The sequence below is a fragment of the Mycobacterium sp. IS-1556 genome (assembly GCF_001499985.1).
Taxonomy (GTDB): Bacteria; Actinomycetota; Actinomycetes; order Mycobacteriales; family Mycobacteriaceae; genus Mycobacterium.
This window is the reverse complement of record NZ_LQIM01000023.1, coordinates 1-57,671: the sequence shown is the minus strand read 5'-3', so window position 1 is coordinate 57,671 and position 57,671 is coordinate 1. Positions and strand designations below refer to the sequence as shown.

The window sequence follows — 57,671 nt, the reverse complement described above, 5'->3', positions numbered from 1 at the left end:
CTGCCGAAGAACAGCTACGGCAAGGTGCTCAAGCGCGCGTTGCGGGAACGGCTGAGATAGACGCATGCGCGTCGTCATCGCCGCTGGGCACACGATGCGCGCCTGATTTTCGAAACGGTGCGGCGTGTCGGTTGTGGGCGGCATAATCGAACACATGTTCGACAAAGTTGATGTGGCGGGGTTGATCGCCACCATCACCGAGGCCGCCCGCGCCGAGGCCTCAGCGGCGGCGCTGCGCAGCGCGGCCATCGGCGAACTGGTGTCCCGCCAGGTCGGTGACTACGACGAGGACGAGCGGGCACGGTGGGCCTGCGATCCGTGGGATTCGGTGGCCGCGCAGATCGCCGCGGCGGTCAACATCAGCCACCGCAAAGCCAGCGGGCAGATGCGCATCGCCCAGACCCTGCGCCACCGGCTCCCCAAAGCGGCCGCCCTTTTCGAGCAGGGCCGCCTCACCGCGCGGGTGATCGGCGCCATCACCTGGCGCACCCGATTGATCACCGACGACGACGTGTGGGCGCGCATCGACACCGCGCTGGTCGGCCGCGCCACCACATGGGGTCCGTGGTCCGACGAGAAGATCACCGCCGCCGTCGACGCCCTGGTGGAGCGCTTCGACCCGGCCGCGGTGATCGCCACCCAATCCCGGCTGCGCGGGCGCGACTTCATCATCGGCGACTTCGAAGACGAGGCCGGCACCACCACCGTGCGCGGGCGGCTGACCGCCACCGACGCCGCAGTGTGGCGCGCCAAGACCGCCGCGATGGTCGCCGGCGTCTGCGACAACGACCCGCGCACCCCCGCCGAACGCCGCTCCGATGCCGCCGGAGCGTTGGCCAACGGCAACGACCACCTCGACTGCCGGTGCGGATCGCCGACGTGCCCCAGCGCCGACCAACCCCCACCCGCATCATCAGTGGTGATCCACGTGGTGGCCGACCAGGCCGCCATCGACGCCGCGACCGCCACCACCACAGAAACCACCCGCGGCTCCGACACCACCCCGGAGCCCGACAAAACCACCGATACCGGCACGGCGATTTTGTCCGGCCGCGAGGTCCTGCCCACCGCGCTGCTGGCCCACCTGCTGCGCACCGGCGCCACACTGCAGCCCCTCGCCACCCCGTGCGACGAACCCGAAACCCACTACCGCCCCTCGGCGGCGTTGGCGCGGTTCGTGCGGGCACGGGATCTGAGCTGCCGATTCCCCGGCTGCACCATGCCCGCGCAGTTCTGCGACATCGACCATGTCATCCCCTACCCCGCCGGGCCCACCCACCCGTCGAACCTGGCCTGCCTGTGCCGAAAACACCACCTGCTGAAAACCTTTTGGACCGGTGACTGGGCACTGCAACTCTCACCCGACGGCGCTGCGACATGGACCTCGCCGACCGGACACACTTACACCACCCATCCCGGTAGCCGACTGTGGTTTCCCACCTGGGGCGTCACCACCGCCGACCTGCCACCCCCGGGCAAAGCCCCACCGCCGCAAGGTGATCGAGGACTACGGATGCCCATGCGCAAACGCAGCCGAGCCGCCGAGCGCGCCGCCCGAATCAAACAAGAACGCGCACAAAACTTTCAGACGTACCACCGTTCTGATCAGCCCTGCTCGCAGAACCGCAACTGGTTGCCGAACGGATCAGTGACGTCGATGGTGCGTCCCCACGGCTCGTCTTCGAGACCCGGCCGGGCGAATGAATAGTGGCGCGCGCTGAGTTCGGCGTGAAACTGCGCTATTCCGTGCATCGGCAGGAATACCACGCTGCCCGGGGTGCCGTCGCCGTGGTGCTCGGACAAATGGATGAGTAAATCGGAGCGACTGATCTGGGCATAGCGCGGCAACCCGGGTTCGAATCGGTGCTCCCAGTCAGTAGTGAAACCAAGGAAGCCCAGATAGAACTCGTCGGCCTTGGCCTGGTCGAAGACCCTCAACACCGGGATCGCGCGTTCGAACCGCACAGCTCAGGCGGCCGGAGCGAAGACGCTGCGGAAGCGCTCGAGCGACTCGCGGATATCGCCCTTCAGCGCGGCCGCGACCACCATGCCGATCGGGCCGAACAGCGCGGGCCCCCCGAGGTGGACGTCGAATGTGACCGTGGAACCATCGCCGGACGGCTTGACCTTGCCCAGCAGCTTGACCTTTACCCCGCCCACACCATCACCGTTGAGCGTCATGGCTTCGGGCGGCCGGTAGTGGACGATCGTCCACTTGATCCGGTTGGGCATGCCCTTGACCTCGACGATGGACTCCAGCGTGGTGCCCTTCTCCAGGGTCTCGGGCAGCTTGCTGCGCCACACCCGGTGGATGCTGAGCCACTCCTTATAGCGCGCGAGGTCGGATGCGCACGCCCATGCCTGCTCCGGCGGCAATGGGACGTCGACGGAGACGGAAAGTTTGGCCATCGGCTACGGGGTGGGCGGAGCCGCCGGCGGTTGCTGCGGCGGCTGCGGCGGCTGCTGTTGGTGCTGCTGCGGTGCGCCCTGCGCAGGCGGATTGTCCTTGTTGACGTAGTTGCGGGCCGCGTCCTGCGCCTTGTCGACGTGCTGGGCGTATTTGCCCTGCGTCTTCTTGTCGACCATGTCACCGGCTTTTTCGATCGCGGTGTCCACCTTGTCGGCGTTCTTGGACAGCAGATTCTTCACCTTGTCGAGGAATGCCATGAGCCTCACCCTACTCCGAACGCCACAGCCGCCGACGCTCTCCCAGCACCGCTCCCTGCGCCCACCAGATCGCCTCGATAGCGGCGGCAGCCACCACGCCGATGCCCAGCGCGATCGATGTCGTCTTGACGTTCGAGATGTCCAGCATGAACACCTCTTGCGCCTTCGGGATCGAGAAGATCACCACGTAGGCCAGACCCGACACCGCGACCAGCGACACGCGCCACCACTGGTACGGCCGCGCCACCACGGCGAGCACCCAGATCGCTGCGACCAGCAGCGTGATCAGCGCCGCGGTCGACGCCTGCGTCTGCTCCACCGGCGTGGCCTCGCGCCCCTGGTACGCGACCAAGTAAGAGGTGAACGTCGCGACTCCGACCACCAGCCCCGACGGCAGCGCCGCCGTCATCACCCGGCGCACGAACCCCGGATGCGCGCGCTCGTTGTTCGGCGCCAGCGACAGGATGAACGCCGGGATGCCGATCGTGAACCACGCCGCGATCGTGACGTGAATCGGCTGGAACGGAAACAGCAGCGGGTCGGTGCCGAAGAATCTGGAGGCCAGACCGGCTATACCCACCAGGACGGCCAGCAGCGCCGAGTACACCGTCTTGGTGAGGAACAGGTTCGAGACGCGTTCGATATTGCCGATCACCCGCCGGCCCTCCCCGACCACGTACGGCAGGGTGGCGAACTTGTTGTCCAGCAACACGATTTGCGCGACCGCGCGCGAAGCCGAGCTGCCCGAGCCCATCGCGACGCCGATGTCGGCGTCCTTCAGGGCGAGCACGTCGTTGACGCCGTCGCCGGTCATCGCGACAGTGTGTCCGTGTGATTGCAGGGCATGCACCATGGCCCGCTTCTGGTCGGGCCGGACCCGACCGAACGTGGTGTACTCCTCCACGGTGTCCGCCAGGGCGTCGGGTGCATCGGGCAGCTGACGGGCGTCCATCGTCTCGCCGTGCAAGCCGAGCGACCCCGCCACCGCCCCGACCGAGACGGCGTTGTCGCCGGAGATGACTTTGATCGAGACCTTCTGCGAGGCAAAGTAATCCAGCGTGTCGTGCGCATCGGGACGGATGCGCTGCTCCAGTACCACCAGCGCGGCCGGCGTGACCCGGCCGGGTGCATCCGGGTGGTCGACCGGAAGGTCGCTGGCGCCCAGCAGCAGCATACGCAGACCTGCGGCGCCGATCTGTTCGGCCTGTTCGGCGACCGGCGACCCGGGCGCGAGCAGCACGTCGGGGGCGCCGATCACCCAGTTGCCGTGTTCGCCGTACGAGGCGCCGCTCCACTTGGTGGCCGACTTGAACGGTGCGACGGCGGTCGCGGTCCAGCCCGGCGGCATTCTGTACGCCTCGCCGATGGCCTGCATGCTCGCGTTCGGCCGCGGGTCGTCGGCGGCGAGTTGGGCCAGGACGTCGCCCACCGAAGACTCGTCGAGCCGTTGCAGATCCGCGACCCGCATACCGTTCTCGGTCAGCGTGCCGGTCTTGTCGGCGCAGACCACGTCGACGCGGGCCAGGCCTTCTATCGCGGGCAGTTCGTTGACCAGACACTGCCTGCGGCCCAGCCGGATCACGCCCACGGCGAACGCGAGCGACGTCATCAGCACCAGCCCCTCGGGGACCATCGGCACCAGCGCGCCCACCATCCGCAGCACCGACTCGCGCCAATCCGCATCGGTGGTGAACAACTGGGTGTAGATGATCAGGAGCCCGGCCGGAATCAGCAGGTAGGTGATGAACTGCAGGATCTTGTTGATGCCGCTGCGCAGTTCGGAGTTCACCAGGGTGAACTTGCTGGCCTCTTCGGCGAGCTTGGCCGCGTACGCTTCCCGGCCGACCTTGGTGGCGCGGTAGGCACCGCTTCCGGCGACGACGAAACTGCCCGACATCACCGTATCGCCGGGATCTTTCGCGATCGGGTCGGCTTCCCCGGTCAGCAGTGACTCGTCGACCTCGAGGTTGGCCTCCTCGACGATCTCGCCGTCGACGACGATCTGATCGCCGGGACCGAGTTCGATGATGTCGTCGAGCACCACCTCAGCGGGTGACACCGCCTTGGTGCCGGACTGCCTGCGCACCAACGGCTTTGCCTGCCCGACGATCGCAAGCTTGTCCAGGGTCTGCTTGGCCCGCACCTCCTGGATGATGCCGATCGCGCTGTTGGCGATGATCAGTAACCCGAACGCGCCGTTGATCACCGATCCGGTCGACAGCACGATGAGCAACAGGACGCCGAGGATCGCGTTGATGCGGGTGAACACGTTGGCCCGCACGATGTCGGAAACGCTGCGCGCGGCCCGCGTCGGCACGTCGTTGGTCCTGCCGTCGGCGACGCGTTGGGCGACTTCAGAATCGGTCAGCCCGGCGGCCTGCATCTCGGGGGTGGTGGTCACCTGACGAACGTCCCCTTCTTGAACGTGTCGAAATACTCCAGCACGAGTTTGTTGCCGTCGAACACCGCGGTGGAAACGGTTCCGGGAGGCGCATTCTCGCTGACGAACTCGAACGTGAACGTGTTGCCACTCCAGTGGGTCAGCGGCACATCGAGTTTCGAGCCGAGCGCCAACCGCAGCTTGCCGTCCTTCTCGGCGACCCTCGCCGGTCCCCAGTAGCCGTTGAGGTACGTGCCGATGTACGACGGCAGCGGCGCCGCCGGTGCGGGATTCGCGGGCGGTTGCTTGCCGACCAGTGAACCGACCGGCTTCTCCATCTCGGCGAAGATCCCGCTGTACAGCCCGTACCAGTCCTCGCGCACCTCGCCGAACTGCACGAGGTCGGCGAACTGCGCGGTCAGCGCCTCGGGCACGCCCGAGGGCGTGGCGTTGGTCAGCGCGACGATCGCGACGTCGGCCGACGGCAGGATGAGGAAATTGGTTCCGGCGCCGAGTTCGAACGCGCCCGAGTGGCTGATCTCGATGCGAGCCGCCGAGGTGGTTCCGACGTTGAAGCCGAAACCGTAGAAACCCGATCGCATCGCGGGTTCGGTCGCCCGGCTGGACACGATCTGCGGGGTGAGCGCAGCCAGCAGCGCTTTCGCGTCGACGATCTGCTTACCTTCGTGGTTGCCGTCGGCCAACATCATCGCCAGCCAGCGGGTCATGTCGGTGACCGACGAACTCGCCCCGCCCGCAGGCGCTTCCGCGTCGGCGTCGCGCACATAGGACGGTTCGTAGCGGTCGTCGACGTGGATGTGGCCGACGGCGCGGTTCGCGCTGGCCTCGTAGTCGGTGAACCGGTAGCTTGTCGCCCCCATGCCCAGCGGATCGAACAGCACCTCGTCGGCCAGCAGCTCCCACGGCTTGTTGGCGTTCACCGCGACCGCCTCGGCGCCCGCGGTGAACCCGAAGTTGGTGTATGCGTAGGAGATCCGGAACGGGTCCAACGGGAGCTGACGTAGCCGCTCGAGCACCTGCCTGCGGTCGAAGCCGAGGTCCTCGAGCGTGTCGCCGGCGTGGTCGGGCAGCCCGGAGCGATGCGACATCATGTCGCCGACACTGACCATCGGCGTGACCGCCCGATCCGACAACGCGAACCACGGCAGCTCGGAGACGATCGGGGTGTCCCAGCTGATCGCGTTCACGCCGACCTGGCGCGCCACCACCGTCGCCGTCAGCGACTTGGACACCGAGGCCAGCTGGAAGACGGTGTCGGCATCGACTCGGTTCTGCTCGCCACCTACGCCTTTGACATCCTTGACCCCGAACCCCTTCGCGTACACGGTTTTTCCGCGGTGCACGACGGCCACGGCCATGCCGGGGATGCCCGATTTCTTCATCAGGTCCTCGGCCATGCCGTCGAGCTGCGCGACGGCGTTGTTCACCGCGTTCTGCGGCAGCGGCATCGCGGGCACCAACGGCGGCGGGACGTCGGACTGCGCGGTCGACGGAGCGGGCGCCCCTGGTTCAGCCGGCTCCGCCGCGCAACCCGCGACGAGCAACAGCCCCACGACAGCCGCCCTGGCCAGTGCGTTCATGTGGTGAACCGTAACCGGTCAGAGCCGCCACCACGGGTCGTTGAGCGGTGACCCGTCCCGATACACCCGCTGCCCCGGCTTCGGCACCGCGACCTGCACGTTCTCCGCGTCCGCGGCCTGCAGCAGCCGCTCCACCGGTTCCGCCCACGGGTGCGGGGCGAGCCGGAAGGTCGCCCAGTGGATCGGCACCAGCAGACCCCGGTCCGCCTCGGCGACGTCGAGGTGAGCCCGCACCGCGTCCTCGGGGTTCATATGGATGTCCGGCCACGCCGGGTGGTAGGCGCCGACCGGCAGCAGCGTCAGGTCGAACGGTCCGTGGTCCATCCCGATCTGACCGAAACTCTTGGTGTAGCCGGTATCGCCGCCGAAGAACGCCCGGTGCCGGGGCCCGATGATCACCCACGACGCCCACAGCGTGGTGTTACGGGAGAACAGGCGCCCGGAGAAGTGCCGCGCGGGGGTGCAGACCAAGGTGAGGTCGGCGATGGTGTGGCTTTCGTTCCAGTCGAGTTCGACGATCCGGCTCTCGGGTATCCCCCACTTGCGCAGGTGCGCGCCGATGCCGAGCGGCACCACGAACGGTGCGCGCTGGGTTCGCGCCAGCCCGATGATCGTCTCCATGTCCAGGTGGTCGTAGTGGTCGTGGCTGATGACGATGGCGTCGACGGCGGCCAGCGCCTCCAGCGGCACGGGCACCTCGTGCATGCGTTCGGGTCCGACGGTCTGCGAGGGTGAGCACCGGCGACTCCACACCGGGTCGGCCAGCACGCGGTAGCCGTCGAGTTCGACGAGCGCCGAGGAATGACCGAACCAGCACGTCGACAACTGCTCAGCCGCCGGGTCGGTCGGCGAGGGGGTGACGACGGGAATGGGCCCGGCCGGCTTGGTGGCACCGCGGGAGCCGACCAACTCGCGCACCAGCAGTCGCTGTTGCTCTTGGTCGATGCTCATCATCGACGCCGGTTCGAGGTTGACGAACACGCCGTCGCGGTAGTTCGGGGAGCGCCGAGCGACCGGTTCGATCTCTGCGGGCGAGGCGCCCAGCGCGGCGGGCGCGCCACGAAGTGCCCGCAGCACCCAACCGCCGGCCAGCAGCGAGGCCGTGCCGAAGCCGATGCGCAGCGCTCCGCGGATCATCAGGCGCCCTGGAACCTCGGTGGACGCTTCTCGATGCGGGCGACCTGCGCCTCGATGACGTCCTGGCTGGCCCACGCTTTGTCGAACAGTTCCTGATGTTCGGGCCACGGGTCCTCGTAGGCGCCGTCGTCGTTGAGCACCCGCTTGGCGTGCTGCAGCGCCAGCGGCGCGAACCCGGCGATCTCCGCGGCCCAGGCCTGGGCGTCGGCGAGCGTACCGATGCGGTTAGCCATCCCGGTCTGCAGCGCGGCGTCGGCGGTGAGCCGCTCGGCGGCCAGCAACATGCCCCGCGCCCGGCCCGCCCCCACCAGTGAGGTCAGCCGCCGGATGCTCCAGTTGTCCAGCGCCAAGCCGTATTTGGCGACGGGAAACTGGAAGTACGCATCGGGTGCGACGACGCGCAGGTCGCAGATCATCGAGAGGATGACTCCGGCCCCGATCGCGGGTCCGTTGATCGCGCCGATCACCGGCACGGGCGCCTTGTCGATCGCGATGTTCAGGTCCTTGGCCTTGTCGGGTAGCTGCTCGGCGACGCCCGACGGGTCGGAGAGGTCGGCGCCGGCGCTGAAGACGTGGCCCGCACCCGTGAGCACGATCGCGCGCACATCTTCGGCCGCGGCCTTCTCGACCGCCTCCCGTAGGCCGTCGACCAACTCGACGTTCAGGGCGTTGCGTCGCTCGGAGCGTTGCATCTCCAGGGTCATCACGTGGCCGTCGCGGGTGACACCAATCATGCGGCCAGCCTATATAGGCTCGTGCGGTGAGCCGGATCGGTGCCCTCGAGGTGCGCGACGCCGTGCTGGACCCGGGGTCTTACCGGAGCTGGGACGGCCCACCGCTGGACGTGGCGGCTCGTGAGGACTATCGGCAGGCGTTGGCCGCCGCGGCGACCAAAACCGGTCTGGATGAGTCGGTGGTGACCGGCGAAGGCACGGTGTTCGGTCGCCGGGTGGCGCTGGTGCTGTGCGAGTTCGACTTCCTGGCCGGCTCGATCGGCGTCGCGGCGGCCGAGCGGATCACCGCGGCGGTGCAACGGGCGACAGCGGAGCGGCTACCGCTGCTGGCGTCACCGAGTTCGGGTGGCACCCGGATGCAGGAGGGCACGGTCGCGTTTTTGCAGATGGTGAAGATCGCCGCGGCCGTCGAACTGCACAAGCGGGCCCATCTGCCGTACCTCGTGTACCTGCGACACCCCACGACCGGCGGGGTGTTTGCGTCCTGGGGGTCGCTGGGGCATGTGACCGGCGCCGAACCGGGCGCGCTGGTCGGTTTCCTGGGGCCGCGGGTGTACGAACACCTCTACGGCGAGCCGTTTCCCGAGGGCATCCAGACCGCCGAGAACCTGCACCGACACGGCGTCATCGACGGCGTGGTCCCGCTCGACGCGGTGCGCACCACGCTGAACCGAGCGTTGAAAGTGCTCGCAGACCCGCCCGATTCGCCGCCGCCCGCCCCCGAACTCGGGCCCCCGCCCGACGTGCCGGCGTGGGACTCGGTGGAGGCTTCGCGCAGGCCGGACCGGCCCGGCGTCGGGTACCTGCTGCGGCACGGCACGACCGACCGGGTGCTGCTGTCGGGAACGGGACAGGGTGAGGCGGCGACGACGTTGCTCGCGCTGGCCCGGTTCGGCGGTCAGCCGGCGGTGGTGCTCGGCCAACAGCGCGTGGTCGGCGGGATGGTCGGGCCGGCGGCACTACTGGAGGCGCGGCGGGGCATGGCGTTGGCCGAGGGTCTGCAACTGCCGCTGGTGCTCGTCATCGACACCGCCGGACCGGCGTTGACCGTCGAGGCCGAGCAGGGTGGGCTCGCCGGCGAGATAGCGCGCTGCCTGGCCGAGCTGGTCACGTTGGACACCCCGACGGTGTCGGTGCTGTTGGGTCAGGGCAGCGGCGGGCCGGCGCTGGCGATGGTGCCGGCCGACCGGGTGCTGGCCGCGCTGCACGGCTGGCTGGCACCGCTACCGCCCGAGGGTGCCAGCGCGATCGTGTTCCGGGACCTCGACCACGCAGCGGAACTTGCTGCCGCGCAAGGTATTCGGTCGGCCGACCTGCTGCGCGACGGCATCGTCGACGTGGTCGTGCCCGAACATCCCGACGCCGCCGATGAACCGCTGCAGTTCACGCAGCGGTTGTCGGCGGTGATCGCAAACGAACTGCATTCGCTGCGTTCGGTTCCCAGTGACGAACGGCTGCAGCTCAGGCTTCGGCGGTACCGGCGGATCGGCCTGTGAAGCCGCGGTGCAGCGGCGAACTCGTCCGGTCGCCACGCCACCTACGAATGGCATGCTGGAAACCGTGGAAGCCCTGCTTCATTTCGCCGGAAATTTCTGGTGGCTGATATTCCCGCTGGGCGGCGTGATCGGCGGCGGCGTGCGGGCGGTGGCTGCGGCCAACGAGCGTCGTGCACAACGCCGGCTCGAGCGCTACCGGATCAAGCAACAGACCAAAGTGGCGCTCGCCGAGGCGTCGGGCCGGGCCCGCACCAATGAGGCGGCGAACCGGCGTGAGATGACCAAGGTGCTGCAGCGCCACGCGCAGACCGACGCCCGCTGGCTCGAGTACGAGATCGACGTCGCCAAGCTGTTGGACTTTCCCCTCATGACCGACATGCGCGCTCCGCTGACCATCGCATTCCACAAGGCCAGGAGCCACGCGGACCTGCTGCGGCCGGAATCCGTCGACGACATCCTCGACGACCGCGGTGCGCAACTCGAGTACCGCGACGCCGTGCACGAGTACGTCGCGGCGTTCGACGTCGCCGAGGCCGACGCGATTCGCCGGCGTCGCAGCGACTTTTCGGCCGAGGACCGGATGCGCATCGAACGGGCTCAGAACCTGCTCCGGCTGGCCTCGGACGGCGGGGCGACCTCCGAGGAGCGCAAGGCCGCCTATGCCCGCGCGCAAAAGGAGCTCGACGGTCTGATCGTGCTGCCCGCGACGACCCGGGCGAGCATCGAACGCAAGATCGCCGGCGAAATCGAGGCGTGAGGCCTCAGCCGCCCAGCTCGGAGACCGCCGTGTCGAGTTGGGCTGCCTGCTCGTCGATTTCGTGATCGGACGGCGTCTCGCCGATGCGCTTCACCAGATCATCGCGGGACACGACCTCGAGCGCGCCACGGTAATCGGCCGACGCGAGCCGGCCGGCCCCGATCACCTCCACGCGGCCCTCGATGACGACGAGGACGGCGTCCTTCTCTTCGGACCGCAGCAATGCGCGCACATCCTCGGCCGAGATCATGTCTGGTTCCGTCGCTCACTCATTTCCTAGCTATGCCCGCTGACCGACCGATCTATGCGACCGCCAGCGCGGCGAGCATCGCCACGCACGTGACGAGGTCGAGCGGCAACCGCACGAGGCTGCGCCGCGTCCAACGCACCGCCGCCGTCTCGTCGACTTCCGCCGGATCGGTCCGTTCGAAGGCCATCGCCTTGGGCACGAAGTCGAGCAGCGACCACACCCGCATCACCGCGTGGCTGACCAGCGCAACCAGCAGCGCGGCTCGCACATCGGACGCGCTCCACGCCGCGACGAGCGCGACGATGAGCAGCACCTCGAACACCGTGTGCGCGGGAATCCAGAACCGGCGCCGCGAGATCCCGCCGTTGCGGGACTGGATGATCCCCGGCCGCTTGGGCCAGACCGGGTCGATGACGACGGTTTCGTAGAGTCCTCCTCCGAGCAGCACGGCGGCCATCAGCGTGGCGGCGGCGATCAGGACGAGCGTCGGGGTCCACATCACCGCCGATTATTACGGGGCGTCCAGAAGTGCGGCACCTTCTCGACGGCGCGAAGGATGGCGATGACACGATCGGCACATGGCTGTGATCGCTCCGTTCCGCATCGCCGTGCCGGACGAAGACCTCGAGGACCTGCAAACGCGGCTGCGACGCATCCGATGGCCGGACGCCGAATGCGTCGACGACTGGAGCCAGGGCATCCCGCTGGACTACACCCGCGAACTCGCGACGTACTGGGCCGACGGGTACGACTGGCGCGCCCGCGAGCGGGCGTTGAACCGGTTCGACCAGTACACCACCGAGATCGACGGCCTCGAGATTCATTTCATCCACCAGCGCTCACCGCACGCCGACGCGTTCCCGCTACTGATCACCCACGGCTGGCCGGGGTCGGTGGTCGAATTCCACAAGATCATCGAGCCGCTGACCGAACGCGGGTTCGACGTGGTGTGCCCGTCGCTGCCCGGTTACGGGTTCTCCGGTAAACCAACCCGTACCGGGTGGGGCGTCGAGCGGATCGCGACGGCGTGGGAGACGCTGATGGGCCGACTGGGATACGAGCGCTACGGCGCCCAGGGCGGCGACTGGGGGTCGGCGGTCACCACGCAGATCGGCCGCAACGCGGGCGACCGGAGCCGCGCCGGCGGCGACATCAGCAGATGCGTGGCCATTCACACGAACATGCCGATCGCCCGGCCGCCGAAGGATCTGACCGACCCCACCGACGAGGAGAAGGCCGCGCTGGCCGCGGGCGCCCACTACGGCAAGTGGGAATCGGGCTACATGAGGCAGCAGGCGACCCGGCCGCAGACGCTGGGGTACGGCTTGGTGGACTCCCCGGTCGGGCAGTTGGCGTGGATCGTTGAGAAGTTCTGGGCCTGGGCGGACTGCGACGGCCATCCCGAGAACGTGCTGAGCCGCGACGAGATGCTCGACAACGTCATGTTCTACTGGCTGACCGCGTCGGGCGCCTCCTCGGCGCGGCTGTACTGGGAGAGCTTCGCCAACTTCGGCGGCGGCCGCTACGTCGCGCTGCCCACCGGCGTCGCCTCGTTCCCGAAGGAGATCGGCCGCCCGCCGCGCAGCTGGTGCGAGCAGAACTACAACATCACGCACTGGACGACGATGCCGCGCGGCGGACACTTTGCGGCCTTCGAGCAACCGGAGCTCTTCGTCGACGACGTCGCCGCGTTCTTCGCTAGCGTGCGGTAGATGCGCACACTGGAAGCCGACTATCTGGTGATCGGCGCCGGCGCGATGGGGCTCGCGTTCACCGACACGCTGGTCGGCGAGTCCGATGCCACGGTCGTGATGGTGGATCGCAACGACCAGCCCGGCGGACACTGGACGACGGCGTACCCGTTCGTGCGGCTGCACCAGCCATCGGCCTACTACGGCGTGAACTCCCGCGGGCTGGGCAGCGACTCCATCGACCAATTCGGGCTCAACGCAGGCTATTACGAGTTGGCCAGCGGCGCTGAGGTGTGCGCGTATTTCGACGCGGTGATGCGCCAGCACCTGCTGCCGACCGGGCGGGTGACGTACCTGCCGATGAGCGAGTATCTGGGCGACGGGCGGGTGCGCACTCTCGGCGGTGAGGACGTCGAAGTCGTCGCGCGGCGGGTGGTGACCACCCATGTGGAGATCATCGTGCCGTCGATGCGACGCCCCTCGTATGCCGTTGCGCCAGGGGTGGATGTGGTGCCGCCCAACGAGTTGCCGCGGATCCGCGAGGCGCGCGACCGCTATGTCATCGTCGGCGCCGGCAAGACGGCGATGGACTCATGCCTGTGGCTGCTGCGGCACGGCGTCGCGCCCGAGCGCGTCACGTGGATCAAGCCCCGCGAGTCCTGGGTGCTGGATCGAGCGGCGATCCAACCCGGCAGGGAGTTCGCGCAGGTGGTTTTGCGCGATTTCGGCAACCAGCTCGCCGCCGTGCAGGAGGCCGACTCGCTTCCTGATCTGTTCGACCGCCTGGAGGACAAGGGTTGCCTGCAGCGCATCGACGGGTCCGTCGAGCCGACGATGTACCGGTGCGCGATCCTGTCGCAGGCGGAGCTCACCGAGTTGCGCCGCATCGGGGACGTCGTGCGGATGGGCCATGTTCGAGCGGTCGAGCCGGGTCGCATCACGCTCGACGACGGGGTCCGCGACGTCGAGCCCTCTGTGCTGTACATCGATTGCAGCGCAGACGGTTTGGGTAAGGAACCGGTGACGACGGTGTTCAGCGGCGACCGCATCGCCCTGCAGACGGTGCGCACCTGCCAGCCGGCCTTCAGCGCATCGGTGATCGCGCATGTCGAGGCGGCGTATCCGGACGATGACACGCGCAACTCGTTCTGCCGGCCGGTTCCGTATCCGCACATACCGGCCGACTGGCTTCGAATGATGCTGATTTTCAACGAGAATCAACTGAAGTGGTTCTCCGACCCGGACATGATGGCGTGGGTCGACGCGGCCCGCCTCAACGCCCTGCACCATGTGACCGCCAATGTCAGCGTGCGGGCGCGGGAGCGGATCATCTCGATGCTCACCTCGCAGCTGCCGGCGATCAACGAGAAGCTGGAAGAGCTGCTGGCGCAGGCCTGATTCGTCGAAACTGCACACAGATCGTGAAATCGCTCAAAATCTCGATCTCTGCGCAGTTTCGATGGTGGTGCGCCCCTAGGCCAGCGACTGCACGGGGCGGCATCCCCCACGAAGATCACCACCGTTCCAGTGAGGGGACTACTGTGTGAAAGCTGGCACCCGCCGACGTCGCTCGAGGTCACGAGCGCAATGTTGTCAATGACATCGGGTTGGGTACCCCGCAATGTAACGCCCGGCTTGAGCCGGGCGATTAAGCTCGATGTATCTGCGTTTCAGTAGCAATCTGTGCGAGGGAGAGAGTCCACACATGATCAAACTGTCGTTGAGCAAGATGGCTGTCGGGTTCGGGGGTTTGGCGTTGGCGTTGACCGCCGGGGCCGGGGTCGCGTCGGCGCAGCCCAATCTGGATTCAGCCGTGAACACAACCTGTAGCTACCAGCAGCTGGAGGCAGCGGCAAACGCGGCGGATCCATCGATGGCGTCGAAACTCAGCAGCGACCCGATGTTGCAGGCCGGCGTCCGTCAGTTCCTCGCGGCACCGCCCGCTCAGCGCCAGATGATGGCCCAGCAGATCGCGAGCATGCCGGCAAATCAGCCCTACCTCGGCTTGTATCAGCAGATTTTCGATACCTGCCAGAATTTCTGAGCCCACGTAGCGGTCGTCCGTAGCGGGTAACCAGCTGGCGGCCGGGAATGGCAGCACCGAGCGCTCAGCGGCGTCGCCGCTGAGCGCCGTGCTGCGTGGCCTGCGCAGCTACGGCGTCGGGCTTACGCCAGCGACTGCACCCACGCCCGGTGCAGCGCGGCGTAGCGGCCGTCGCTGCGGGCGATGAGATCGGCGGGCGTACCGTCCTCGACGACCCGGCCGTGCTCGAGCACCAGCACCCGGTCGGCGATCTGCACCGTCGAGAGTCGGTGCGCGATGACGAGCGCCGTGCGGTCGGCGAGCACCGTCTCCAGCGCCCGCTGAACCATGCGTTCGCTGGGAATGTCCAGCGACGACGTCGCCTCGTCGAGGATCAGCACCGCGGGGTCGGCGAGAAACGCCCGCGCGAACGCGACGAGTTGGCGCTGCCCCGCCGACAGCCGGCCACCCCGTTTGGCGACGTCGGTGGCGTATCCGTCGGGTAGCGCGGCGATGAACCGATCGGCTCCGACGGCTTCGGCGGCCGCAGCGACCTGCGCATCGGTGGCGTCGGGCCGGCCGAACCGGATGTTGTCGGCGATGGTCCCGTCGAACATGAAGTTCTCCTGGGTGACCATCACGACGTGGCGACGCAGTTCGATCTGCGACAGCTCGCGCAGGTCGACGCCGTCCAAGGTGACCGAACCCGACGTCGGATCGTAGAAGCGGGCGATCAGCTTGGCGATCGTCGTCTTACCCGCACCGGTGGTGCCGACCAGCGCGACGGTCTGTCCCGCGGGCACCTCGAGCGTCAACCCCGGCAGCACCGGACGGTCCGGAACGTACGCGAACCGCACGTCGCGGAACGCGATCTCGCCGCGCACGTCGGTCAGCGCGACGGCACGGGCGGGGTCCTTGATGCCCGGCCGCTCGGCGAGCACGCCGGCCAGTTTCTCCAGCGCCGACGACGCCGACTGGAACATGTTGAAGAACTGCGAGATCTCCTGCATGGGCTCGAAGAACATCCGCAGGTACAGCAGGAACGCGGTCAGCGTGCCGATCGTCATGTCGCCGTTGAGCACGCGATAGCCGCCGTAGAGCAGCACCACGCCGGTGGTGAGGTTGCCGACGAGCTTGACCCCCGGCATGAAGATCGCGAGCAGGCGGAAGGTGCGCTCGTTGTCGGCCTTGTAGCGGTCGGCGATGTCTTCGAAGATCTGCTGATTACGCGGTTCGCGCCGGTAGGCCTGCACGGCCTTGATGCCGGTCATGGTTTCGACGAACTGCACGATCACCAAAGCGGCGCTCTCCCGAACCCGGCGATACGTCCTGGCCGACTCGTTGCGGAACCACCACACCAGCACGATCAGCACCGGGAACGCGCCCAGGCACATCAACCCGAGCCGCCAGTCGAGTGTGACCAGCAGGATCGCAGTGCCGAAGAGTGTGAGCACCGCGGTGACCAGGCTGTCGAAGCCGGTTTCCAGCATGTCCTGGATGGCCTCGACGTCGTTGGTGGACCGGCTGACCACCCGACCCGAGGTGTATCGCTCGTGAAACGCGATGTCGAGCCGCTGGAAATGCCGAAACACCCGGCGGCGCAACTCCCGAAGCACCTTCTGCCCGATACGGCCCGAGCGCCGCAGGAAGAACATCCGGCTGGTGGCCTGAACCACCACCACGACGGCGAGAACACCGATGATCATCAGCAGCGTGTGAGCCGCACCGCCCTCGATGATCGGGGGAATCCCGTGGTCGATACCGCGCTGGACGAGAATCGGAACCGACAGGCGCGCAGCGTTCTCCACCACCACGACGAGCGCGAGCAGCGCGACCGTGAAGCGGTACGGGCGCAGCAGCGAGCCCAGCAGCGCTCGCGCTTCGCGGCGTCGGTCGATGCTCTCGTCGATCGGCAGGTCGTCCTGCTCCTCATCGAACTTGCCGCGCCACTCGGTGGTCGCGGTATCCGGGGTGTCGGTGGCAGTCATCGGCGCTCCGACTCCGAGGTGACGTTGGGCCCACGCGCAAGCAGGGGACGACGCGGTGGCTCCTCCTCGACCAGGTGATCGAGGCGTGTGCGGTCCTCCTCGTCCTCCCATGTGGGGATGCGTTCACAGCCGTCGTCGAGCTCGTCGTCCGCGGCCAGCAGGTAGCGGTACTGCGGCACCCCCGCCAGCAGCTCGGCATGGGTGCCGACGTGGGTGATGGTCCCGTTCTCCAGCAACGCGACCTTGTCGGCGAGCAGAACCGTCGACGCCCGATGGGCGACAACGATGCCGGTGACGGAGTGCAGCACGCGCCGCAGCGCCTCCTCGACGACCGCCTCGGTGTGCACGTCGAGCGCCGACAGCGTGTCGTCGAGCACGAGGATTTTCGGCGCCGCCAGGATCGCGCGCGCGAGCGACAGCCGTTGGCGCTGGCCGCCGGACAGGCTCATGCCCTGCTCACCGATGCGGGTGTCCAAGCCGAACGGCAGGTCGTAGACGAATTGCGCGGCGGCGACCTCGACGGCCTGACGCAACTCGGCGTCGGTGGCCGGGTTTTCCCGGGGGCGGCCCAGCGCCAGGTTCTCGGCCACCGACATGGAGAACAGTGTCGGGTCCTCGAACGCGGTGGCCACCGTCTGACGCAGCGCGGGCAGGCTCAGCTCGCGGATGTCGCGGCCGTCGATGCAGATCGCTCCCTCGGTGACGTCGTAGAGCCGCGACAGCAGCGCGGCCAGCACCGACTTGCCCGCGCCCGTCGACCCGACCAGCGCCAGCGTCTCCCCCGGCTCGACCGTGACGGTGACGTGGCGCAATGCCCAATTGTCCGGCTCGCCGGACGGCGCCACTTCGTCGGGGGCGGCGTCGGGAAATCGGAAGCCCACATCGATGAGCTCGAGGCGCCCGCCGCGTGGCGGCTGGTCGACGGTGCCGTCGACGATTTCACGTGGCGCGTCGAAGATCTCGGCGATCCGGTTGGCGGCGGTGAACGACTCCTGCGTCATCGACAACAAGAAGCCCAGCGACGCGATCGGCCACACCAGCGACAGCATCATCGTGATGAACGCGACCAGCGTGCCCATGGTGACGTGGCCGTGGCCGGCGGCGTAGGCGCCGAAGCCGAGCACGACGATCAACGTCAGGTTCGGGATGACCTCGAGCAGCGTCCAGAACTTCGCCGACACCGACACCCGATCCAGCTGCGTGTCATACAGATTCGTGAGCTGTTCGTCGAACCGGTCGTAGACGTAGTCCTCGCGGCCGAAGGACTTGACCACCCGCAGACCCAGCGCGGACTCCTCGACGTGGGTGGCGACGTGGCCGGCCTGGTCCTGAGCCAATCGCGACAGCCGGGTGTACTCCTGCTGAAAGTGCAGGATCGTCAACGTGATCGGCACGATCGACACCACCACGACCACGCCCAGCGGCCAGTACATCGCCAGCAGGATCACGGTCACCACGGTGATCTGCAGGCCGTTGAGCAGGAGAAAGAGCAGGCCGAAGGACATGAAGCGGCGAATCGTGCTGAGGTCGTTCATGATTCGCGACAGCAGCTGACCGGACTGCCAGCGGCCGTGGAAACTCATCGGCAAGATCTGCAGCCGGGCGTAGAGGTCCTTGCGGATGTCGGCCTCGACCCCCATGGTGGCGCGCGCCGCCAGCCAACGGCGGATGAACCACAGCACCGCCTCGCAGATGCCGACACCCATGGCGGCGGCGCCCAGCAGCCAGAGGCCCTGTGGGTTCTGATGCCGGACCGGACCGTCGATGACGGCCTTGGTCATCAGCGGGATCGCCACGGTGGCGGCCAGGCTGGCGATCGCGACGGTGACCATCGCGATCCAGCGCGCGCGGTACGGCATCAGGTACGGCAGCATCCGCCACAGGTCCGAGCTCGCGCGTCGGCGTTGCGGTGGCGGGGCGATGGCCGGCGCTGAGCGCAGGGCATGAACTACGGGGTCAACCACTGAGTCCATGTTCCCATGCGGGGCAACTTGATAACCGCCTCGCCGAAACCGACGAATTGGCGGAAATCGTCGTCGCGAATCGACCAAAACGTCGGTCTCGACGTGATGGTGGTCATGCCGCGACGCCTTCCTCCTGATCGCCGAACTGGGTTTCGTACAGGTCGGCGTAACGGCCCCGAGTCGCGAGCAGTTCGAAGTGGGTGCCCCGTTCAACGATGCGGCCGTCCTCGACGACGAGGATGAGGTCGGCCGCACGCACGGTCGACAGCCGGTGGGCGATGACGATCGAGGTGCGGCCCGCCAGCGCCTCGGTCAGCGCCTGTTGCACGGCGGCCTCGGATTCGGAGTCCAGCGACGCGGTGGCCTCGTCGAGCACGACCACGCGTGACCGGCCCAGCAGCAACCGCGCGATGGTCAGCCGCTGCCGCTGCCCGCCCGACAAGCGGTAGCCGCGCTCGCCGACGACGGTGTCGAGTCCGTCGGGCATGTCGGCGACCACGTCGGCGAGCCGGGCGCGGTCGAGCGCGTCCCACAGTTCCTCGTCCGTCGCTTCGGGCGCCGCGAGCGTGAGGTTGGCGCGGATCGACTCGTGGAACAGGTGGCCGTCCTGGGTGACCACTCCGATGGTGTTCTTCAGCGAATCGAACGTCAGGTCGCGGACGTCGACGCCGTTGAGCTTTATGGAACCGGAGCCTCCGTCTGATGTCGCCGCGTCCGCGGCTCCGATGTCGTAGAGACGGGCGATCAGCGACGCGATCGTCGACTTGCCCGCGCCCGACGAGCCGACCAGCGCGACCATCTGCCCCGGTCGCGCGGTGAACGAAATGCCGTGCAGCACTTCCTCACCGCCCCGATGGTCGAGGACCGCGACCTCTTCCAGCGAGGCCAGCGACACCTTGTCCGCCGCCGGGTAGGAGAATCGCACATCGTCGAACTTCACTTCGACGGGTCCGTCCGGGACCGCGACGGCGTTCGGCCTCTCCCGGATCAGCGGCTGCAGGTCGAGCACCTCGAAGACCCGCTCGAAAGACACCAGCGCGGTGGCGATCTCGACGTGGGCGTTGGCCAGCGCGGTCAGCGGCGCGTACAACCGGGTCAACAGCAGGGCCAGCGACACGATCGCCCCCGCCTGCAGGTGGCCACCGATGGCCAGCACGCCGCCGAGCCCGTACACCAATGCCAGCGCCAACGCCGACATCAGCGTCAGCGAGTTCATGAAGACCGACTGCAGCATCGCGGTCTTCACGCCGATGTCGCGTACGCGTCCCGCGCGCACCCCGAACTCCCGCGATTCGGTCGCCGGATTGCCGAACAGCTTCACCAGCGTGGCGCCCGGCGCCGAGAACCGTTCGGTCATCTGTGTGTTCATCGTCGCGTTGTGGGCGGCGGCCTCGCGGGACAGCCGCGCCATGGTGGCGCCGATCCGTCGGGCGGGCACGATGAACAGCGGCACCAGCACCAGCGACAGCAGCGTGATCTGCCACGAGATCGACAGCATCACCACCAACGTCAGCGTGAGCGTCACAAGGTTCGACACGACACCGGACAGCGTGTCGGAGAACGCCCGCTGCGCGCCCATCACGTCGTTGCCGAGCCGGCTGACCAGCGCGCCGGTGCGAGTGCGGGTGAAGAATGCGACCGGCATCCGCTGCACGTGGTCGAACACCGCAGTGCGCAGATCGAGGATGAGGCCCTCGCCGATGGTCGCCGACAGCCAGCGGGTCACCAGCGAGGCGGCCGTCTCGGCGAGCGCCACCGCCGCGATGACCGCCGCCAGCAACAGGACCGTGCGGAGCGAGTCCCCGGTGATCGCGTCGACGACCTTGCCCGCCAGTACCGGCGTGGCGACGCCCAGAAGCGCGCCGACGACGCTGACCGCGACGAACGCACGCAGCCGCGGGTGATGCCGACCGGCGAAACTCCAGATGCGGCGCAGCAGCGCGGGGTTGAGAAGCGACCGCAAATCGCCGCCCCGGGCGTGTGACTGCCGGTACAGCGTCTGGCGGGCGACCGTTTCGATGCTCATCGATTCACCGTAGAACCTCAACAATGGATGAGGTCAACGGCTTCCCGCACCGCCAGCGAATGGCGGCCTACGCGTCGATGCGGGCGAACTGACTGTGCCGGTACTGCTCGACACATGTCGCCCGCCGGACCTTGCCGCTCGTGGTGATGGGTATCGAACCGGGCGGTACCAGAACAAGATCGGCGACGTTGAGGCCGTGCGAGTTGGAGATCGCCGAGGTGACCTCGCGCTTGACCTCGGCGAGCTTCTCTGAGGCCTCCTGCTCGGAGTCGCCCCGCTTCTTGGCCTCGATGATGACGACGAGTTTCTCGGTCTGACGATCGGGAACCGCGATCGCCGCGCACCGGCCGCGCGTGATCTCCTGGACCGTCGCCTCGATGTCGTCGGGTGAGTGGTTGCGCCCGTACACGATCAACAGATCCTTGATGCGGCCGATGACGAAGACCTCGTCGTCGAAAACGAAACCCTGATCCCCGGTGCGCAGCCACGGCCCCTCGGGTGTGCCATCGGATGGCGCGACGATCTTCGCGCCGAACGTGGCCGCGGTTTCCTCGGGCTTCTGCCAATAGCCCAGCGCGACGTTCTCGCCGTGCACCCAGATCTCGCCCGTCACCCCCGCCGGGCATTCGGTCATCGTGTCGGGATCAACGATCCGAACGGTCGGCGACTGCGGCACACCGTAGCTGACCAACGGTGTACCACCGCCGTTCTCGCACCGCTCCGCCTTACCGGCGGTCAGCTTGTCGGAGTCGAACCGGACGACTTTCGGTGCCTGATTCGGCCGTCCGGTCACCACGTACACCGTCGCCTCCGCCAGGCCATACCCGGGCCGCAGCACCGTATCGCGAAGGTTGAAGCGGGCGAACCGCTCAGTGAAGCGCTTTATGGTGGCGGGGTTTATCCGCTCGCTACCGCTACCGATGCCACGCACTTCCCCGAGATCGAGCCCGGCCATGTCTTCGTCGGACGTCTTCTTCGCGGCTATCTCGAAAGCGAAATTCGGCGCCGACGAAAACGCGTATCTGTTGCTGGCCAGCAACTGCATCCACCGGGCCGGCCGCTGCAGGAAGGCCATCGGGCTCATGAGCACAGCGTGAAGTCCCGCCAGGACCGGCACAAAGATTCCGACCATCAGACCCATGTCGTGATAGAACGGCAGCCACGACACGACGGTGGTGTCCGGCGGGGGCACATTGCCGTCGTCGGCGAACAAGTCGGCCATCAGCTGCCCGAAATTGATCAGAAGATTCCTGTTCGACACCATGACACCCGCCGGCGCACGCGTCGACCCGGACGTGTACTGCAGATACGCGATGCCTGGGCCGCCCGCGCTCTCTACGTCGGATATCGGCGGCGCGTCCAGGTCCAGCAAGTCGACGGCGACCACTGCTGGAACGGATTGGCCGCTCTGCGACTGTACGGACGCCGTGACGCTGTCGACGACGGCCGACGTCGTGAGAACGACGGTCGGCGACGAATCGCGCAGCACCGAGTCGACGCGCTCATCGGTGACGCCACCCATCGGCACCGAAAGCGGAACCGCGATGAGTCCGGCCTGCAGCGCGCCGTAGAACGCGACGATGTAGTCAAGCCCCTGCGGTGCCGAAATCACCGCCCGGTCACCGGGCGACGCGGCACCTTTGAGCGCAATGGCGACGTTCGTCGTCCGCCGGTACAGCTGCGACCACGTCAGGCTTTCGGGTACACCGTTCCAGTCCTGGTCGTAGTCGATGAACGTGAACGCTGTGTCATCGGGCTGAAAACCGGCGCGCTCGCGGAGAATAGCGGCAGGGGAAGACTCGTTCACAGCGGTTCACACCTTCCGTAGGGAGATTCGATAGAGGTTCGTGTGCTCGAGCCGAAACTGCCTCACCGACGCTTCGAGGTACCTTTCGTAGACCGACACCTTCTCCGGGCCCACGATCGCTTCCGCCTCAACCCGATTGCTGCGTAGCCTTTCGAGCCACGCAGAACATGTGAGTGCGTAGTGTTCGCGATGGTTGAGCACCGACCTGATCTCGAAGAGCTTCTCGGCAGCATGCGCGATTTCGGCGAGCCTCGGGGGATCCGATTCCGGAAATATGTGCTCCGCTATGAACAGACAATCGCGCAGCCCTTGCTCGTCCATGACGACGTTCCCCTTGCCGATCGTCTGCAACGCCAGACCCGCGCCGGGATTGAGCCACTCGTAACACTTTTCGAAGAATCGTCGATACGCCGCGACTCTGTCCGACCGTTTCCAGCCGAACTTGACGAAGTGCTCCATGGCCCCGATCGAGATGGCAGCGTCATACCGTTCATCTGGCTGGAAATCCGCCCAGTCCCGGACAAGCACTTCCAATCGAGGATCGCCCAGGCCCTCCACGTGATGAGCCTGGGCTTCACTCAAAGTCAGACCCGTGGCATGTTGCACGCCGTGTTCGGCAACCAGCCGTTGCATGACCGAGCCCCACCCACACCCGATGTCCAACACACGTGCGCACCCCTTCGCGCCTGCCTCGGACACGAGATAATCGATCTTGCGTAGCTGAGCCGCCGCGAGATCATCGGCTTGCCCATCCCACAAGGCACACGAATACGTCATCGACTCGTCGAGCCAGAGTGAGTAGAACTTGTTGCTTATATCGTAGTGGTGCTGAATGGATTCGGGCGATGCGCCGCGCTGGCTTATCGTTGTCATTTCCTCCCCTTCAATCGAATTGTCCCCCACCTATGCGTCGATACGGGCGAATTGGCCGTGCCGGTACTGCTCGACACATGCCGCCCTGGGGTGCCAGTCGATCCGTGCGGTTCGAGCTCCGCGTCGAGTTCGACGTCCGCCGGTACGAGAGGTGACCACGTCATGCTCTCGGGGGCGCCGTTGCGGTCCCGCTCACTGGCGTGCTCGCACAGCACGTCCACAAGGGAGGTCTCGATCACCCGAATCACGTTACTGCGGCCGTCGCGGCCCCACTGCCGAACGCGAAACTTAGGTAGCCGACAAATTCCCCGTCCGGACCTCCGCGATTCCGACCAGCACCACGACCTGCGGTTTTATCTTCTCGACTCTCCCGCGCATCGTCGGGACTGGCCGTGGATGCGTTTGCCGACGGTGCTCTACATCGGACCGCCGAATCCGCATGTGACCCGCGGCGGGCGGGTCCTCTATACGGTGCGAGCCAGTCGCTCGGCGAGCAGCCCGGCGAACTTGGCTGGATCGTCGGGAATGTCGCCTTCGGCGAGAAGCGCTGTGCCGTACAGCAGTTCGGCGGTATCGACCAGCCGACTCAGTTGAGCGTCGTCGCTCTTGCCGTGCGCCTTTTGCAGCCCAGTGACGAGCGGGTGGTTCGGATTCAGCTCGAGAATCCGCTTCGAGACCGGAACCGATTGCCCGGAGGCGCGGTACATCCGCGCCAGCGCCGGCGTGATGCCGAACGTGGGGGTGATCAGGCACGCCGGCGACTCGGTGAGGCGCATCGACAGCCGCACATCGGAGACATGATCACTCAACGTCTCCTTCAGCCAGCCGAGCAGCCCCGCGAATTCCTTCTCCTGCTCCTCGCGCTCGGCCTCGCTTCTCTCCTCCTCCGAGTCGAGATCGACCTCGCCTCTTGCCACCGACTGCAGCGGCTTGCCGTCGAACTCGGGCACCGATCCCACCCAGATCTCGTCGACCGGGTCGGTGAGCAGCAGCACCTCGTAGCCCTTCGCCCGGAACGCCTCCAGGTGAGGGGATTTCAGCAGTTGTTCACGGGACTGTCCGGTGGCGAAGAAGATCTGCTCCTGACCCTCTTTCATGCGCTCGGCGTACTCGGCGAGTGTGGTGGGCTCCTCGTCGCTGTGCGTCGACGCGAACGACGAAATCCGCAGCAGCGTGTCGCGGTTGTCGAAGTCCGACATCAAGCCCTCTTTGAGGACCGGCCCGAATTGGGTCCAGAACGTGCGGTAGTCCTCGGGACGCTCGGACTGCAGATCCTGGATCGTCGACAGGACCTTCTTGGTCAGCCGGCGGCGGATCGCGGTGACCTGCCGGTCCTGCTGGAGGATTTCGCGGGAAACGTTGAGCGACATGTCCTGTGCGTCGACGACCCCCTTGACGAAACGCAGGTACCTGGGCATCAGCTCTTCGCAGTCGCCCATGATGAAGACGCGCTTGACGTACAGCTGCACCCCGATCTTGGCGTCGCGGGTGAACAGGTCGAACGGTGCTTGTGACGGGATGAAGAGCAGGGCCTGGTACTCGAAGGTGCCCTCGGCCTTCATCGCGATCACCTCGAGCGGGTCGTCCCAGGCGTGCGCGATGTGCTTGTAGAACTCCTTGTACTCCTCCTCGGAGACCTCGTCTTTCGACTTGGCCCACAGTGCCTTCATCGAGTTGAGGGTCTGCGTTTCGACGGTGGCGGTTTCCTGCCCGGTTTCGGGGCCGCCCTCCTCCGTCGGCGGGGTGCGCCGCTCGACCTGCATCCGGATCGGCCAGGAGATGAAATCCGAATACTTCTTGACCAGCTCGCGAATCTTCCACTCCGCGGTGTAGTCGTGCAGCTGGTCGTCGGCGTCTTCGGGTTTGAGGTGCAGCGTGACCGACGTGCCCTGCGGGGCCCCTGCATCCGAGGCGTCGACGGATTCGATGGTGTAGGTCGCCTCACCGCTCGACACCCACCGGGTGGCTTCGCTCTCGCCGGCCTTACGGGTGAGCAGCTCGACCTTGTCGGCCACCATGAACGTCGAATAGAAACCGATACCGAACTGACCGATCAGTTCCTCGGAGGCCGCCGCGTCCTTGGCTTCACGCAATTGCTGACGCAGCTGTCCTGTGCCCGACTTGGCCAGCGTGCCGATCAAGTCCACGACTTCGTCGTGTGTCATACCGATACCGTTGTCGCGAACGGTCAGCGTGCGCGCCTCAGTGTCCACCTCGATCTCGATGTGCAGATCCGAGGCGTCGACGTCGAGGTCCTTATTACGCAGGCTCTCCAGCCGCAATTTGTCCAATGCGTCGGAGGCGTTCGAGATCAACTCCCGCAGAAAGGAGTCCTTGTTCGAGTACACCGAGTGGATCAGCAAATCCAGCAGTTGGCGCGCCTCCGCCTGAAATTCCAACTGTTCGACGTGTGCAGTCATGTGCTTCCTCTGGTGACACAGGCTTTGGTTGCAGGTATCCGGAAGGATAATAGCGACTGCGTCGTCGTCGCGCGTTTGCAGCAACCTGGCGAACACAGGCGGATACACTCCATGAAGGGGCGGGGGACAAGGGGGACCCATCATCGTTGCTGATCCGGCAGCCCGGGATGGATTGTTCGGATTTCGAGACAATTCACCAGGCGCGAAATTACCGTCATTGCTTGTGAATGCCTGTCGACGCAAACCGATGCCGCCGCTGAGAAACACGCGCCGGGGCGCCGATATTCGCGCCGTGGCCACCGCACCCGCACACGGTGCTTACACGTATGTCGGCCCGGGCCACAGCAACCGTTGCTACGCGGAGGAGAAATGACGTTGCCCGAGACGGGGCAAGATTCGCAGTCGGGCTCAAGATCCGCGATCAACTCACCGGAAGTGGGCACCGAAACTGTCACCCCTATTGCGGTGATCGGCATGGCGTGCCGGCTGCCCGGCGGGATCGACTCCCCCGTGCAGCTGTGGGAGGCGCTGCTGCGCGGGGATGACCTGGTCACCGAGATCCCGCCCGACCGCTGGGACGCCGACGACTACTACGACCCCGAGCCGGGCGTGCCCGGGCGGTCGGTGTCGAAATGGGGCGCCTTCCTCGACGACGTCGACTGCTTCGACTCCGAGTTCTTCGGCATCAACGATCGCGAGGCCACCGCGACCGATCCGCAGCACCGACTGCTGTTGGAAACCTCCTGGGAGGCGGTGGAGCATGCGGGTCTGAGCCGGGAGGCGCTGGCCGGTTCGCGGACCGGGGTGTTCGTGGGCTTGACACACGGGGACTATCAACTGCTGGCCGCCGATGCCAACGCGGTGGAGCAGCCGTACGGCTTCACCGGCAACAGTTACAGCATGGCGTCGGGGCGCATCGCCTACGCGCTCGGCGTTCACGGTCCCGCGCTCACGGTGGACACCGCTTGCTCGTCCGGCCTGACCGCGATCCATCTGGCCTGTCGCAACCTGCACGAGGGCGAAAGCGACCTCGTGCTGGCCGGCGGCGTGACGCTCGCGCTGGATCCGCGCAAGTGGTCGGCGGGTTCGGCCGAGGGCATGCTGTCCCCCACCGGTCGCTGCCACGCCTTCGACGTCGCCGCCGACGGGTTCGTGCCCGGTGAAGGCTGTGTGGTGTTGTTGCTCAAGCGGTTACCGGATGCGCAGCGCGATGGTGACCGGATTCTGGCGGTGATACGTGGCACGGCCGCGAACCAAGACGGCCGCACGGTGAACATCGCGACGCCGTCGCGAGCCGCGCAACTCGCGGCCTACCGGCAGGCGCTGGCCGCGGCCGGCGTCGATGCCGAAAGTGTGGCCATGGTCGAGGCACACGGGACCGGCACGCCCACCGGCGACCCGATCGAATACGCCAGCCTGGCAGAGATATACGGCGTCGACGGCCCCTGCGCGCTGGTGTCCTCGAAGACCAATTTCGGGCACATGCAGGCGGCCTCCGGGCCGTTGGGACTGCTGAAATCCGTTCTCGCCCTGCAGCACGGTGTCGTCCCGCAGCACCTGCACTTCAATCGGCTGCCGGACGAGATGGCGGCGATAGAGACAAATCTCTTCGTGCCGCAGGAGAATGCGCCGTGGCCGAGTAACGGTGACCGTCCGCGGCGGGCGGCGGTGTCGGCATATGGGATATCGGGAACCAATGTGCACGTGATCCTGGAGCAAGCTCCGGCGATACCCATCAACGAGCCGCGAGTCGAATCTCCCACGGCCTCACCGCTGGTGTTCCCGTTGTCGTCGACGTCGGCCGACGAACTGCGCCGCACCGCCGGCCGGCTGTGCGACTGGGTGCAGGCACACGACGACGTGGCGCTGGCGGACCTCGGCTATACCTTGGCGCGCCGGCGGGCGCACCGCCCGGTGCGCACCGCCGTCATCGCGAGTCGCCGCTCGGAGCTCACCGACGCGCTGCGTGAGGTTGCCGACGGCGACACTCCGTACCCCGCGGCGGTCGGCCGCGACGACCGCGGTCCGGTCTGGGTGTTCTCGGGCCAGGGTTCGCAGTGGGCGGGCATGGGCGCCGAACTGCTGGCGACCGAACCCGTGTTCGCCGCCACCGTCGCGCAAGCCGAGCCGCTGATCGCCCAAGAGTCCGGATTCTCGGTCACGCATGCGATCTCGGCGCCCGAGGTCGTCGCCGGCCAGGACCGCATCCAACCGACTCTTTTCACCATGCAGGTCGCCCTCGCCGCCACCCTGAAGGCCTACGGAGTCCGCCCGGCCGCGGTGATCGGGCACTCCCTCGGTGAGGCTGCTGCGGCGGTGGCCGCGGGTGCGTTGTCACTCGAGGACGGCGCGCGGGTGATCTGCCGGCGGTCGCGGTTGATGCGCCGCATCGCCGGCGCCGGCGCCACGGCAGCGGTGGAATTGCCTGCCAAGCAGGTGCTTTCGGAATTGACGGCGCGCGGCGTCAACGACGTCGTGTTGGCGGTGGTGGCGTCGCCGCAGTCCACCGTGGTTGCCGGCGCGGCGCAGACGGTTCGCGATCTCATCGCCACGTGGGAACAGCGTGACGTGATGGCCCGCGAAGTGCCCACCGACGTCGCCTTCCACTCACCACAGGTCGATCCGATCCTCGGCGAGCTGACCGACGCGCTGGCGGAACTGGACCCGATGACACCGGAAGTCCCGTTCTACTCCGCGACCCTGTTCAATCCGCGCGAGCCGGCGAAGTTCGACGCCAGGTACTGGGCGGACAACGTACGACGCATGGTTCGTTTCGCCGCGGCGGTGCAGGCGGCCCTGGAGGATGGTCACCGGGTCTTCGCCGAGCTGGCACCGCATCCTCTGCTCACCCGCGCGCTCGAACAGACCGCGGCCAGTCTCGACGTGCCGATGGCCACCGTGGCCGGTATGCGGCGCGGACAAGCGCTCCCATTCGGGCTGCGCGGGTTCGTCGCCGACCTTCACAACGCCGGCGCCGCAGTCGATTTCTCGGTGCTCTACCCGCACGGCCGGCTGGTGGACGCACCGCTACCGACGTGGACGCGCCACCGGCACTGGTTGAGCGGCGACGGTCAGGATTCTCCGATCCGCGGCGCCTGCACCATTTCCGTGCATCCGTTGCTGGGTGCGCATGTGCGACTGCAAGAGGAACCCGAACGCCATGTCTGGCAAGGGAACCTCGGCACGGCCGCACAGCCCTGGTTGGAAGATCACCAGATCCGCAATGTCGCTGTACTCCCGGGGGCAGCGTATTGCGAGATGGCGCTGGCCGCCGCCCGCACCGTGCTGGGCGAGGCTTCCGAGGTCCGCGACATCCGTTTCGAGCAGGCGCTGCTGCTCGATGAGCAGACGACAGTCGGCGCCTCGGCGTTGTCGTTGTCACCGGGCGTCGTCGACTTCACCGTGGAGACCAATCAGGAGGGCCAATCAGCCCGGCAGGCGTCGGCGGTCCTCCATACCGCCGACGATGTGCCGGCGCCGTCGCACGACATGTCCGCCTTGCTGGCCGCACATCCGGGCCAGGAGGACGGCGACGAGGTGCGCATGCGCATGGATCAGCGTGGCATGCAGTACGGCCCGGCTTTCAGCGGGCTTGGTGTGGTGCACACCGGGGAAGCCGGCACCGTGCTGGCCGAGGTCGCACTACCCCGCCAGATCCGCTCGCAACAAGATGCCTACGGAGTGCACCCCGCGCTGCTGGACGCCTGCTTCCAATCCGTGGAGGCCCATCCTGACGTTCGGGCGTTGGGAGAAGGCATGCTCGGGTTGCCGTTGGGGGTACGCCGACTCCGCGCCTACGCCGATGCCCGCAACGCGCATTACTGCCTCACGACGGTCACGAAGGCCGATGCGTCCGGCGTCGAGGCCGACATTGACGTACTCGATGAGAACGGCACCGTCATGCTCTCCGTGCAGGGCCTGCGATTGGGCGCCGGAGATTCCGAACAGGGCCGCCGGGACCGAGTGCTGGCCGAGCGACTGCTGACCATCGAATGGCAGCCCAAGGAGCTGCCCGAAACCGAGCACGTCGACGCCGGAGCGTGGCTGCTGATCAGCATCGCCAACGCCGACCAGATGGCCACGGAACTGGCCGACACCCTGAAATCACTTGGTGCGCAATGCAGCAGCATGTGCTGGCCGCAAAACGCCGACCACTCCTCGAACGCGGCCCAACTCGGCAATCATCTGCGCACCGGCGGATTCACCGGTGTGGTGATCCTGACGGCCCCCAGGAACGGCGCGGGCGAGGACCAGTCACCGATCCTCGGTCGGGAGTATGTGCGGCATCTGGTGCGCATCGCCCGCGAATTGCCGGAGATCGCCGGCGAGCCTCCGCGCCTCTACGTCGTCACCCACAACGCGCAGACCGTGGTGGCCGACGACTCGCCCAACCTCGAACAGGCGGGCCTGCGAGGTCTGATCCGGGTGATCGGCACCGAGCATCCGCATCTGCGCGCAACGCAGATCGATCTGGACAACGAAAGCGATACCGAGCAACTGGCACGGCAACTTCTGGGCGAGTCCAATGAGGACGAGACCGCCTGGCGCGGCGGCCAGTGGTACACCGCACGGTTGTACCCGACTCCGCTGCGGCCCGAAGAGCGCAAAACCACCGTCACCGACCACTCCTGCGACGGGATGCGTCTGCAGATCCGTACGCCCGGGGATCTGGAGTCGATGGAACTCGTTGCGTGCGACCGTGTTCCGCCGGGCCCGGGACAGATCGAGGTCGCGGTCACGGCATCCAGTGTCAACTTCGCGGACGTGCTGGTCGCGTTCGGCCGCTACCCCGCGTTCGACGGAAAGCTGCCAGAGCTCGGCATCGACTTCGCCGGCGTGGTGACCGCCGTCGGCCCCGACGTGACCGACCACAAGGTCGGCGACCGCGTGGGCGGTCTGTCCGCCAACGGCTGCTGGGCCAGGTTCATCACCTGCGATGCCAATTTGGCCGTCACGCTGCCGGAGGGTCTGACCGATGCGCATGCGGCGGCCCTGACCATCGCGACGGCCACCGCCTGGTGCGGCCTCAACGATCTGGCCCGCATCAAGGCCGGTGACAAGGTGCTCATCCACTCCGCAACCGGCGGTGTGGGTAAGGCGGCGGTGGCAATCGCGCGCGCTGCCGGCGCTGAGATTTTCGCCACCGCCGGCAGCGAGCAACGTCGACAGCTATTGCGCGACATGGGTATCGAGCACGTCTACGACTCGAGAGGCTTGGATTTCGCCGATGAGATCCGTGAGGATACGGACGGCGGCGGTGTTGATATCGTGCTGAACTCGGTCACCGGCGCCGCGCAGCGCGCCGGTCTCGAATTGCTCGCCTTCGGCGGGCGGTTCGTCGAGATCGGCAAGCGCGACATCTACGGCGACACCCGGTTGGGGCTCTTCCCATTCCGGCGCAACCTCTCGTTCTTCGCCGTCGACCTGGCGTTGATGTCGGTCAGCCACCCCGAGCAGGTTCGGAAACTGCTGGAAACGGTGTACCGCCTCACCGCCGAGGGTGCGCTGCCCATGCCGGAGTGCACCCATTACCCGCTTGCCGACGCCGCCACCCCGATTCGGATGATGAGCGGGGCGCGGCACACCGGAAAACTGATTCTCGATATGCCGCAGGCGGGGAACAGCAATGTGGTGGTGCCCCCCGAGCAGGTTCGGAGCTTCGCTCCCGACGGCGCGTACATCATCAGCGGTGGCCTGGGCGGGCTGGGGCTGTTCTTCGCAGAGAAGATGGCCGGCGCCGGTGCCGGACGCCTCGTGTTGTCTTCGCGCTCGCAGCCCACGCTCGAAGCACTGGAAACGATTCAGCTGATCCGGGCGCTCGGCGCCGACGTGGTGGTGGAGTGCGGAGATGTCGCCGAACCCGAGACGGCTCAACGGTTGGTGGCCGCGGCGACCGCCACCGGTCTGCCTGTGCGCGGTGTGCTGCACGCGGCCGGGGTGATCGACGATGCCACATTGACCAACATCACCGATGAGCTGATCGAACGCGACTGGGCGCCAAAGGTCCACGGCGCCTGGAACTTGCACGCTGCCAGTGCAGGCCAGCCGTTGGACTGGTTCTGCTCGTTCTCCTCCGCTGCCGCGTTGGTGGGTTCGCCCGGCCAGGGTGCGTATGCCGCGGCCAACAGTTGGCTGGACGCGTTCACCTTGTGGCGGCGGGCCCAGGGCCTTCCGGCGACCGCGATCGCATGGGGGGCGTGGGCCCAGATCGGGCGCGGCACAGCCCTGGCCGAGAGCGCCGGGGTCGCCATCACGCCCGAGGAGGGTGCGTACGCCCTCGAAGCGCTGCTCCGCCATGACCGCGCCTACACCGGCTATGCGCCGATCACCGGCACGCCGTGGCTGACCGCCTTCGCCGAGCAGATCCCGTTCGCCGAGGCGTTCCGTTCCAGCGTGCAGAACGCCGCGGGCACAAGCAGGCTGCGGGCCGAGCTCGACGAGCTGCCACCGGAGGAATGGCCCATCCGGCTGCGGCGCCTGCTCTCCGATCAGGTCAGCCTGATCCTGCGGCGCAGCGTTGACCCGGACCGTCCGCTCGCCGAGTACGGCCTGGATTCGCTGGGCGCACTGGAACTGCGTACCCGGATCGAAACCGAGACAGGGATCCGGGTCAATCCCGCCGACCTCTCCTCCATCGGCACGGTTCGCGGACTGGCGGACCTGCTCTGCGAGAAGTTGGCGCCCGCGCAAGCCACCTGACCGGGCTGCGCGAGAGTTCGCGGCGGTTTCGAGCCCACCCGGGCGCGCTGGTAGCGTGCGTCGGGCGGACTGGTAAGGAGAATGCGTGAAAGCCCTGCTGAGAACGATGATCGTCGGGCTTATCGAGCCTGTCCTGTTCGGCTTGATCCTGTTCGTGGTGGCAGGCACGTTCGACTACTGGCAGGCGTGGGTTTTCCTGGCGGTGTTCGCTCTGTCGTCGTGGATCCCCGGCGTGTATCTGCTGCGAACCAATCCCGATGCGCTCAAGCGCCGGATGCGCGCGGGGCCGACAGCCGAGACACGAACCAAGCAAAAGGCTTTGATCGCCGGCTGGTACCTATCGCTGGCCTCGGTGTTCGTTATCAGCGCGCTTGACCACCGCTTCGGCTGGTCGCAGGTACCCACCGCGATCTGCTTGGTCGGCGACGTCCTGGTCGCCATCGCACTCGGCGTGGTGATGATGGTGGTGATCCAGAACAGTTATGCGGCCGCGGTCGTACGGGTCGAGGCGGGCCAGAAGCTGGTCCGAACCGGGTTGTATGGACTGGTGCGGCATCCCATGTACACCGGCAATGTGATTTTGGTGGTTGGCATTTCCCTTGCCCTGGGCAGCTATTGGGGGTTGGTCGTCGTCGTACCGGCCGTGATCGTGCTCGGCCTGCGGATCCGGGACGAAGAGAAGCTGCTCCAGGAAGAGTTGGACGGCTACCGCGAGTACACGCAGGAGGTGCGCCACCGCCTGGTGCCCGGCGTGTGGTGAGACGCCGGATCGCTCACCAACTCATGGCGTGAACTTGTTTCCCTGAGCCGATTCGCTGCACACGTGCTCGCTCAAGCTTCTGACGGACGGCGCGTCGACCAGGATTGACACCCCGAGGTCGGCATCAAGGGCGGTGTTGATCGCCGTGATCGCCCGCATCGCCGAAATCGAATCCCCGCCCAGGTCGAAGAACGACTCGTCGACACCTACGCGATCTAACCCCAGCACCTGGGCGTAGATGCCCGCCAGGATCTGCTCCACCAGGGTCGTCGGGGCGAGATAGTCACCAGCGGTGTCGTCGCCTTCGGGCGCCGGGGGCGCCGCACTCCCCGGCTGGTTTGACACTGCCCGCTTGCCTATCTCATCCAACCGGGCGTGGTCGGTCCCATCGAGCACATCGATCGATGACAACGGCCGCGTCGGATGGGCGGTCATCTCCACCAACACCTGCTGGTACCGCTCGATCAGCGCTCGGACGCTGGCCACGTCGAAAACATCGGTGCGGTATTGGACGCGAAGTTCCAGTTCGCGGCCCGGTCCGGCTTGCACCGTCAGCGGATAGTGGTAGAAGTCGCGGCTGGTGAACCCGGTGATGGCCAACCCGTTCGCGCCCGGCGGCGTGCCGGTGTCGGTCGGGTAGTTCTCGTACACGAAGACGGTGTCGAACAGTCTTTCCTGACCGGTGATGCGATGGATCTCGCTGAGCGCCAGGTGCTGGTGGTCGAGGGTGTCGTTGTGGGTGCTTTGCAGCTGATCGAGCAGATCTGCGGTGGTCGTTGCCGGCGTGATGTGCGCCCGCACCGGCACCGTGTTGATCAACAACCCCACCATCGATTCCGCGCCGTCGACCTCAGCCGGCCGACCCGAGACCACGGTGCCGAAGGCCACGTCCCGCTCGCCGGTCAGCGAGGACAGAAGTAGCGCCCAGGCACCCTGCAGCACGGTGTTGACGGTGGTGTGGTGCGAGCGCGCCAGCTTGGTGAGGGCCCGCGTGGTCTTCGCAGGCACCCGGAACAATTCGACGCTTCGCCGCCCGAACCCGAGCTCCTGCGGCGGGCCGACGAGAATGGGGGTGTCGAAATCGGTGAACACCTCGCGCCACGCCGCTCGGGCGGCTGCGTGATCCCGTTCCGCGAGCCAGGTCATGAAGCTGCGATACGGCGAGGCCGCGGGCAGCCGGTGCCCGTGGTAGCCGGCGAAGATCTCCTGCAGCAGGATCGGCATCGACCAGCCGTCGAGCACGATGTGGTGGTTCGTCAGCACAAATCGGTACCGGTCGTCCGAGATGCGGATGAGAGCTGCTCGGAAGGCGGCCTGGTCGACGAGATCACAGACCGCGGCGCGTTCGGCGGCACAGAGCCGCTCGATTTGCTCATCGACGTCGAAACCGGCGCCGCCGGAGTCTAATTCGACATACCGCCAGGGCGCGACGGGGTCAGCGGGAATGATCTGTACCGGTTGCTCGAATTGTGGACAGAATCGGGCGGCCAGGTGTGGATGCCGGTCGACCACGGTCTGCACGGCATCGCGTAGCCGATGCGCGTCTACCGGGCCGCTCAACGCGATGTCCAGCTGCACCGCGTACGCATCGTCGCCGGAGCCTTTCGCGATGTCGGCGTGATAAAGCAGGCCCTGCTGCAAGGGGGTCAGCGGCAGCACGTCGACGATCGGGAACTGGGCGTGCAGCTCGTCGATCTGCTGCTGGCTCAGCCGCGCCGGGGCGATATCCGACGGGGTCAACCCGCCCCCGCCGCGCCTGACATGCGCGCAGATGCCGGCCAGGGCGTCGAACCACAACCGGCTGATGCGGGTGACCGCCATGCGATCCATCGCCGAGGGCGCCCACGACCAGGTGGCGCTCAGGTGCGGGCCGGAGTCGGTGTCGAGGGTGACCGCGTTGAGCTCGACGGTGTGCGTCAGGGCAATGGGCATGTCACTGGGCATCGCCTCGACGGCACCGGTCAACGACAAGCCCTCTTGGCTGAACCGCCACACATCACCGGACGCATAGGCCGCCGGCGAGCCCAACCTCCCGAAATAGTTGAAGCCGATCGCCGGGTCGCGCCCGGCCAACTCCACATCGGGATTCAGGTAGCGCAGTAGGCCGTAGGTCAGGCCGTCCGGCAGCGAACGCAGCTGCTCTTTGGCGTCTTTGAGCACTGCGCCCAGCGCCGCATCGCCGGTCACCACCTGGGTCCAGCTCAACCCACCCACAGCTAACGACACCGGGTACTTGGCGGTGAACCACCCCACCGTGCGCGACAGGTCCACATCGGCGCCCAGCTCCGCCAAGTCCTCCTGGCGACCGTGGCCCTCCACATCGATGGTGATCGGAGCGCCGCCGGTGCCCAGGAACTGCGCCCACGCCAACCCGAACGCGATCAACAAGATCTCGTGCACCCCGGCGTGGAACGCAGCCGGTACCTCACCGAGGAGCAGGTGGGTGGTCTCGGCGTCCAGCAGCTCCGTCAGGTATCCGGCCGTGGCAAGCGTGTCCACCGCGGGTTGCGGCGCCGGCAACGCGGCGGGGATCGCGGCCACCTGCCGCCACACATCCGCCTGGCCGACCACGTCCGGATGGCGCGCGTACTCATCCAGCAGCTCCGCCCACCGGGCAAACGACGTCCCCGTCGGCGGCAACAGCACGGGCTGTCCGCCGCGATGCTGGGTCAAAGCAATGTTGATGTCCTCCAACACAATCCGCCACGACACCCCGTCAACGGCCAGGTGATGAACGATCAACGCCAACTGGCCGGTGGAGGAAGCCCACACGGCGCTGAGCATCGCCCCGTTGGACGGTTTCAACCGCGACCGCGCCGCCACCAGCGTCTCATTCGTCAACACGTCCACCGTTTGCAGGCACCCGCGGGCGTCCACCAACCCCGGGTCGGGCACGGTCAAAGACCACCTCCCAGCGCCGTCGTCCGCGGCACGCAGCCGCAACATGGCATGGCGATCCAGCAGGGCCTGCAGCAGCACCACCACATCAGCCTCGGTCATCCCCGCAGGAGCCTGCAGCAGAACCGTCTGGTTGAACTCGTCGATCGGGCCGCCGGCACTTTCCACGCCTTTCAACCAGTGCATGATCGGGGTCGCGATCACCGGGCCGGTGCCCTCGTCGGTCTCGGCGCCGGGACCGTCGGCCAGCCTGACCACTCGGGCCAGGCGCGCCACGGTCTGCTGGACGAAGATGTCGCGCGGGCGACCGACCAGGCCCGCGGCGTTGGCCCGCATGATCACCTGGATGGCGGAAATGCTGTCGCCGCCGAGGTCGAAGAACGAGTCGTCGACCCCGACCCGCTCCAGCCCGAGAACCTCGGCGTAGATGCAGGCAAGGATCTCCTCGACGGCGTCGGCCGGGGCGCGGTAGTGATCGACGTCGGAGTACTCCGGCGCCGGCAACGCGCGAACGTCGAGCTTGCCGTTTACCGTCAGCGGAAGCGCGTCCAGCGTCACGATCGCGGCCGGCACCATGTACGCGGGCAGCCGCTCGGCCAGCTCGGCACGTAGCCCGGCCGAATCGTCGATGCCGGTGACATACCCCACCAGCCGCTTGTCGCCGGGCCGGTCCTCGCGGGCGATCACCACCGCTTGCTCCACTCCGGCCAAACCGGCCAGGGCAGCTTGGATTTCGCCGAGCTCGATGCGGTACCCCCGGATCTTGACCTGCTCGTCGGCGCGACCCAGGTACCTCAGCTCGCCGTCGGCACCCCAACACACCAGATCCCCGGTGCGATACATGCGGGTGCCGGGGCCACCGAAGGGACACGCCACGAACCGTGCCGCGCTCAGCCCGGACCGGCCCACATAGCCGGCGCCCACCCCGGCGCCGGCCACATACAGCTCCCCCACGACACCGACCGGCACCGGTCGCAACCAGGCGTCGAGCACGAAGAAGCCCAGGTGCGCCAGCGGCATCCCGATCGGGCTGACGGCGTTGTCGATGTCGTCGAGCAGGATCTCGCGGAACGAGGCGTGCACCGTCGTCTCGGTGATCCCGTACATGTTGATCAGTCGCGGTGCTTCCGGATGCTGCTTCAGCCAGCCCTTGAGCCGCGGCGGCTCCAGCGCCTCGCCGCCGAACACCACCACGTCAAGTGCCAACTCGGACGCCGAGTCGGGGGTCAGCTCATCGATGGATTGCAGCGCGTAGAACGCCGACGGCGTCTGGCTCAACACGTTGACCTGCTCATCGATCAGCAAGTCGTGGAACTCCTCCGGCGACCGAGCCACCGAATCCGAGACGATCACCAGCCGCCCACCATGCAAAAGCGCGCCGAAGATCTCCCAGACGGAGAAGTCGAAAGCCAACGAATGGCTCTGTGTCCACACCTGTTTCGGCGGCAGTTCCAGCCGGGTGTCGATAGCCTGCAGCAGCCGGGTGACGTTGTGGTGAGGGATCGCCACTCCCTTGGGCACACCGGTCGTGCCCGAGGTGTAGATGAGATAAGCGATGTCGTCTGGGCGCGGCCCCGGCGGGGCGCTGATGAGTTGGTTGTCGAGCGCGGAGTCATCGACGTCGATGACCGTCAGCCCGCGTCCGGCCAGCCGTTCGGCGAGCGCCGCCGTGGTGAGCGCGGCCACCGGCGCCGCATCACCGAGCACGAACTCCAACCGCGCGTCGGGCACTGACGGATCGATCGGCACATACGCCGCACCGGTCTTGAGCACCGCAAAAATCGCGACGACCGCTTCGACGGAGCGTCCGAACAGCAACGCCACCCGCTGCCCAGGCTCCACACCGCGGTCAATCAACATGTGCGCCAACCGGTTTGCAGCCTCGTCCAGGTCGCGGTATGTGATGGTGCGGCCGTCGAAGCTGACGGCCGGCGCGTCGGGAGCGTGGACGACCTGCGCCTCGAACAACGCCACAATCGAGTCCGTGGCGACCGGCTGGTTCAGCGCCGCCCGATTGCCGATCGCATCGACGCGGGCATGTTCGCCGGCATCGAGGACATCGATCACCGACAACGGCCGGGTGGAGTCGGCGGTCATTGCCTCGAGCACCCGTTGCAACCGCTCGATCAGGGCTTCGATGCTGGCTGTGTCGAACACATCGGTCCGGAACTCCACCGTGCCCGAAATGCCATCAGCCTCACCAGTTTCGGTCCAGCGTTCGGCCAGCGAGAACGACAGATCCATGCGCGCGGTGTGGGTGTCGAGCGGCAACGGGGTGGCCTCCAGATCACCCAACGTCAAGCCGGCCGCGGACTCACCGGCGAAGTTCTGCCACGCCAAGATGACCTGCACCAGCGGATGATGGGTCAAAGACCGCGCCGGATTGAGCCGTTCGACGAGCACTTCGAAGGGCACGTCTTGATGCTCGTACGCGGCCAGACTGCGTGCGCGCACCTGAGCCAGCACGTCGGCAACACTGGGATCTCCGGCCAGATCGACCCGCAGCACCAACGTGTTGACGAAGAACCCGACCAACTCGTCGAGTGCGGGATCGCGCCGCCCGGCGATCGGGAACCCCACCGCCACATCAGAACTCGCGCTGAGCTTCGAAAGCAACACCGACAACGCGGCCTGCATCACCATGAAACTGGTCGCGCCGTGCTCGCGAGCCACTGCCCGCACCCGCTCGTGCAATTCCGAAGGCCAATCCACCGCCACCGTGGCACCGCGCTGATCAGCCACCAACGGATAGGGCCGGTCGGTCGGCAGCATCAAGCGCTCGGGCATCCCGCTCAGCACGCCCTCCCAGAATGCGAGTTGCCTGGCGATACGGCTGTCGCTGTCCTCGAGATCACCAAGCTGCGCGCGCTGCCACAGCGTGTAGTCGGCGTACTGCACCGCCAACGGCGCCCACCCTGGGGCTTGCCCCGCACACCGACTGGCATAGGCCACTCCCAAATCGGCCACCAACGGCCTGATCGACCAGCCGTCAGCAGCGATGTGGTGCACCACCGCCACCAGCACGTGTTCGTCGTCGGCGAGGCGGAAAAGGCGTGCCCGAAGCGGAATCTCCTCGGCGAGAGTGAAACTGTGCCGCGCCGTTTCTTCGACGGCCTCCTCCAACCGGCGTAGCTGCCAGCCGGTCGCATCCACCGTCTCCCAACCGAATTCGGCCTGCTCTGTGGGCACGACCAGCTGCTGAGGTATCCCGTCGGCCGCCGGGAACACCGTGCGCAGGCTTTCATGGCGATCGAGTACATCGGCGAACGCCGCGCCCAGCGCGTCGACATCAATGCGCCCTTGAAGCCGCAGTCCCACCGCCAGGTTGTAAACCGGTGAGGGCCCCTGCAATTCGTCGATGAACCACAACCGGCTTTGAGCAAACGACAGCGGCATCACCGCCGGCCGCTCGCCGGCCACCAACGGCTCCAGCCGGCCCTCATCTGTTCCCATGCGCAGCGCCAACTGGGCGACCGCGGGAGCATCGAACACGGTCCTGACCGCAAGGCCGATATCCAATGACTTGTTGATCGCCGCGACCAGGCGCATCGCGGACAGGGAATCGCCGCCAAGCTCGAAGAACGAGTCGTCGACGCCGACGCGATCCAGTCCGAGGACTTGGGCGTAGATGCCGGTCAGGATCTCTTCGGTTGCGTTCGCCGGGGCGCGATACCGCTCGGCGTCTTGGTATTCCGGTGCCGGTAATGCCCGTTTGTCGAGCTTGCCGTTGACGGTCAACGGCACCGCGTCGATCGCCACCACCGCGGCCGGCACCATGTAAGCGGGCAGCTTCTCGATCAGCGCGGCACGCGCCACTGCGGGATCAGCGGTGCCGGTGATGTAGCCGACCAGCCGCTTGTCGCCGGGGCGGTCCTCGCGGGCGATGACCACCGACTGCTCGACCCCGTCCAAACCGGCCAGAACGGCCTGGATCTCGCCGAGCTCGATGCGGTACCCGCGGACCTTGACCTGCTCGTCGGCGCGGCCCACATAATCCAGTTGCCCATCGGCGCGCCAACACACCAGGTCCCCGCTGCGGTACATCTGTGTTCCTGGCTGTCCCGCACTACCGAACGGACATGCCACAAACCGCGTGGCGCTCAGGCCCGCCCGGCCCACATAGCCGTACCCGAGCCCGGCGCCGGCCACATACAACTCGCCCACCACACCCGGCGCCACGGGCCGCAGCCAGTCGTCGAGCACAAAGAAGGCAAGAGAGGGCAGCGGCACCCCGATCGGGCTGGCCGGGCTATCGACGTCGGTATCGACGATCTCGCGGAACGAGGCGTGCACCGTCGTCTCGGTGATGCCGTACATGTTGATCAACCGCGGTGATCCCGCATGATTGTCCAGCCACGGGCGAAGACGGGTGGGTTCCAGCGCCTCACCAGCGAACAACACCGCCTCGAGCTGCAACCCTTCACGCAATCCGCACTGTTGGGCATCGATGGATTGCAGCGCATAGAACGCCGACGGGGTCTGACTCAACACACTGACGCGCTGGCCGACCAGCAGGGCGTAAAAGTCCTCGGGCGACCGCACCACCGACTCGGGCACCACCTCCAGTCGCCCACCGCGCAGCAGCGCCCCCCACAGCTCGCACACCGAGACGTCGAAGGCCAGCGAGTGGCACTGCGTCCACACCTGATCGGGCGACAAGGGCAGGTGCGCATCGATGGCGTCGAGTAGCCGCGTGACATTCCGATGCGGAATAGCCACGCCCTTGGGCATTCCCGTCGTGCCCGAGGTGTAGATCAGATAAGCCACATCGTCAGGACTCGGCCCCGGCAGCGCAGTACTGGGTTGGCCCTCCACCGCCGGATCTTCGACGTCGATGACCACCAACCCGTGCCCGTCCAACTGATCGGCCAGATCGGCGGTGGTGATCGCCGCGACCGGCGCGGCATCCTCGAGCACAAACGCTATCCGCGCATCGGGCACCGCTGGATCGATCGGCACGTATGCCGCCCCGGTCTTGAGCACGGCCAGAATCGCCACAACAGCCTCGACAGACCGGTGCGACAGCAACGCCACCCGCTCGCCGGCACCGACGCTGCGGCCAATAAGCAAGTGCGCCAAGCGATTCGACGCTTCGTCCAGCTCCCGATACGTCATGCGACGGCCGTCGAAACTGACCGCCACCGCCTCGGGAGAACGAGCGACCTGCTCGGCGAACAATGCCGGGATCGCCAGCGGCGCCGCCGCGGGCCGCGTCAGCGCCGCCCGGTTGCCCCACTCATCCAGATTTGCGCGCTCATCGTCGTCGAGCAGATCCTTCGGCAGGAGCCGCTGGGTGGCGCTGACGACTGCTCGCTCGAACCGCGCGATGATCTTGCGAACGCGGTTGTCGTCGAACACGTCGGTGTCGAATTCGACACGGAGAACCAGTTCGGCGCCGGGCATGGCTTGCAGGGTCAGCGGATAGTGGTTGAACTCGCGATCGTTGAACTCGGTGATGGCCAACCCGTTGGCCATGGCCATCGCCGCGGTCTCCACCGGATAGTTCTGGTAGACGAACAGGGTGTCGAAGAGTTGATCGTGGCCCGCGGCGCGGTGGATCTCGTTGAGCGCAAGGTGTTGGTGGTCGAGCGTGTCGCTGTGTCGGCGTTGCAGGTCACCGAGCAGGTCGGCGACGGTGGTGGCCGGGGTGATGGTGGCCCGGACCGGCACGGTGTTGATCAGCAAGCCGACCATCGATTCCGCGCCTGCCACCTCAGCTGAGCGTCCCGAGACCGCGACGCCGAAAGCGACGTCGTGGTGGCCGGTCAGCCACATGAGTACTTGCGCCCAGGCGGCTTGCAGCACGGTGTTGGCGGTGGTGTGACAGCTGCGGGCCAGCTCGTTGACGGCCTGCGTGGTCTCGGCGGTCAACCGGAACGATTCGGTGCCTCGACGTCCCGGTCCGGACCGGGTCTTCGGAGCGACCAGCGTGGGGGTGTCGAAACCGGCCAGGACTTCGCGCCAGGCGGCGTGGGCGGCGTCGACGTCTTGATCGGCCAGCCACGTGACGAAGCTGCGGTAGGACCCGGCGGCCGGGAGACGCTGCCCGAAGTAGCTGGCGAAGATCTCCTGCAGCAGGATTGGCAGGGACCAGCCATCGAGCACGATGTGGTGATAGGTCATCACGAATCGGTGCTCGTTGTCGGCGGTGCGGATCAGCGTCGCGCGGAAAGCCGGCTCGTGGACCACGTCGCAGACCGCGGCGCGCTCGGCGGCGCACAACTGCTGAATCCGGTCCGCGACATCGGAATCGTCCGTGACCATCTCGAGGTATTGCCAGGGAACGCTGGGGTCGGCCGGGATGATCTGCACCGGTTCGTCGAATCGTTGGCTGAACCGGGCCACCAGGTGGGGGTGGCGGTTGACCACAGCGTGCACGGCCTCGCGCAGCCGGTCGGGATCCAATGGACCGGTGACGGTGACGTCGAGCTGCATCGCATAGAGGTCGTCGTGGTCGTCACCGATGGTGGCGTTGGCGTGGAACAGCAGGCCCTGCTGAAGGGGTGTCAAGGGCAGGACGTCCGCGATCCGGTGTTGCCGGCTCAGCTCATCGAGCTCTCGCTGGGTGAGTTGGGCGGGCGCGATGTCGGAGGGTGTGAGGCCGCCACCGCCGGCGGCGACGTGCGCGCAGATGCCGGTCAGGGCGTCGAACCACAGCTGGTTGAGTCGGCTTATCCGGGCGTCGTCGAGCGCTGAGGGAGCCCACGTCCATGCGGCGTGCAGCCGCGGGCCGGTGTCGCTGTCGACGGTGCTGGCGTTGAGTTCGACGGTGTGCCCCAGTGGCATCGGTATCGCCCCCGCGGCAGCGGTGTGCGACATGCCGTCCTGGCTGACCTGCCACATGTCGGCGAAGTCCGCGGCGTTGGCGGTCTCGACCAACCTGCCGAGGTAGTTGAACCCGGCGGTGGGGTCGGACCCGGACAGGTCGACGTTCGGGTTGAGGTAGCGCAACAGTCCGTAGGTCAGGCCGTCGGGGAGGGCGCGGAGTTCTTCCTTTGCGCTCTTGATCACGGAACCCAGCGCCGGCTCGCCCGCCACCACCTGGGACCAGCGCAGTCCGCCGACGTTCAGGGCGACCGGGTACTTGGTGGTGAACCAGCCGACGGTGCGGGACAGGTCAATTGGTGCGGAGAGGTCGCCCAGGTCCTCGATGCGGCCGTGGCCTTCGACATCGATCCCGACCGGAGTGGCGCCGGTATCGAGGAACTGCGTCAAGGCCATTCCAAAGGCGATCAGCAGGATGTCCTGGATGCCGGCGCGGAACGCCGCCGGAACGTCACCGAGCAGCGCCCGGGTCGTCTCGACGTCCAGTGATGCCGTCAGATGCCCAGCGGTTTCGTAGGTGTCCACTTCGGGTTGTACCGCGGGCAGCGCGGCCGGGGTCGCCAGGACTCGTCGCCAGCTGTCGGCCTCGTCAACCACTGCCGGGCTGAGAGCTTGTTCGCTGAGCAGCGACGCCCACCGGGCGAATGAGGTTCCGGTTGCGGGCAACGCGACGGGTTGGCCATGGCGGTGTTGGGACCAGGCGATGTTGAGATCTTCGAGCAGGATCCGCCAGGACACCGCGTCGACGGCCAAGTGATGAATGATCAACACCAACTGGCCGGTCGAGGGGACCCACAACGGGCTGACCATCGCTCCGGTGGCCGGGTCCAGCCGGGACCGGGCCGCCGCCAACGCCTCATCGGACAACACGTCCACCGACTCCAGGCGCGGATGCACCGACCCCTTCTCCGGTACCAGGAGTGACCATCCCCCGGCGCCATCGTCGGTGGCACGCAGCCGCAACATGGCATGCCGATCGAGCAGTGCCTGCAAGACGATTTCGACGTCGGCCTCGGTGACCCCCGCCGGGGCTTGGACCACCACCGTCTGGTTGAACTGGTCGACCGGGCCGCCTGTGCTCTGGACGTCATGCAACCAGCGAATGATCGGGGTCGCCGTGACGGATCCGGTGCCCTCGTCAGTCGAGTCGACGTCATCGCCGGCCACCCCGACCACTCGAGCCAGCCGGGCGACGGTCTGCTCGACGAAAATGTCGCGGGGCCGACACAGCACACCCGATGCCCGGGCCCGGGACACCACCTGCATGGACAGAATGCTGTCGCCACCCAGGTCGAAGAAGGAGTCGTCGACCCCGACGCGGTCCAGGCCAAGGACCTGGGCGTAGATACCGGCCAGGATTTCTTCGACCGCATCGGCCGGAGCGCGGTAGCGGTCCACCACACGGTAATCCGGGGCCGGCAGCGCACGCGTGTCGAGTTTGCCGTTGACCGTGACCGGCAACGCATCCAAGGCCACCACCGCCGCGGGCACCATATAACCAGGCAGCCGATCAGCCAACGCCGCACGCGCCTTACCCGCATCCACCGCACCGGTCACATAACCGACCAACCGCTTCACACCGGGCTGATCCTCACGCGCGATCACCACCGCGGACTCAACACCATCGAGCGCCGCCAACGCCGAACGGATCTCACCCAACTCAATGCGATACCCACGGATCTTGACCTGCTCATCCGCGCGACCCAAATAATCCAACTGCCCATCACCACGCCACCGCACCAAATCCCCAGTGCGATACATCCGCGCCCCCGCCACCCCAAACGGACACGCCATAAACCGCGACGCCGTCAACCCCGACCGGCCCAGATATCCGCATGCCACACCGGCGCCGGCGACGTAGAGCTCACCGATGACCCCGGCGGGCACCGGGCGCAACCATTCGTCGAGGACGAACAGCGCCGCGGTCGATACCGGCGCACCGATCGGCGCTGGCCCTGATCCCGGAGTCAGCGGCGCGCTCATCGAGGCGTACACCGTGATCTCGGTGGGGCCGTAGGCGTTGATCATCACCCGGCCGGGGGCCCACCGGTCCACCACATCAGCGGGGCAGGCTTCACCGCCGAGCAGCAACGCCACCGACTCCAACCCCTGCGGGGACAACGCCGCCACCGCCGAGGGAGTCTGGGTCAACACGTTGACCCGTTCGCGTACCAGCAGGGCATGCAAATCCTGCGGCGAGGTGGTCACCGACTCGGGCACCACCACCAGCCGTCCCCCACCCAACAGCGCGGCCCAGATCTCCCACACCGAGAAATCGAAGGCATACGAATGGCATTGGGTCCACACCTGTTTGGCCGGCAAGTGCGGCGGTGTCGACTGCGCCAAGTGCCCCAGATTGCGGTGAGTGACCGCCACCCCCTTGGGCACCCCGGTGGTGCCCGAGGTGTAGATGAGATAGGCGATATCGTCTGGCGCCGGGCCCGGCAACGCGGTGCCCGGCTGGGCGGCGATCGCGGGATCGTCGATATCGATGACCGGCAGGCGATAGCCCTCGAGCCGGTCGGCCAGAGCGGTCGTGGCGACCGCGACGACCGGCGCGGCATCGGCGAGCATGAACTCCACCCGCGCCGCCGGCACCGCCGGATCGATCGCCAGATACGCCGCCCCGGTCTTGAGCACCGCCAACATCGCCACGATCGCCTCGGCCGAACGCTCCAACAACAGCGCCACGCACTGTCCTGGACCTGCCCCGTGTCCGGCCAACACGTGCGCCAACCGGTTGGCGGCCTCATCGAGTTCGCGATAGGTCAGCGCCACCGCGGCTGCGCTGACCGCCACCGCATCCGGAGTGCGCGCGACCTGCGCGGCCAACAACTCCGGAACCGACACCGAAGCAGCGCTGGGCACAGATTCGTTCAATACCGCCCGATTACCCATCTCATCGAGGCGGGCACGCTCACCGGCACCCAGCACGTCGATCGAGGACAGCCGCCGACCCGGATCGGCGGTCATCGCCACCACCACCGTCTGCAACCGCTCGATCAACACCTCGATGCTGGCGGCATCAAACACATCGGTGCGGAACTCCACCGCCCCACCGATCCCGGCGAAATCCCCGGCCTCGCTGAACCGTTCAGCCAGCGAGAAACTCACATCCATGCGGGCGGTGTGGGTATCCACCGGCACCGCGCTGACCTCGACATCACCCAACGCCAACCCCGCCGCAGGATCACCGGCGAAGTTCTGCCACGCCAACGCCACCTGCACCAACGGATGATGCGCCAAACTACGAGCCGGGTTGAGCCGCTCCACCAACACCTCGAACGGCACATCCTGATGCTCATAAGCGGCCAGGCTGCGCGCCCGCACCTGAGCCAACACCTCGGCCACCGTGGGATCGCCGGCCAAATCCAGTCGCAACACCAACGTGTTGACGAAAAACCCGACCAACTCATCGAGCGCCGGATCACGCCGCCCAGCGATCGGGAACCCCACCGCCACATCAGAACTGGCGCTCAACTGCGACAGCAGCACCCCCAACGCCGCCTGCACCACCATGAAACTGGTCGCGTTGTAGCGCCCAGCAACCTCGCGCACCCGCTGCTGCACCTGCGCAGGCCAGTCCACCGCCACCACGGCCCCACGCTGATCAGCCACCAACGGATACGGCCGATCAGTGGGAAGCTGCACACGCTCGGGCATCCCGGCCAACACATCCTGCCAATACGCCAACTGCGCGGCGATACGACTCTGACCGTCCTCCAGATCACCCAACTGCGCGCGCTGCCACAACGTGTAATCCACATACTGCACCGGCAACGGCGCCCACCCCGGCGCGCGCCCCGCGCACCGGGCGGCATAGGCCACCCCCAGATCGGCCACCAACGGCGCGATCGACCAACCATCGGCGGCGATGTGATGCACCACCACCACCAACACATGCTCATCGACACCAACACGGAAAAGCCTTGCCCGCATCGGAATCTCAGTACTCAGATCGAACGTGTGCCCCGCCGCCGCACCAACAGCCTCACCCAACCGCCCCACCGACCAGCCCACCGCATCAACGACATCCCAATCAAGACAGGCACTCTCAGCAGCAACCACCACCTGCCGCGGAACCCCCTCAACCGCGGTGAACAACGTGCGCAGGCTCTCATGACGACCGACCACATCGCCCAACGCCGCACCCAACGCCTCCACATCCAACGCACCGCTGATCCGAAGCGCGCTCGGCATGTTGTAAACCGGTGACGGACCCTGCAACTGATCGATGAACCACAACCGGTTCTGAGCAAACGACAACGGCACCACCGCCGGCCGCTGCGCGACCACCAACGGCTCCAACCCACCGCCGCCCTCACCCACCCGCGGCGCCAACTGCGCAACCGTAGGCGCCTCGAACACCGCCCGCACCGCAAGATCAACACCCAAACCGGCATTGACCGCCGCGACCAACCGCATCGCCGAAATCGAATCCCCACCCAGGTCGAAGAAGGAGTCGTCGACCCCGACGCGGTCCAGGCCAAGGACCTGGGCGTAGATACCGGCCAGGATTTCTTCGACCGCATCGGCCGGAGCGCGGTAGCGGTCCACCACACGGTAATCCGGGGCCGGCAGCGCACGCGTGTCGAGTTTGCCGTTGACCGTGACCGGCAACGCATCCAAGGCCACCACCGCCGCGGGCACCATATAACCAGGCAGCCGATCAGCCAACGCCGCACGCGCCTTACCCGCATCCACCGCACCGGTCACATAACCGACCAACCGCTTCACACCGGGCTGATCCTCACGCGCGATCACCACCGCGGACTCAACACCATCGAGCGCCGCCAACGCCGAACGGATCTCACCCAACTCAATGCGATACCCACGGATCTTGACCTGCTCATCCGCGCGACCCAAATAATCCAACTGCCCATCACCACGCCACCGCACCAAATCCCCAGTGCGATACATCCGCGCCCCCGCCACCCCAAACGGACACGCCATAAACCGCGACGCCGTCAACCCCGACCGGCGCCAGTAACCAACGCCCACCCCGCGACCGGCCAGATACAGCTCGCCGACCACACCCGCAGGAACCGGGCGCAACCACCCGTCGAGCACAAAGAACGACGCCCACGCCGTCGGTGAGCCGATCGGCGGGGATCCCGATCCCGCGCCCAGTGGAGCGCTGGCACACAACCACATCGTGGTCTCGGTCGGCCCGTAAACGTTGACCATGACCCGGCCGGGGGCCCACCGATCCACCAACTCGGGCGGACAGGGCTCCGCGCCGATCACCAACGCCGCCGCATCCAAGCCCTCCACCGGCAGCACTCCGGCCGCCGACGGGGTCTGCGTCAACACCGTGACTTGTTCGCGCACCAGCAGCCGGTGGAACCGTTGCGGTGAACGTGCCACCGACTCGGGCACCACCACCAGCCGCCCGCCATGGAGCAGCGCGCCCCAGATCTCCCACACCGAGAAATCGAAGGCATACGAATGGAATTGGGTCCACACCTGCTCGGCTGAGAGTTTCACACCGATCTGCAGCGAGTCGAACAGCTGAGTCACATTGCGTTGAGTGACCGCCACGCCCTTCGGCGTTCCCGTGGTGCCCGAGGTGTAGATGATGTGGGCGAGGTCATCGGGTGCCGGGCCCGGCAACGCCGTGCCCGGTTGGGCGGCGATGGCGGGATCGTCGACGTCAATCACGGTCACGTCGAACCCGTCGAACCGCGTCGCCAGATCGGCAGAGGTGACCGCGGCGATCGGCGCGGCGTCGGTGAGCATGAACTCGATCCGCGCCGCAGGCACCGCCGGGTCGATGGGCAGGTACGCCGCCCCCGCCTTCATCACCGCCAGGATCGCGACGATCGCCTCCGCGGAACGGTTGAACAGCACCGCGACCCGCTCGCCCGGGCCGGCCCCGCGGTGGACCAGCAAGTGCGCCAACCGATTCGCCGCCTCATCGACCTCGCGGTAGGTCCACGAATGCTCCCCGCACACCAGCGCAACCGCATCCGGGGTGCGGGCCGCCTGTGCGGCGAACAACGCCGGAACCGACGTACCGGTCACCGGCTGCGTCAATACCGCTCGATTGCCCCACTCATCGAGGCGAGCGAGCTCGGCCTCTTCGAGCACATCTACCTGCGAGAGCCGTCGCGCCGGGTCGGCGGTCATCGCCACCAACACCGTCTCCAACCGCTCCCCGAGGGCTGCGATGCCGGCCGCGTCGAAGACACCGGCGTCGTATTCGATGCGGAAGCCGAGCTCCGGTCCCGGCACGGCTTGTACCGCCAGCGGGTAGTGGGTCGATTCGTGGAAGGAGACATCGGTGACCGCCAATTGGTGGTCGCCCAACGCGGTGGCGGCGTCGATCGGGTAGTTCTCGTACACGAAAAGCGTGTCGAACAGCTTGTCCTGACCGGTGATGCGGTGAATGTCGTTGAGCGCCAGGTGCTGGTGCTCGAGCGTGTCATTGTGGGCGCGCTGCAGTTGACCCAGCAGGTCTGCGGTGGTGGTGGCCGCCGTGAAGGTCGCCCGCACCGGCACCGTGTTGATCAGCAGGCCCACCATCGATTCCGCGTCGGCCACGTCGGCCGGCCTTCCCGAGACCACGGTGCCGAAGGCGACGTCATGCTGACCTGTCAGCCCACACAACAGCCGCGCGAACGCGGCCTGCAACACGATGTTGACCGTGGTGTGGTGCGAGCGCGCCAGCTCGCCGAGCGCTCGTGTGGTCTGGGCCGACACCGAAAACGATTCGGTGCCTCGCCGCCCCACCGCTAATTGATCCTGAGGACTGACCAGGACCGGGGTGTCGAAGCCGGCGAGCATGTTCCGCCAGGCCGTGTGGGCGGCATCGAGGTCTCGCTCGGCCAGCCAGGTGATGAACCTGCGATACGGCGCGGGCGTCGGTAGCCGCATCCCGTGATAGCCGGCGAAGATTTCCTGCAGCAGGATCGGCAGCGACCAGCCGTCGAGCACGATGTGGTGATTGGTCAGTATCAACCGGTGCTGATCTGCTTCGGTGCGGATCAACGCCACCCGAAATGGCGGCGCATGGACCAGGTCGCAGACTGCGGCGCGTTCGGCGGCACAGAGCCGCTCGATTTCCTCCTCGGGGGCTGCGCCGTCGAGATCCACTGCGCCGTCGAGATCCACATAGCGCCACTCGACTTCGGGGGCAGCCGGGATGATCTGTACCGGTTCGTCGAACTCTTGGCAGAAGCGGGCCACAAGATTCGGATGCCGGGTGATCACCGTGTGCACCGCGTCGCGCAGCCGGTCGGGGTCGAGCGGACCGGTCAGCGTGATATCCAGCTGCCCCGTGTACAGATCGTCGCTGACCAGCGCGGTGGTCGCGTGGAACAGCAGTCCCTGCTGCACCGGGCTCAGCGGCAGTACATCGGCGACTGCGAGTCGGTGCTGCAGTTCGTCGATCTGCTGCTGGCTCAACCGGGCAGGCGCGATGTCCGACGGGGTCAATCCGCCTCCGCCACTGCGCACGTGCGCGCACATGCCGATCAGGGCCTCGACCCACAATTGGCTCAGCCGGCTGATCTGCGCATGATCGAGCGCCGAGTGGGCCCACGTCCAGTCGGCGCGCAGGTGCGGGCCGGTGTCCGTGTCGACTGCGACGGCGTTGAGCTCCACGGTGTGCGCCAGTGGCATCGGCACTGCGGCACAGGCGGCGGTCAACGACGGACCCTCCGGGGAGATCCGCCACACATCAGCAGACCCGCCGGGCGCCGCTGCACCCATGCGGCCCAGATAGTTGAAGCCGATCGGCGGGTCCGCCACCGCCAGATCCGCCTCGGGGTTCAGGTAGCGCAGCAGACCATAGGTCAGGGCGTCGGGCAGTGCGCGAAGCTGTTCCTTGGCGTCCTTGATGACCGCGCTCAGCGCCGCGTCGCCGACCACCACCTGTGCCCACGACAGCCCGCCGGTGGGCCCCCCGAGTTTCAAGGACACCGGGTACTTGGCGGTGAACCACCCCACCGTGCGCGACAGGTCAACGTCGGAGGCGATTTCTCCCAGATCCTCGGAGCGGCCGTGGCTCTCCACATCGATGCCGATCGGCGCGCTGCCAGTGCCGAACGACTCAGCCACCGCCAACCCGAGTGCGATCAACAGAATGTCTTGTGTCCCAGCGTGAAACGCCGCGGGGACCTCATCGAGCAGCATGCGCGTCGTCTCGGCGTCCACCGAGACCGAGAGGCGCTTGGCCGTGGCGAAGGTGTCCACTGCGGGCTGCACCGCCGGCAGTACGGCGGGGGTCGCCGCCACCTGCCGCCATACGTTCGCCTGTTCGACCACGTCCGGGTGGCGGGCGTGCTCAGCCAGCACCTCCGCCCACCGTTGGAACGACGTCCCCGCCGGCGGCAGCACTGCCTGCTGCCCTGCTCGATGCTGGGCCCAGGCGATGTTGAGGTCATCCAACAGGATTCGCCACGACACCCCGTCGACGGCCAGGTGGTGAATGATCACGACGAGCTGACCTGTGGCGGAAACCCATAGCGCGCTGAGCATCAGCCCGGCGGCCGGGTTCAGCCGCTTCCGAGCCTCCAGCAGCGCCTCGTCGGACAGCGCGTCCACCGAGCGCAGGCATCCATGCGCGTCGACCGACCCCGGCTCGGGCACGTGTAGTGACCACGGCCCGGCGTCCGCGGAGTCGACACGCAGCCGCAGCATGGCGTGCCGATCCAGCAAGACCTGCAACATCGCCACCACGTCTGCCTCGGTCACTCCCGCGGGGGCTTGGACGACCATGGTCTGGTTGAACTCGTCGACGGGACCCTGCACGCCGGCCAGCCAACGGATGATCGGAGTCGCGACGACGGGCCCGACGCCCTCGTCGATGGGGTCGTTCGCACCGCCGGTCACCCCGGCGACCCGGGCCAGCCGGGCCACGGTCTGCTCGACGAAGACATCGCGCGGGCGACACGCCAGCCCGGCCGCCCGGGCCCGGGACACCACCTGCATCGACAGGATGCTGTCCCCACCCAGGTCGAAGAACGAGTCATCGACCCCGACTCGGTCCAGCCCCAGCACCTGGGCGTAGATGCCGGCCAGGATCTCCTCGACCGCGTCGGCCGGGGCGCGGTACCGATCGCCGTCGCGATAGTCGGGGGCGGGCAGGGCGCGGGTGTCGAGCTTGCCGTTGGATGTCAGCGGCAGCGCCTCGAGGACCACGATCGCCGTCGGCACCATGTATCCGGGCAACCGCTCGGCCAGCGTGGCACGCAGCCGGGCCGGATCGGCGGATCCGGTGACATAGCCGACCAGCCGCTTGTCGCCAGGGCGGTCCTCGCGCGCGATCACCGCCGCTTGGCCCACCCCGTCGAGGGCGGCCAGCGCGGCCTGGATCTCACCGAGCTCGATGCGATAGCCGCGGATCTTGACCTGCTCATCGGCGCGACCCAGATAGTCCAGCTGCCCGTCAGGGCGCCAACACACCAGATCGCCGGTGCGGTACATCCGCGCCCCGGGCGCGCCGAACGGACAGGCCACAAACCTCGTCCCGGTCAACCCGGCCCGGCCCACATACCCCGCGCCCACTCCGGCGCCGGCCACATACAACTCACCGACCACCCCGGCGGGCACCGGACGCAACCACTCGTCGAGCACAAACAACGCCGCGCCGGGCACCGGCGCACCGATCGGCACCCCCGACCCCGGGCTCAGTGGCGCACTGATCGCGACACACATCGTGGTCTCGGTCGGGCCGTAGGCGTTGATCATCACCCGACCCGGCGCCCAGCGCTCGACCACCTCGGCCGAGCAGGCCTCACCGACCACCACGACCGCCGCCGACTCCAGCCCCTCGCGTGGCAAAAGCCTTACCGCAGAAGGAGTCTGAGTCAACACATCGACGTTCTCAGTCACCAGCAAGGCGTGGAAGTCCTCGGGTGAGCCCGCTACCTCCTCGGGCACCACCACCACTCGCCCACCCCGCAACAGCGCCCCGAAGACCTCCCATACCGACACGTCGAAGGCCAACGAATGACACAACGGCCACACCCCCGCAGACGGCAGGCCGGCATCGAGCGACTCCAGCAACTGGGTCACGTTGCGGTGGGTGATCGCCACACCCTTGGGCACACCGGTGGTCCCTGAGGTGTAAATGAGGTAGGCGATGTCATCGGGCGACGGGTCCGGCAAGGCGGCGCTGGGTCGGATATCAGCGGGGCCCTCGATATCACCGACATCGATCACCGACACACCGCAGCCGTCCAAGCGCGCGGCCAACGCCGCGGTGGTGATCGCGGCGATCGGCGCGGCATCGGAGACCATGAATTTCATCCGCGCGTCCGGCACCGCCGCGTCGATCGGCATATACGCCGCCCCGGTCTTGAGCACCGCCAACATCGCGACGATCGCCTCGGCCGATCGCTCCAACAGCAGTGCCACGCACTCACCCGGGCCGACGCCGTGGCCGATCAGCAAGTGTGCCAACCGATTCGCGGCGTCATCGAGTTCGCGGTAGGTCCACGAGCGTTCCCCGCAGGTGATCGCTACCGCCTCGGGCGTGCGCCTCACATGCTGGGCGAACAACGCCGGAACCGACACCGCGCCCGGGAGGGGCCGGGTCAACGCCGCCCGGTTGCTCCACCCGTCCAGGCGGGCGTGTTCGAGCTCATCCAGCACATCGATCGACGACAACCTCGCCGCCGGATCGGCGGTCATCGCCTCGACCACCCGCTGGAGTCGCTCGATCAACCCTTCGACGCTCGCGGCGTCGAACACATCGGTGCGAAACTCCACGCTCCCGCCGATTCCGGCAGGCTCACCGGTCTCGGTGAACCGTTCGGCCAACGAAAGCGACAGATCCATACGCGCGGTGTGGGTGTCCACCGGCACTTGGGTGACCTGCAGATCACCCAAGGCCAGGTTCGCGGGATCGGTGTTCTGCCATGCCAACATCACCTGCACCAGCGGATGATGGGTCAGGCTTCGGGTCGGGTTGAGCCGCTCCACGAGCACCTCGAAAGGCACGTCCTGGTGTTCGTAGGCGGCCAGGCTGCGTGTTCGAACCTGGTCCAGCAGTTCGGCGGCGGTCGGATCGCCGGCCACATCGACGCGCAACACCAACGTGTTGACGAAGAAGCCGACCAGCTCGTCGAGCGCCGGGTCACGCCGCCCGGCGATCGGAAAGCCAATGGGCACCTCGGAACTCGCGCTGAGCTTGGCCAACAGCACTGCCAACGCGGCCTGCAGCAGCATGAAACTGGTCGCGCTGTGTTCGCGAGCCACTGCCTGCACCCGCTGCTGCAGCTCGGCGGGCCAGTCGACCGCGACCGTGGCGCCGCGCTGATCAGCCACCAAGGGATAGGGTCGATCGGTGGGCAGCGCCAACCGCTCGGGCAGCCCGGCCAGCGCCTGCTCCCAATAATTCAGCTGCGCGGCAATGCGGCTATCGCCGTCCTCGAGATCACCCAACTGCGCCCGCTGCCACAACGTGTAATCGACATACTGCACCGGCAACGGCGCCCAACCCGGCGCCGACCCGGCACATCGGCTGGCATACGCCACCCCGAGGTCACGCACCAACGGGGCGATCGACCAGCCGTCCGCGGCGATATGGTGCACCACCGCCACCAACACATGCTCATCATCGGCCAATCGGAAAAGCGTTGCCCGCAAAGGGATCTCAGTCGCCAAGTCGAAGGTGGCGCGGGCAGCCGCGCTGACGGCATCGCCGAGACGACCCGCCGACCAACCCGAGGCATCGATCACCCGACATCCGACATCGGCCCGCTCCGTCGGGACGACCACCTGCCGGGGCAGTCCGTCGACCTCGGCGAACAGCGTGCGCAGGCTCTCATGACGGTCCACCACGTCGGCGAATGCCGCGCCCAGCGCGTCGACATCCAGGTGTCCCCCAAGCCGCAATGCCGCGGCCATGTTGTAAACCGGTGAGGCGCCCTGCAATTGGTCGATGAACCACAATCGGGTCTGGGCGAACGACAGTGGGACCACCGAAGGCCGTTCGACAGCCACCACCGGGTCGAGTGCACACGCCTCGCCACCGATACGGGGAGCCAACTGGGCAACCGTGGGCGCATCGAAGACGGTGCGCACGGCAAGGTTTGAATCCAGTGACTTGTTGATCGCGGCGACCAGACGCATTGCAGACAGCGAATCGCCGCCCAGGTCGAAGAAGGAGTCGTCGACGCCGACGCGGTCGACGCCGAGCACGTGCGCGTAGATACCGGCCAGGACTTCCTCGACCGCGCTTGCCGGGGCGCGGTGGTGATCACTCTCGTGATAGTCCGGTGCTGGCAGGGCGCGAGTGTCGAGTTTGCCGTTGACGGTCAGCGGTAGCGCGTCGATCGCCACCACCGCGGCCGGCACCATATACGGCGGGAGCTCCTCAGCCAGCGCGGGACGCAGCCCGGCCGGGTCGGCGGTGCCGGTGACGTAAGCAACCAGGCGTTTGTCACCGGGACGGTCCTCGCGGGCGACGACGACCGCTTGATCAACCCCATCCAGCGCGGCCAGGGCGGCCTGGATCTCCCCGGGCTCGACGCGGTATCCACGGATCTTGACTTGCTTGTCGGCGCGCCCGACGTACCGCAGCTGCCCGTCGGCGCCCCAGGACGCCAGATCGCCTGTGCGATACATCCGCTCGCCAGGACCACCGAACGGGCACGCCACAAACCGCGACCCGGTCAGGCCCGACCGGCCCACGTACCCGTATGCCTGTCCGGCACCGGCCACATACAACTCACCGACGACGCCGGCCGGAACTGGACGCAGCCATCTGTCCAATACGAAAAAGCCCAGATGCGCCAACGGCACCCCGATCGGGCTGGCATTGCCCTCGATGTCGCTGTCGACGATCTCCCGGAACGAGGCATGCACCGTCGTCTCGGTGGTGCCGTACATGTTGATCAGGCGCGGTGATCCGGGGTGGTGGTTCAGCCAGGTCCTGAGCCGCTGGGGTTCCAGCGCTTCCCCGGCGAACACCACCGCCTCGAGCTCGAGCCGCTGTCCCAGCTCAGGGGCCAGCGCATCGGCGGCTTGCAGCGCGTAGAACGCTGAGGGGGTTTGGCTGAGGACGGTGATGTGTTGGTTGATCAGTAGGGCGTGGAATTCTGTGGGTGATCCGACGATGGAGTCGGGCACGATCACCAGTTGTCCGCCGCGCAGCAGGGCGCCGAAGATTTCCCAGACCGAGACGTCGAAGGCGTAGGAATGCCACTGCGACCACACCCCGGCCGCGGGCAGGTGCGGATGCACCGAGGCCAACAACCGGGTCACGTTGTGGTGGCTGACGGCAACCCCTTTGGGCACCCCGGTGGTGCCCGAGGTGTAGATCAGATACGCGATGTCCTCGGCGGCCGGGGCCGGCAATACCGGGTCGGGTTGGGCGACTACCGCGGGGTCGTCGATATCAGCGACATCGACGACCACCAGATCGCAGCCATCCAGGCGTGAGCGCAGATCGGCGGTGGTGATCGCCGCGATCGGCGCGGCATCGGCCAGCACGAACTCGATCCGCGCATCGGGCACCGCCGGATCGATCGGCACATAGGCCGCCCCGGTCTTGAGCACCGCCAAAATCGCCACGATCGCCTCGACGGACCGCGACGACAGCAACGCCACCCGCTCACCGGGGCCGACACCGCGAGCAACCAGCAAGTGCGCCAACCGGTTCGACGCCTCATCGAGCTCGCCATAGCTCATCAAGCGGTCGCCGAAACGCAGCGCCACCGCCTGCGGGGCGCGCGCCACCTGCGCGGCGAACAACTGCGGAACCGACCCCGACACAGCGCTGGGCACCGGCTCGGTCAACACCGCCCGGTTGGCCCACCCATCCAGGCGCGCGCACTCGACCTCATCGACCACATCGATCGACGAAAGCCGCCGCCGCGAGTCAACGCTGATGGCCTCCAGCACCCGGCGCAACCGCCCCACCAGCGTTTCGATGCTCGCCGCATCGAACACATCGGTGCGAAACTCCACCGACCCGCCGATCCCGGCCGGCTCACCGGCAGCGGTCCAGCGTTCGGCCAGGGTGAACGTCAAATCCATTCGCGCGGTCTGGGTTTGCACCGGAACCGGGGTGACCTGCACATCCCCCAACACCAACTCCACGCCCGCGCCATCGTCGTGCCCGGCGAAGTTCTGCCAGGCCAACAACACCTGCACCAACGGATGATGGGCCAGACTGCGCGCCGGATTGAGCCGCTCCACCAACACCTCGAACGGCACATCCTGATGCTCATAAGCGGCCAAACTGCGCTGCTGAACCTGGGCCAACAACTCGGCCACCGTCAAATCCGCGCCCAAATCCACCCGCAACACCAACGTGTTGACGAAAAAGCCCACCAACTCATCGAGCGCCGGATCACAACGCCCCGCCACCGGAAACCCGAACGCCACATCACTGCTGGCGCTGACCCGAGACAACAACACCGCCAACGCCGCCTGCACCACCATGAAACTGGTCGCACCGTGCTCACGCGCCAACCCCGCAACCCGCTGCTGCAACTCCGCCGGCCAATCCACCACCACACTGGCGCCGCGGTGATCAGCCACCAACGGATACGGCCGATCAGTGGGCAACGCCAACCGCTCGGGCATCCCCGCCAGCGCCTGCTCCCAAAACCTCAGCTGCCCAGCAACCGCACTATCAGGATCGGCCAACTCCCCCAACTGCTCGCGCTGCCACAACGTGTAATCGACATACTGCACCGCCAACTCGGCCCACCCCGCCG

At 67.2% G+C, this 57,671-nt stretch carries 25 protein-coding genes (1 of these 25 running past the window's edge); 9 read left to right on the top strand and 16 right to left on the bottom strand.

What is annotated here, in order from left to right; all coding sequences use genetic code 11:
* Both AU187_RS13930 and AU187_RS13925 read left to right on the top strand, forming a co-directional pair.
* On the top strand, window positions 1–60 hold the 3' portion of the coding sequence (locus AU187_RS13930; protein ID WP_059098444.1) for an acyl-CoA synthetase. The gene continues 1,416 nt to the left of window position 1, outside the view; 60 of the gene's 1,476 nt are visible here — the last part of the coding sequence; the start codon falls outside the window, past its left edge; the stop codon is at window positions 58–60.
* 94 nt (window positions 61–154) lie between these two features.
* On the top strand, window positions 155–1,708 hold the full coding sequence (locus tag AU187_RS13925) for an HNH endonuclease signature motif containing protein (RefSeq protein WP_286131914.1): 1,554 nt from the start codon (window positions 155–157) through the stop codon (window positions 1,706–1,708).
* On the opposite strand, the gene AU187_RS13920 is transcribed toward AU187_RS13925, so the two are convergent.
* Genes AU187_RS13920 through AU187_RS13890 form a run of 7 tightly spaced genes read right to left on the bottom strand, consistent with a single transcriptional unit; the run spans window position 1,606 to window position 8,519 of the window.
* Window positions 1,606–1,941 (bottom strand): glyoxalase superfamily protein, encoded by a 336-nt coding sequence (locus AU187_RS13920; RefSeq protein WP_353612199.1) that lies wholly within the window; start codon window positions 1,939–1,941, stop codon window positions 1,606–1,608. The two genes, AU187_RS13925 and AU187_RS13920, sit on opposite strands and share 103 nt — an antisense overlap.
* Window positions 1,942–1,968: 27 nt before the next feature.
* Window positions 1,969–2,409, bottom strand: a complete 441-nt coding sequence (locus AU187_RS13915; protein WP_059098184.1) for a type II toxin-antitoxin system Rv0910 family toxin — start codon at window positions 2,407–2,409, stop codon at window positions 1,969–1,971.
* A 3-nt stretch (window positions 2,410–2,412) separates the two neighbouring features.
* Window positions 2,413–2,667, bottom strand: a complete 255-nt coding sequence (locus AU187_RS13910) for an antitoxin (protein WP_059098445.1) — start codon at window positions 2,665–2,667, stop codon at window positions 2,413–2,415.
* A gap of 10 nt (window positions 2,668–2,677) precedes the next feature.
* The gene (locus tag AU187_RS13905) at window positions 2,678–5,050 is read right to left on the bottom strand and encodes a cation-translocating P-type ATPase (protein WP_172800273.1); all 2,373 of its coding nucleotides are present in this window, start codon (window positions 5,048–5,050) and stop codon (window positions 2,678–2,680) included.
* A gap of 14 nt (window positions 5,051–5,064) precedes the next feature.
* On the bottom strand, window positions 5,065–6,648 hold the full coding sequence (locus tag AU187_RS13900) for a serine hydrolase (RefSeq protein WP_059098186.1): 1,584 nt from the start codon (window positions 6,646–6,648) through the stop codon (window positions 5,065–5,067).
* Between the two features lie 18 nt (window positions 6,649–6,666).
* Entirely contained in the window at window positions 6,667–7,785 is a 1,119-nt protein-coding gene (locus tag AU187_RS13895; protein WP_059098187.1) for an MBL fold metallo-hydrolase, read from the bottom strand.
* The gene (locus tag AU187_RS13890; protein ID WP_059098188.1) at window positions 7,785–8,519 is read right to left on the bottom strand and encodes an enoyl-CoA hydratase; all 735 of its coding nucleotides are present in this window, start codon (window positions 8,517–8,519) and stop codon (window positions 7,785–7,787) included. Before AU187_RS13890 ends, AU187_RS13895 begins: the two co-directional genes overlap by 1 nt.
* Window positions 8,520–8,545: 26 nt before the next feature.
* On the opposite strand from AU187_RS13890, the gene AU187_RS13885 reads away from it, so the two are divergent.
* Complete coding sequence (locus AU187_RS13885; RefSeq protein WP_059098189.1) at window positions 8,546–10,015, top strand: acetyl-coenzyme A carboxylase carboxyl transferase subunits beta/alpha; 1,470 nt, start codon at window positions 8,546–8,548, stop codon at window positions 10,013–10,015.
* Window positions 10,016–10,067: 52 nt separating this feature from the next.
* Window positions 10,068–10,772, top strand: coding sequence for a hypothetical protein (locus tag AU187_RS13880; RefSeq protein WP_059098190.1), 705 nt, complete (start codon window positions 10,068–10,070; stop codon window positions 10,770–10,772).
* A 4-nt stretch (window positions 10,773–10,776) separates the two neighbouring features.
* On the opposite strand, the gene AU187_RS13875 is transcribed toward AU187_RS13880, so the two are convergent.
* The gene (locus tag AU187_RS13875) at window positions 10,777–11,022 is read right to left on the bottom strand and encodes a hypothetical protein (protein WP_059098191.1); all 246 of its coding nucleotides are present in this window, start codon (window positions 11,020–11,022) and stop codon (window positions 10,777–10,779) included.
* A gap of 52 nt (window positions 11,023–11,074) precedes the next feature.
* A complete protein-coding gene (locus AU187_RS13870) occupies window positions 11,075–11,521 on the bottom strand; it encodes a hypothetical protein (protein ID WP_059098192.1) in 447 nt (148 codons plus the stop codon).
* A gap of 79 nt (window positions 11,522–11,600) precedes the next feature.
* On the opposite strand from AU187_RS13870, the gene AU187_RS13865 reads away from it, so the two are divergent.
* The 3 genes from AU187_RS13865 to AU187_RS13855 all read left to right on the top strand — a co-directional run bounded on the left by AU187_RS13865 (window position 11,601) and on the right by AU187_RS13855 (window position 14,757).
* Entirely contained in the window at window positions 11,601–12,734 is a 1,134-nt protein-coding gene (locus tag AU187_RS13865) for an epoxide hydrolase family protein (protein WP_059098193.1), read from the top strand.
* A complete protein-coding gene (locus tag AU187_RS13860) occupies window positions 12,735–14,111 on the top strand; it encodes an NAD(P)-binding protein (protein ID WP_059098194.1) in 1,377 nt (458 codons plus the stop codon). It begins immediately after the preceding gene.
* 307 nt (window positions 14,112–14,418) lie between these two features.
* The gene (locus AU187_RS13855; protein WP_172800258.1) at window positions 14,419–14,757 is read left to right on the top strand and encodes a hemophore-related protein; all 339 of its coding nucleotides are present in this window, start codon (window positions 14,419–14,421) and stop codon (window positions 14,755–14,757) included.
* Window positions 14,758–14,879: 122 nt separating this feature from the next.
* On the opposite strand, the gene AU187_RS13850 is transcribed toward AU187_RS13855, so the two are convergent.
* The 6 genes from AU187_RS13850 to htpG all read right to left on the bottom strand — a co-directional run bounded on the left by AU187_RS13850 (window position 14,880) and on the right by htpG (window position 25,814).
* Entirely contained in the window at window positions 14,880–16,724 is a 1,845-nt protein-coding gene (locus tag AU187_RS13850; protein WP_059098195.1) for an ABC transporter ATP-binding protein, read from the bottom strand.
* Window positions 16,721–18,697, bottom strand: coding sequence for an ABC transporter ATP-binding protein (locus tag AU187_RS13845; protein ID WP_059098196.1), 1,977 nt, complete (start codon window positions 18,695–18,697; stop codon window positions 16,721–16,723). Before AU187_RS13845 ends, AU187_RS13850 begins: the two co-directional genes overlap by 4 nt.
* Window positions 18,698–18,800: 103 nt before the next feature.
* Window positions 18,801–20,714: an ABC transporter ATP-binding protein gene (locus AU187_RS13840; protein ID WP_059098197.1), complete on the bottom strand. Its 1,914-nt coding sequence runs from the start codon at window positions 20,712–20,714 to the stop codon at window positions 18,801–18,803.
* Window positions 20,715–20,781: 67 nt separating this feature from the next.
* Window positions 20,782–22,521 carry an AMP-binding protein gene (locus tag AU187_RS13835; protein ID WP_059098198.1) on the bottom strand — a complete coding sequence of 580 codons (1,740 nt, stop codon included), beginning with the start codon at window positions 22,519–22,521 and terminating at the stop codon, window positions 20,782–20,784.
* A gap of 6 nt (window positions 22,522–22,527) precedes the next feature.
* Window positions 22,528–23,424, bottom strand: a complete 897-nt coding sequence (locus tag AU187_RS13830) for an SAM-dependent methyltransferase (protein WP_231740234.1) — start codon at window positions 23,422–23,424, stop codon at window positions 22,528–22,530.
* A 434-nt stretch (window positions 23,425–23,858) separates the two neighbouring features.
* Window positions 23,859–25,814: a molecular chaperone HtpG gene (htpG, locus tag AU187_RS13825; RefSeq protein ID WP_059098199.1), complete on the bottom strand. Its 1,956-nt coding sequence runs from the start codon at window positions 25,812–25,814 to the stop codon at window positions 23,859–23,861.
* Between the two features lie 369 nt (window positions 25,815–26,183).
* Between htpG and pks2 the strand changes: the two genes are divergently transcribed.
* Both pks2 and AU187_RS13815 read left to right on the top strand, forming a co-directional pair.
* Entirely contained in the window at window positions 26,184–32,513 is a 6,330-nt protein-coding gene (gene pks2, locus AU187_RS13820) for a sulfolipid-1 biosynthesis phthioceranic/hydroxyphthioceranic acid synthase (protein WP_059166871.1), read from the top strand.
* Window positions 32,514–32,619: 106 nt separating this feature from the next.
* The gene (locus AU187_RS13815) at window positions 32,620–33,273 is read left to right on the top strand and encodes a methyltransferase family protein (protein ID WP_156425635.1); all 654 of its coding nucleotides are present in this window, start codon (window positions 32,620–32,622) and stop codon (window positions 33,271–33,273) included.
* 21 nt (window positions 33,274–33,294) lie between these two features.
* Here the strand turns inward: AU187_RS13815 and AU187_RS13810 are convergent, their stop codons facing one another.
* Window positions 33,295–57,648, bottom strand: a complete 24,354-nt coding sequence (locus AU187_RS13810) for a non-ribosomal peptide synthase/polyketide synthase (RefSeq protein ID WP_502687764.1) — start codon at window positions 57,646–57,648, stop codon at window positions 33,295–33,297.
* Window positions 57,649–57,671: the final 23 nt, after the last annotated feature.

Excerpts from the sequence above, each read along its gene's own strand:
- AU187_RS13890 (WP_059098188.1), bottom strand. The coding sequence starts at position 8,519 with ATGATTGGTGTCACCCGCGACGGCCACGTGATGACCCTGGAGATGCAA.
- AU187_RS13875 (WP_059098191.1), bottom strand. The coding sequence starts at position 11,022 with ATGATCTCGGCCGAGGATGTGCGCGCATTGCTGCGGTCCGAAGAGAAG.
- AU187_RS13815 (WP_156425635.1), top strand. The coding sequence starts at position 32,620 with ATGATCGTCGGGCTTATCGAGCCTGTCCTGTTCGGCTTGATCCTGTTC.
- AU187_RS13905 (WP_172800273.1), bottom strand. The coding sequence starts at position 5,050 with ATGCAGGCCGCCGGGCTGACCGATTCTGAAGTCGCCCAACGCGTCGCC.
- AU187_RS13840 (WP_059098197.1), bottom strand. The coding sequence starts at position 20,714 with ATGAGCATCGAAACGGTCGCCCGCCAGACGCTGTACCGGCAGTCACAC.
- AU187_RS13855 (WP_172800258.1), top strand. The coding sequence starts at position 14,419 with ATGATCAAACTGTCGTTGAGCAAGATGGCTGTCGGGTTCGGGGGTTTG.
- AU187_RS13850 (WP_059098195.1), bottom strand. The coding sequence starts at position 16,724 with ATGACTGCCACCGACACCCCGGATACCGCGACCACCGAGTGGCGCGGC.
- AU187_RS13925 (WP_286131914.1), top strand. The coding sequence starts at position 155 with ATGTTCGACAAAGTTGATGTGGCGGGGTTGATCGCCACCATCACCGAG.
- pks2 (WP_059166871.1), top strand. The coding sequence starts at position 26,184 with ATGACGTTGCCCGAGACGGGGCAAGATTCGCAGTCGGGCTCAAGATCC.
- AU187_RS13865 (WP_059098193.1), top strand. The coding sequence starts at position 11,601 with ATGGCTGTGATCGCTCCGTTCCGCATCGCCGTGCCGGACGAAGACCTC.
- AU187_RS13870 (WP_059098192.1), bottom strand. The coding sequence starts at position 11,521 with ATGTGGACCCCGACGCTCGTCCTGATCGCCGCCGCCACGCTGATGGCC.
- AU187_RS13915 (WP_059098184.1), bottom strand. The coding sequence starts at position 2,409 with ATGGCCAAACTTTCCGTCTCCGTCGACGTCCCATTGCCGCCGGAGCAG.
- AU187_RS13900 (WP_059098186.1), bottom strand. The coding sequence starts at position 6,648 with ATGAACGCACTGGCCAGGGCGGCTGTCGTGGGGCTGTTGCTCGTCGCG.
- AU187_RS13860 (WP_059098194.1), top strand. The coding sequence starts at position 12,735 with ATGCGCACACTGGAAGCCGACTATCTGGTGATCGGCGCCGGCGCGATG.
- AU187_RS13895 (WP_059098187.1), bottom strand. The coding sequence starts at position 7,785 with ATGATCCGCGGAGCGCTGCGCATCGGCTTCGGCACGGCCTCGCTGCTG.
- AU187_RS13845 (WP_059098196.1), bottom strand. The coding sequence starts at position 18,697 with ATGGACTCAGTGGTTGACCCCGTAGTTCATGCCCTGCGCTCAGCGCCG.
- AU187_RS13880 (WP_059098190.1), top strand. The coding sequence starts at position 10,068 with ATGCTGGAAACCGTGGAAGCCCTGCTTCATTTCGCCGGAAATTTCTGG.
- AU187_RS13910 (WP_059098445.1), bottom strand. The coding sequence starts at position 2,667 with ATGGCATTCCTCGACAAGGTGAAGAATCTGCTGTCCAAGAACGCCGAC.
- htpG (WP_059098199.1), bottom strand. The coding sequence starts at position 25,814 with ATGACTGCACACGTCGAACAGTTGGAATTTCAGGCGGAGGCGCGCCAA.